At 62.2% G+C, this 56,933-nt stretch carries 46 protein-coding genes and 9 pseudogenes (2 of these 55 only partly in view); 25 read left to right on the top strand and 30 right to left on the bottom strand.

Annotation, left to right across the window (positions count from 1 at the left end; all coding sequences use genetic code 11):
- Positions 1-1,490 carry the 3' portion of a glycoside hydrolase family 3 C-terminal domain-containing protein gene (locus H2O14_RS14645; protein WP_182828231.1) on the top strand. Its footprint begins 979 nt before the window's first position, so the window shows 1,490 of its 2,469 coding nt (coding positions 980-2,469); the start codon falls outside the window, past its left edge; the stop codon is at positions 1,488-1,490.
- A 423-nt stretch (positions 1,491-1,913) separates the two neighbouring features.
- Here H2O14_RS14645 and H2O14_RS14650 read toward each other — a convergent pair.
- From H2O14_RS14650 to H2O14_RS14660, 3 genes and pseudogenes are all read right to left on the bottom strand, one after another.
- A pseudogene (locus tag H2O14_RS14650) lies at positions 1,914-3,291 on the bottom strand (GH1 family beta-glucosidase).
- Between the two features lie 151 nt (positions 3,292-3,442).
- Positions 3,443-3,831, bottom strand: a pseudogene (locus H2O14_RS14655) (ester cyclase).
- A gap of 75 nt (positions 3,832-3,906) precedes the next feature.
- Positions 3,907-5,076 (bottom strand): Gfo/Idh/MocA family protein, encoded by a 1,170-nt coding sequence (locus H2O14_RS14660; protein ID WP_182828232.1) that lies wholly within the window; start codon positions 5,074-5,076, stop codon positions 3,907-3,909.
- A gap of 148 nt (positions 5,077-5,224) precedes the next feature.
- Between H2O14_RS14660 and H2O14_RS14665 the strand changes: the two genes are divergently transcribed.
- Positions 5,225-5,863, top strand: coding sequence for a CatB-related O-acetyltransferase (locus tag H2O14_RS14665; protein WP_182828233.1), 639 nt, complete (start codon positions 5,225-5,227; stop codon positions 5,861-5,863).
- On the opposite strand, the gene H2O14_RS14670 is transcribed toward H2O14_RS14665, so the two are convergent.
- The 4 genes from H2O14_RS14670 to H2O14_RS14685 all read right to left on the bottom strand — a co-directional run bounded on the left by H2O14_RS14670 (position 5,860) and on the right by H2O14_RS14685 (position 10,670).
- Positions 5,860-6,912 (bottom strand): sugar phosphate isomerase/epimerase, encoded by a 1,053-nt coding sequence (locus tag H2O14_RS14670; protein WP_182828234.1) that lies wholly within the window; start codon positions 6,910-6,912, stop codon positions 5,860-5,862. The genes H2O14_RS14665 and H2O14_RS14670 overlap by 4 nt on opposite strands.
- A gap of 166 nt (positions 6,913-7,078) precedes the next feature.
- A complete protein-coding gene (locus H2O14_RS14675) occupies positions 7,079-8,023 on the bottom strand; it encodes a substrate-binding domain-containing protein (RefSeq protein ID WP_182828235.1) in 945 nt (314 codons plus the stop codon).
- A gap of 65 nt (positions 8,024-8,088) precedes the next feature.
- On the bottom strand, positions 8,089-9,093 hold the full coding sequence (locus H2O14_RS14680; RefSeq protein ID WP_182829387.1) for an ABC transporter permease: 1,005 nt from the start codon (positions 9,091-9,093) through the stop codon (positions 8,089-8,091).
- A gap of 50 nt (positions 9,094-9,143) precedes the next feature.
- Positions 9,144-10,670 (bottom strand): sugar ABC transporter ATP-binding protein, encoded by a 1,527-nt coding sequence (locus H2O14_RS14685; protein ID WP_182828236.1) that lies wholly within the window; start codon positions 10,668-10,670, stop codon positions 9,144-9,146.
- Positions 10,671-10,837: 167 nt separating this feature from the next.
- Here H2O14_RS14685 and H2O14_RS14690 point away from each other — a divergent pair.
- Positions 10,838-11,851 (top strand): annotated as a pseudogene (locus H2O14_RS14690) (LacI family DNA-binding transcriptional regulator); the annotation flags it as partial.
- A gap of 19 nt (positions 11,852-11,870) precedes the next feature.
- Positions 11,871-12,230, top strand: coding sequence for a VOC family protein (locus H2O14_RS14695; protein WP_182828238.1), 360 nt, complete (start codon positions 11,871-11,873; stop codon positions 12,228-12,230).
- 34 nt (positions 12,231-12,264) lie between these two features.
- Here H2O14_RS14695 and H2O14_RS14700 read toward each other — a convergent pair whose 3' ends face one another.
- From H2O14_RS14700 to H2O14_RS14710, 3 genes are all read right to left on the bottom strand, one after another.
- A complete protein-coding gene (locus H2O14_RS14700; protein WP_312858673.1) occupies positions 12,265-12,519 on the bottom strand; it encodes a type II toxin-antitoxin system RelE/ParE family toxin in 255 nt (84 codons plus the stop codon).
- A 26-nt stretch (positions 12,520-12,545) separates the two neighbouring features.
- Positions 12,546-12,818, bottom strand: a complete 273-nt coding sequence (locus H2O14_RS14705; RefSeq protein ID WP_182828240.1) for a CopG family ribbon-helix-helix protein — start codon at positions 12,816-12,818, stop codon at positions 12,546-12,548.
- Positions 12,819-12,932: 114 nt separating this feature from the next.
- Entirely contained in the window at positions 12,933-13,451 is a 519-nt protein-coding gene (locus H2O14_RS14710; protein ID WP_182828241.1) for a YcxB family protein, read from the bottom strand.
- Positions 13,452-14,125: 674 nt separating this feature from the next.
- On the opposite strand from H2O14_RS14710, the gene H2O14_RS14715 reads away from it, so the two are divergent.
- Both H2O14_RS14715 and H2O14_RS14720 read left to right on the top strand, forming a co-directional pair.
- On the top strand, positions 14,126-15,004 hold the full coding sequence (locus H2O14_RS14715) for an RNA-directed DNA polymerase (protein ID WP_182828242.1): 879 nt from the start codon (positions 14,126-14,128) through the stop codon (positions 15,002-15,004).
- 157 nt (positions 15,005-15,161) lie between these two features.
- Positions 15,162-15,506 (top strand): hypothetical protein, encoded by a 345-nt coding sequence (locus tag H2O14_RS14720; RefSeq protein ID WP_182828243.1) that lies wholly within the window; start codon positions 15,162-15,164, stop codon positions 15,504-15,506.
- Between the two features lie 165 nt (positions 15,507-15,671).
- On the opposite strand, the pseudogene xylA reads toward H2O14_RS14720, so the two are convergent.
- The 7 genes and pseudogenes from xylA to H2O14_RS14755 form a co-directional block, all read right to left on the bottom strand.
- Positions 15,672-16,984, bottom strand: a pseudogene (xylA, locus tag H2O14_RS14725) (xylose isomerase).
- A 68-nt stretch (positions 16,985-17,052) separates the two neighbouring features.
- Positions 17,053-18,507, bottom strand: a complete 1,455-nt coding sequence (gene xylB / locus H2O14_RS14730; RefSeq protein ID WP_182828244.1) for a xylulokinase — start codon at positions 18,505-18,507, stop codon at positions 17,053-17,055.
- A 19-nt stretch (positions 18,508-18,526) separates the two neighbouring features.
- On the bottom strand, positions 18,527-19,549 hold the full coding sequence (locus H2O14_RS14735) for a substrate-binding domain-containing protein (RefSeq protein WP_182828245.1): 1,023 nt from the start codon (positions 19,547-19,549) through the stop codon (positions 18,527-18,529).
- A gap of 128 nt (positions 19,550-19,677) precedes the next feature.
- Positions 19,678-20,181 carry a DUF1993 family protein gene (locus H2O14_RS14740; RefSeq protein ID WP_182828246.1) on the bottom strand — a complete coding sequence of 168 codons (504 nt, stop codon included), beginning with the start codon at positions 20,179-20,181 and terminating at the stop codon, positions 19,678-19,680.
- Between the two features lie 128 nt (positions 20,182-20,309).
- Positions 20,310-21,380: a nickel/cobalt transporter gene (locus tag H2O14_RS14745; protein WP_182828247.1), complete on the bottom strand. Its 1,071-nt coding sequence runs from the start codon at positions 21,378-21,380 to the stop codon at positions 20,310-20,312.
- A pseudogene (locus H2O14_RS14750) lies at positions 21,371-22,008 on the bottom strand (DUF1007 family protein). Before H2O14_RS14750 ends, H2O14_RS14745 begins: the two are co-directional and overlap by 10 nt.
- 76 nt (positions 22,009-22,084) lie before the next feature.
- A complete protein-coding gene (locus H2O14_RS14755; RefSeq protein ID WP_182828248.1) occupies positions 22,085-22,978 on the bottom strand; it encodes a LysR family transcriptional regulator in 894 nt (297 codons plus the stop codon).
- A 600-nt stretch (positions 22,979-23,578) separates the two neighbouring features.
- Here H2O14_RS14755 and odc2 point away from each other — a divergent pair.
- Positions 23,579-24,712 carry an ornithine/lysine decarboxylase gene (gene odc2, locus H2O14_RS14760; protein ID WP_182828249.1) on the top strand — a complete coding sequence of 378 codons (1,134 nt, stop codon included), beginning with the start codon at positions 23,579-23,581 and terminating at the stop codon, positions 24,710-24,712.
- 109 nt (positions 24,713-24,821) lie between these two features.
- Positions 24,822-25,421 carry a GNAT family N-acetyltransferase gene (locus H2O14_RS14765; protein WP_182828250.1) on the top strand — a complete coding sequence of 200 codons (600 nt, stop codon included), beginning with the start codon at positions 24,822-24,824 and terminating at the stop codon, positions 25,419-25,421.
- A gap of 36 nt (positions 25,422-25,457) precedes the next feature.
- On the opposite strand, the gene H2O14_RS14770 is transcribed toward H2O14_RS14765, so the two are convergent.
- Both H2O14_RS14770 and H2O14_RS14775 read right to left on the bottom strand, forming a co-directional pair.
- On the bottom strand, positions 25,458-25,877 hold the full coding sequence (locus tag H2O14_RS14770; protein WP_182828251.1) for a hypothetical protein: 420 nt from the start codon (positions 25,875-25,877) through the stop codon (positions 25,458-25,460).
- 111 nt (positions 25,878-25,988) lie between these two features.
- Positions 25,989-26,807 carry a MerR family transcriptional regulator gene (locus H2O14_RS14775; protein WP_182828252.1) on the bottom strand — a complete coding sequence of 273 codons (819 nt, stop codon included), beginning with the start codon at positions 26,805-26,807 and terminating at the stop codon, positions 25,989-25,991.
- Positions 26,808-26,957: 150 nt separating this feature from the next.
- Here H2O14_RS14775 and H2O14_RS14780 point away from each other — a divergent pair, with 150 nt between their 5' ends.
- The 4 genes and pseudogenes from H2O14_RS14780 to H2O14_RS28505 all read left to right on the top strand — a co-directional run bounded on the left by H2O14_RS14780 (position 26,958) and on the right by H2O14_RS28505 (position 30,691).
- Complete coding sequence (locus tag H2O14_RS14780; RefSeq protein WP_182828253.1) at positions 26,958-28,238, top strand: 4-aminobutyrate--2-oxoglutarate transaminase; 1,281 nt, start codon at positions 26,958-26,960, stop codon at positions 28,236-28,238.
- Positions 28,239-28,240: 2 nt separating this feature from the next.
- Positions 28,241-29,719 (top strand): NAD-dependent succinate-semialdehyde dehydrogenase, encoded by a 1,479-nt coding sequence (locus H2O14_RS14785; protein WP_182828254.1) that lies wholly within the window; start codon positions 28,241-28,243, stop codon positions 29,717-29,719.
- A 239-nt stretch (positions 29,720-29,958) separates the two neighbouring features.
- Positions 29,959-30,252 (top strand): annotated as a pseudogene (locus tag H2O14_RS29435) (dioxygenase); the annotation flags it as partial.
- A 136-nt stretch (positions 30,253-30,388) separates the two neighbouring features.
- Positions 30,389-30,691, top strand: coding sequence for a dioxygenase (locus H2O14_RS28505; RefSeq protein WP_210275455.1), 303 nt, complete (start codon positions 30,389-30,391; stop codon positions 30,689-30,691).
- On the opposite strand, the gene H2O14_RS14795 is transcribed toward H2O14_RS28505, so the two are convergent.
- Positions 30,692-31,144 carry a DUF1810 domain-containing protein gene (locus tag H2O14_RS14795; RefSeq protein ID WP_182828255.1) on the bottom strand — a complete coding sequence of 151 codons (453 nt, stop codon included), beginning with the start codon at positions 31,142-31,144 and terminating at the stop codon, positions 30,692-30,694.
- Between the two features lie 185 nt (positions 31,145-31,329).
- On the opposite strand from H2O14_RS14795, the gene H2O14_RS14800 reads away from it, so the two are divergent.
- Together H2O14_RS14800 and H2O14_RS14805 are read left to right on the top strand one after the other, a co-directional pair.
- The gene (locus H2O14_RS14800; RefSeq protein WP_182828256.1) at positions 31,330-32,379 is read left to right on the top strand and encodes a hypothetical protein; all 1,050 of its coding nucleotides are present in this window, start codon (positions 31,330-31,332) and stop codon (positions 32,377-32,379) included.
- Positions 32,376-33,017, top strand: coding sequence for a hypothetical protein (locus H2O14_RS14805; protein ID WP_182828257.1), 642 nt, complete (start codon positions 32,376-32,378; stop codon positions 33,015-33,017). The genes H2O14_RS14800 and H2O14_RS14805 overlap by 4 nt, the downstream gene beginning before the upstream one ends.
- Before the next feature lie 74 nt (positions 33,018-33,091).
- Here H2O14_RS14805 and lysS read toward each other — a convergent pair whose 3' ends face one another.
- The 3 genes and pseudogenes from lysS to H2O14_RS14820 all read right to left on the bottom strand — a co-directional run bounded on the left by lysS (position 33,092) and on the right by H2O14_RS14820 (position 37,086).
- Positions 33,092-34,588: a lysine--tRNA ligase gene (gene lysS / locus H2O14_RS14810; RefSeq protein ID WP_182828258.1), complete on the bottom strand. Its 1,497-nt coding sequence runs from the start codon at positions 34,586-34,588 to the stop codon at positions 33,092-33,094.
- 164 nt (positions 34,589-34,752) lie between these two features.
- Positions 34,753-36,207, bottom strand: a pseudogene (gltX, locus tag H2O14_RS14815) (glutamate--tRNA ligase).
- 183 nt (positions 36,208-36,390) lie between these two features.
- Positions 36,391-37,086 carry a TetR/AcrR family transcriptional regulator gene (locus tag H2O14_RS14820; RefSeq protein WP_246697398.1) on the bottom strand — a complete coding sequence of 232 codons (696 nt, stop codon included), beginning with the start codon at positions 37,084-37,086 and terminating at the stop codon, positions 36,391-36,393.
- A 136-nt stretch (positions 37,087-37,222) separates the two neighbouring features.
- Between H2O14_RS14820 and H2O14_RS14825 the strand changes: the two genes are divergently transcribed.
- Together H2O14_RS14825 and H2O14_RS14830 are read left to right on the top strand one after the other, a co-directional pair.
- Positions 37,223-38,413: an HlyD family secretion protein gene (locus H2O14_RS14825; protein ID WP_182828260.1), complete on the top strand. Its 1,191-nt coding sequence runs from the start codon at positions 37,223-37,225 to the stop codon at positions 38,411-38,413.
- Between the two features lie 60 nt (positions 38,414-38,473).
- Positions 38,474-40,051, top strand: coding sequence for a DHA2 family efflux MFS transporter permease subunit (locus H2O14_RS14830; protein ID WP_182828261.1), 1,578 nt, complete (start codon positions 38,474-38,476; stop codon positions 40,049-40,051).
- Positions 40,052-40,065: 14 nt separating this feature from the next.
- Here the strand turns inward: H2O14_RS14830 and H2O14_RS14835 are convergent, their stop codons facing one another.
- The 4 genes from H2O14_RS14835 to H2O14_RS14850 form a co-directional block, all read right to left on the bottom strand.
- Positions 40,066-40,470, bottom strand: coding sequence for a hypothetical protein (locus H2O14_RS14835; protein WP_182828262.1), 405 nt, complete (start codon positions 40,468-40,470; stop codon positions 40,066-40,068).
- 103 nt (positions 40,471-40,573) lie between these two features.
- The gene (locus H2O14_RS14840; RefSeq protein ID WP_182828263.1) at positions 40,574-41,527 is read right to left on the bottom strand and encodes a 2-hydroxyacid dehydrogenase; all 954 of its coding nucleotides are present in this window, start codon (positions 41,525-41,527) and stop codon (positions 40,574-40,576) included.
- A gap of 11 nt (positions 41,528-41,538) precedes the next feature.
- A complete protein-coding gene (locus tag H2O14_RS14845; RefSeq protein ID WP_182828264.1) occupies positions 41,539-42,561 on the bottom strand; it encodes a LacI family DNA-binding transcriptional regulator in 1,023 nt (340 codons plus the stop codon).
- A 132-nt stretch (positions 42,562-42,693) separates the two neighbouring features.
- A complete protein-coding gene (locus H2O14_RS14850) occupies positions 42,694-43,209 on the bottom strand; it encodes a MarR family winged helix-turn-helix transcriptional regulator (protein WP_182828265.1) in 516 nt (171 codons plus the stop codon).
- Positions 43,210-43,281: 72 nt separating this feature from the next.
- On the opposite strand from H2O14_RS14850, the gene H2O14_RS14855 reads away from it, so the two are divergent.
- A complete protein-coding gene (locus H2O14_RS14855) occupies positions 43,282-44,064 on the top strand; it encodes a creatininase family protein (RefSeq protein ID WP_182828266.1) in 783 nt (260 codons plus the stop codon).
- Between the two features lie 18 nt (positions 44,065-44,082).
- On the opposite strand, the gene H2O14_RS14860 is transcribed toward H2O14_RS14855, so the two are convergent.
- The gene (locus H2O14_RS14860; RefSeq protein WP_246697399.1) at positions 44,083-45,975 is read right to left on the bottom strand and encodes a methyl-accepting chemotaxis protein; all 1,893 of its coding nucleotides are present in this window, start codon (positions 45,973-45,975) and stop codon (positions 44,083-44,085) included.
- A 232-nt stretch (positions 45,976-46,207) separates the two neighbouring features.
- Between H2O14_RS14860 and H2O14_RS14865 the strand changes: the two genes are divergently transcribed.
- The 4 genes from H2O14_RS14865 (at position 46,208) to H2O14_RS14880 (ending at position 50,922) form a co-directional block, all read left to right on the top strand.
- The gene (locus tag H2O14_RS14865; protein ID WP_182828267.1) at positions 46,208-47,326 is read left to right on the top strand and encodes a GTP-binding protein; all 1,119 of its coding nucleotides are present in this window, start codon (positions 46,208-46,210) and stop codon (positions 47,324-47,326) included.
- On the top strand, positions 47,326-48,315 hold the full coding sequence (locus tag H2O14_RS14870) for a WD40 repeat domain-containing protein (RefSeq protein ID WP_182828268.1): 990 nt from the start codon (positions 47,326-47,328) through the stop codon (positions 48,313-48,315). The genes H2O14_RS14865 and H2O14_RS14870 overlap by 1 nt, the downstream gene beginning before the upstream one ends.
- Positions 48,288-48,740, top strand: coding sequence for a DUF2267 domain-containing protein (locus H2O14_RS14875; RefSeq protein WP_246697400.1), 453 nt, complete (start codon positions 48,288-48,290; stop codon positions 48,738-48,740). Before H2O14_RS14870 ends, H2O14_RS14875 begins: the two co-directional genes overlap by 28 nt.
- 160 nt (positions 48,741-48,900) lie before the next feature.
- Positions 48,901-50,922, top strand: coding sequence for a DEAD/DEAH box helicase (locus H2O14_RS14880; RefSeq protein ID WP_182828269.1), 2,022 nt, complete (start codon positions 48,901-48,903; stop codon positions 50,920-50,922).
- A 62-nt stretch (positions 50,923-50,984) separates the two neighbouring features.
- Here the strand turns inward: H2O14_RS14880 and H2O14_RS14885 are convergent.
- Together H2O14_RS14885 and H2O14_RS14890 are read right to left on the bottom strand one after the other, a co-directional pair.
- Positions 50,985-51,421 (bottom strand): annotated as a pseudogene (locus H2O14_RS14885) (glyoxalase superfamily protein).
- A gap of 222 nt (positions 51,422-51,643) precedes the next feature.
- A complete protein-coding gene (locus H2O14_RS14890) occupies positions 51,644-52,663 on the bottom strand; it encodes a LacI family DNA-binding transcriptional regulator (RefSeq protein ID WP_182828270.1) in 1,020 nt (339 codons plus the stop codon).
- A 432-nt stretch (positions 52,664-53,095) separates the two neighbouring features.
- On the opposite strand from H2O14_RS14890, the gene H2O14_RS14895 reads away from it, so the two are divergent.
- From H2O14_RS14895 to H2O14_RS14910, 4 genes and pseudogenes are all read left to right on the top strand, one after another.
- The gene (locus H2O14_RS14895; RefSeq protein ID WP_182828271.1) at positions 53,096-54,457 is read left to right on the top strand and encodes an ABC transporter substrate-binding protein; all 1,362 of its coding nucleotides are present in this window, start codon (positions 53,096-53,098) and stop codon (positions 54,455-54,457) included.
- 105 nt (positions 54,458-54,562) lie between these two features.
- A pseudogene (locus H2O14_RS14900) lies at positions 54,563-55,572 on the top strand (carbohydrate ABC transporter permease).
- Entirely contained in the window at positions 55,572-56,717 is a 1,146-nt protein-coding gene (locus H2O14_RS14905) for a carbohydrate ABC transporter permease (RefSeq protein ID WP_182828272.1), read from the top strand. The pseudogene H2O14_RS14900 and the gene H2O14_RS14905 overlap by 1 nt, the downstream one beginning before the upstream one ends.
- A 52-nt stretch (positions 56,718-56,769) precedes the next feature.
- Positions 56,770-56,933, top strand: the 5' portion of a protein-coding gene (locus tag H2O14_RS14910) for an ABC transporter ATP-binding protein (RefSeq protein ID WP_182828273.1). It continues 841 nt past the right edge of the window; 164 of the gene's 1,005 nt are visible here — the first part of the coding sequence; its start codon is at positions 56,770-56,772; its stop codon lies off the right edge, out of view.

A 56,933-nucleotide genomic window follows, 5' to 3' on the forward strand; every position in this document is an offset into this window, starting at 1 on the left:
TCGCCAAGAGTTCCATCGACCGCATCGCGCTGATCGGCCCCAATGCCGGGGAAGCGCGGGTGATGGGCGGCGGCTCGGCGCAGATCAATGCGTTGCACAAGGTCAGCCCGGCCGATGGCATTCGCGCGGCGCTCGCCAACGCCAATTCGACCGAAGAGGAAAAGGGCGCCGACAACAACCGGCTGGTGCGCCTGTTCGAGCAGGACGTGGCGGTCGACTATTTCCAGGGCGCGGATTGCGCCGGCTCCGTGATCGCGCATGAGACGACCGCCAAGAGCGAATTCTTCTGGTTCGAGCTTCCGTCGGAGGTCCTCGATCCACGAGATTTCTCGGCGCGCATGACGCTGAGTTTCATCGCTCAGGAAGATGGCGAGCATCTGTTCGGCATGACCAATGCCGGTCTCGCCAAGCTCTTCGTCGACGATAAACTCATCGTCGATGGCTGGACCGACTGGCGGCGCGGCGAAAACTATTTCGGCACGGCCAATGACGAGATCCGCCGGCCGCTGACGCTTGAAGCGGGCAGGACCTATCGCATCCGGGTGGACTACGCGTCGCGTCAACCCGATGTCGAGGGTATTTCGCTGCAGGCGTTGCGTTTCGGGGTGCAGAAGCCGCTGGGCGCCGAGGCGATCGAGGCGGCGGTGGCCAAGGCGAAAGATGTGGATGTCGCCGTCCTTTTCGTCGGCCGCGAGGCGCAATGGGATACGGAAGGCCAGGATCTGCCCGATATGCGGCTGCCGGGCCGTCAGGACGAACTGGTCGCGGCGGTGGCGGCTGCCAACCCGAATACGGTAGTGGTGCTGCAGACCGGCGGGCCGGTGGAAATGCCCTGGCTGAATGACGTCCGCGCCGTGCTGCAGATGTGGTATCCCGGCCAGGAACTCGGCCATGCAGTGGCCGATGTGCTGTTCGGCGACCAGGAGCCCTCTGGCCGCTTGCCGCAGACCTTCCCGAAAACGCTTGAGGACATGCCCGTCTTTACCGGCGAGCCACTGAGTTATCCGGGCGTCGACGGCCATGTGCGCTATGACGAGGGGATCTTCGTCGGCTACCGGCATTTCGATACGCGGGGGATCGAGCCGCTGTTTCCGTTCGGCTTCGGGCTCGGCTACACGACGTTCGCATGGACCGACGCCAAGGCGTCGTCGGATGTCATCGGCGCAGAGGGTGTGACTGTCACGGTGTGGCTGGAAAACACCGGAGCGCGCGCGGGCTCGGAGGTGGTGCAGCTCTATGTGCGGCCGCGCGCGGCCAAGGTAGAGCGGCCGGACAAGGAGCTCCGGGCCTTCGCCAAGGTCAAGCTCGCGGCAGGGGAAAGCGCCGAGGTGACGCTCAAGATCAGCCTTCGCGATCTCGCCTACTGGGATGTCGAAGCCAAGGCGTTCCGGGCGGATGCGGGCGATTACGAGCTGGTGGTCGCGGCGAATGCGCGGGACGAGCGGTTTGCGCTTAAAATATCGCTTGAGGAAGACTGGGTGGAAAAGTGAGGGTCATCATCGCGCCAGCATTCGCCCTGCCTGCACTGCGACAGCTAGAGGCAACTGACGTCGCCAGAGGCCAGATGGGCGGCAAAATTGCAAGCGACAGGACCGGTGGACAGAATTAAAGCGTGGCCCGCGAGAAACAACCGTCGCTTCGTTCTGAATTTGCCAATCAGAGCAACGCCGAGCGCGAACAACAAGCTGGCCGCCATGAGTCCGAAATAGAACAGAGCCAGGGGCGGGACGTAAATCAGCGCTATGTGCCAGCAACTGGCGAAAGTGTAATCGCCCGACAACTTCATGGCCGCTGCGGCCAGCACAGCCCAGCCCGTGACGTGAGCGAGAAGCAGAAGCGGTCCAGTGTCTGTCATTGGGTTCTGTCTGGAGATCCGAGGCCGGCGAGCCGTGCGTCTCGCCGGACGTAGTGGATCACGCTTTTGGCGCGGCGTGATTGCCCTTCGGGAACTCCTGCGCCAATTCGCTATACCATTTGCCGGATTTCTTCACGGTGCGGACCTGGGTCTCGTAGTCGACATGCACGAGGCCGAAGCGCATCGTATAGCCTTCCGCCCATTCGAAATTGTCCATCAGCGACCAGGCGAAATAGCCGCGGAAGGGATAGCCTTCCTTGATCAGGTCGGCGGTAACCGAGAGGTGGTCGGCGTAATAATCGAGGCGCGGCTGATCATCGACTTCGCCATCGTCGCCGACGCCCATATTGTAGCAGGCGCCGTTTTCGGTGATGTAGCAGTCCGGCAGGTCATAGGTGGCGTAGAGATCGCGGACGATGTGGCTGAGGCCCGAACTGTCGATCTCCCAGCCGATATCGGTCTTTTCCGGATGGACCGGCGGGGCCTGGATATGGGCGGGGTAGGGGGCGTCCGGATTGGGATCGGCGGCGACGCGCATGGGGGTGTAGTAGTTCAGGCCCCACCAGTCGATTTTTTGCGAAATGGTCTTCATGTCGCCGTCTTCGATCTTCGGCATCAGGGGCTTGCAGGCATCCAGCAGCGCCTGGGGATATTCGCCCTTGAACACGGGGCCGAAGAACATGCCGTTGTGGAAATCATTGGCGCGCACGGCGGCGGCTTGGTCCGCCTCGCTGTTGGATGCGGCTATGACCGACATGGCGTTGTAGACGATGCCGACCGGCAGCTTCGGCGCTTCCGCGCGGATGGCCTCCACCGCCAGACCATGGGCGAGATTGGTGTAATGGGCGGCGTGCAGCGTCGCCTGCATGTTGCGCTCGCCGGGCGCGTGGATGCCGAGGAGATGCGACAGGATCACCGAGCACCAGGGCTCGTTGAAGGTCGCCACCGCATCCAGCCGGTCCCCGAGACGGCTGATGACTGTGGGCGTAGCGCTGGAAGGCGTGCGCGGTCGAGCGCGCGGTCCAGCCGCCGTCGCCCATCAGCGCCAGCGGCAGATCCCAGTGATAGAGGGTTGCGAAGGTCTTGATGCCGCGCGCCTTGCAGCCGTCGATCAGGCGGTCGTAGAAATCCAGGCCCTTTTCATTGAGCGGGCCGGTCCCATCCGGATAGACGCGCGGCCAGGCGATGGAGAAGCGATAGGCTTCGACGCCCAGATCCTTGATGAGATCGAGATCCTGTTCCCAGCGATGGTAATGATCGCAGGCGACATCGCCATTGTCGCGGTTGTGGACCCTGCCCGGCATGTTAGAGAAAGCGTCCCAGATGGAGGGCTTGCGGCCGTCCTCCTTGGTCGCGCCTTCGATCTGGAAGGAGGCGGTGGCGACGCCGAAGACGAAATCTCCGGGAAAGCGGGCGGCGAGAAGCTTCGGATCCATGCGTCAAATCCCAGTGTGGTTGCGGCTGGGTGTCGAGGCCCGCCTTCGTTGCGGTTTAACCAAGCGGAAAAGGCTTGTACAGGCTGAAATGTTTAAATCTGCAACGTTGCAGGCGCGTCATGTGGATACATGCCACAATGTCTGCCGGTGATCAGAGCTGCGCTTCGATCGCCATTTTGTCGATCACCGACCAGACGCTACGGATCTTGCCGGCGTGAAATTCGTAGAAGACGTTTTCGGAAAACGTGATCCTGCGGCCGTTGACCTGGAGACCGAGAAACACGCCTGCCGGCGTGCAGTCGAAGTCGAGACGGGCCGCGACATGGGTGGGATTGCACACCATGAGGCCGATCGAAAAGCGAAGGTCGGGGATATCTCGAAAATCCTGCTCCAGCATGGCGCGATAGCCGGCAAGGCCGAAGGGTCTGCCATTGTGTTCCGCGTCACCATCGACATAGAGGCCGGTGAGTCCCAGTCCTGTCGATTGAGGCAATCGATATAGGCGCGGTATCGATCGGCGAGATCGGCATTGTCGTGCATATCGGCTCCGGAACTCAATCTCGATGGGGCTGCCGGCCAACCGGTAGGGGCTGGCCGGCGGGTCGATTCTGGATCTTACGCCTTGACCCAGGCGCCGTTGCGCTTGGAGGAGGCGATGCAGGCTTCGACGAAGGCGACGCCCTTCACGCCGTCTTCCACGGTCGGGTAGATCACGTCGGCATCGACCTTCTCGCCCTTGCGCTTGGCGATGATGGCGCGGGCGGCTTCGGTGTAGATGGTGGCGAAACCTTCGAGATAGCCCTCTGGATGGCCGCCCGGAATGCGGCTGACGCGGCCGGCTGCGGCGTTGGCGCCGGCTCCGTTGCGGGTGATAAGCTGCTTGGGCTTGCCGAGTTCCGTGACCCAGAGATAGTTGGGATCCTGCTGCGACCATTCGATGCCGGCCTTGGTTCCGTAGACGCGGACCTTCAGCGCGTTTTCATTGCCGGTCGCCACCTGGCTGCACCAGAGCAGGCCCTTGGCGCCGCCCTTGAAGCGCAACATCACATGGGCGTTGTCGTCGAGCGCGCGGCCCGGCACGAAAGTGTGGACATCGGCGGCGAGTTCCTCGAGTTCGAGGCCGGAGACGAAGCAGCCGAGATTATAGGCGTGCGTGCCGATATCGCCGGTCGAGCCGCCGGCGCCGGACTGTTTGGGATCGGTGCGCCAGGCGGCCTGTTTCTGGCCGGTCTGTTCGATCGGCTCGGCCAGCCAGTCCTGCGGATATTCCATCTGCACCAGCCTGATGTCACCCAGCTCGCCCGACTTCACCATCTCCCGCGCATGGCGGATCATGGGATAGCCGGTGTAATTGTGGGTGAGGATGAACAACGCATCCGATTCCTGGGCGACCTTGAGCAGCTTCTTGGCGTCGGCGAGGTTGGAGGTGAGCGGCTTGTCGCAGATCACATGGATGCCGCGGCGCAGGAATTCCTTGGCGGCCGGATAGTGCATGTGGTTGGGCGTGACGATCGACACGGCCTCAATGCCGTTCTTGATCTTGGCTTCGCGGATCGCCATCGAGCGGAAGTCGTCATAGATCCGGTCCGAGGCGAGGCCGAGTTCGGCGCCCGACTGACGGGACTTTTCCGGGGTCGAGGACAGAGCGCCCGCCACCAGTTCGTAGTGGTCGTCGATGCGGGCGGCGATGCGATGCACCGCGCCGATAAAGGCGCCCGAGCCGCCGCCGACCATGCCGAGGCGAATGCGGGCTTCGCGCTTTTCCGTGCTTCCTTCGATAGCCATGAATATTCCTCCCTGAGGCTCAGTTGTGATTAGGGTGTCCATCGCGCGGCTTGCGCTGCCAGCAGGGCATGGTTTAGAGCCGAGACTATGGGCCTCGGCCCGTTTTGCCGGGTTTCGGCGCCGCAGACAAACAGTCAAGGCCTTTGCGATGGCGTTTCCAGATCCAGATCTCATTTATCCCATCACGCTTGCGGATGGGACGGTTTATCGCGAAACGATGTTTCTCAAGAATGCGGTCAATCATCCCCGCATCGAGGCCGGCGACTATAGTTATTTCAGCCATTCCCGGCCCATCGAGGAAACGGCGAGCCTGCTTGCGCCGTATCTTTATCCGGTCAGCCGGGAGAAGCTGGTCATCGGCAAATTCACGCAGATCGCGCGCGGCGCCTATTTCATCACCAGTTCCGCCAATCATCCGATGAACGGGGTCACCACTTATCCCTTCCGCATCTTCAGCCAGGAGACGATCGACGGTTACTCGGACCTTCCGACGCGCGACACGATCGTCGGTCATGACGTATGGATCGGCCACAATGCGACGATCATGCCGGGCGTGACGATCGGTCATGGTGCGATCATCGCCGCCGAATCCGTCGTCTCCCGCGACGCGCCGCCTTATGCGGTGGTCGGCGGAAATCCCGCGCGGATCATCCGGTTGCGTTTCGAACCCCATATCGTCGACACACTCCTCGACATCGCCTGGTGGGATTGGGAAATCGGAAAGATCGAGCGCCATCTGACGGCGCTCGAAGCTGGCGATATCGCGGCGCTGTCGGCTGCGGATTAAAGGCCGAGCATGCGGCGGTTGGCGGCGTCATCCGTGCCGGCGTCGGCGAAATCGTCGAACGCCTTTTCGGTGACGCGGATGATGTGGGCCTTGACGAATTCCGCGCCTTCGCGGGCGCCGTCTTCGGGGTGCTTCAGCGCGCATTCCCATTCGACCACGGCCCAGCCGGCGAAATCATTGGCGGCCATCTTGGAGAAGATCGCGCCGAAATCGACCTGGCCGTCGCCCAGCGAGCGGAAGCGGCCGGCGCGGTTCACCCAGCCCTGATAGCCGCCATAGACGCCCTGGCGACCGGTCGGATTGAACTCCGCGTCCTTGACGTGGAACATCTTGATCCGGTCTTTGTAGATGTCGATATTGTCGAGATAATCCAGGCATTGCAGCACGTAATGCGAGGGATCGTAGAGCATGTTGGCGCGGGTGTGGTTCTTCACGCGCTCCAGGAACATCTCGAAGGTGATTCCGTCATGCAGGTCTTCGCCGGGATGGATCTCGTAGCAGACATCGACGCCCTGCTCGTCGGCGTAATCGAGGATCGGCGTCCAGCGGCGGGCGAGTTCGTCGAAGGCGGTCTCGACGAGACCCGCCGGGCGCTGCGGCCAAGGATAGATGAAGGGCCAGGCGAGCGCACCGGAAAAGGTGGCGTGGGCGTCGAGCCCGAGATTGCGCGAGGCTTTGAGCGCCAGCTTGACCTGCTCGACCGCCCATTCCTGCCGCGCCTTGGGATTGCCGCGCACTTCCGGCGCCGCAAAGCCGTCGAAGGCTTCGTCATAGGCCGGATGGACAGCGACGAGCTGGCCTTGCAAATGAGTGGAGAGTTCAGTGACTTCGACGCCGTTTTCGCGCGCGACGCCCGCGAATTCGTCGCAGTAATCCTTGGATTCGGCGGCCTTCTTGAGGTCGATCAGACGGCTGTCCCAGGACGGGACCTGCACGCCCTTGTAACCGATGTCGGCGGCCCATTTGGTGATGGTCTTCCACGAATTGAACGGGGCGGCGTCGCCCGCGAATTGCGCCAGGAACAGCGCGGGACCCTTGATCGTCTTCATGATTCCTCCCTGGAACGTTCTCCTGCAACGTTTCCGTTAACGTTTATAGGGTTTGATTTGCCGACACAACCGGGCAAACGGGTTTAAACGGACTGAAAATTAAAAGCGCTTGCGACACAGAAAAACGCCCCGCCCAAAGGCGAGGCGCAATGCGCTTCCGTTCCGATCAGAACGGCGAGTCGGGGAAGTAGTAGTTCTTGGCGTTGTCCTTGGTGATCAAGGTGGCGTCCAGCGTATAGGTGCCATGCACCGGGACCTGGTCGTAGATGGCGGCGGCGGTCAGTTCCATCGCCGTGCCGACCATCGCCGGCGGATACAGCACGTCGACCGGGATCATCTTGTCGCCGTCCATGACCTTCTTGATCATGTCCTTGGAGCCGGCGCCGGCCACGACATACTGGATGTCGGTGCGCTTGGCCTGTTCGATGGCCTGGAGCACGCCGACGGCCATGTCGTCGTCCTGGCACCAGACCACGTCGATCTTCGGATACTTGGTCAGGTAGTCCTGCATGACCTTGAAGGCGTCGTCGCGGTTCCAGTTGCCGAACTGGCGGTCGAGAATCTTGACGTTGGAGCCTTCGATACCCTTGTCGAAGCCGTCCTGGCGCTGCTGGTCGATCGGGATCGGCAGGCCGCGGATGACCACCACCTGGGCGTCGGGCGTGTTGTCCTTGATATACTTGCCGGCGACTTCGCCGAGCGCCGGGTTGTTGCCGGCGACATAGAGGTCGCGGACGGTGTTGTCGTTGACCGAGGGGGCGCGGTCGACGATCGACACGAAGGTGCCCTTGCCCTTGATTTCCTTGATCGCGTTGACGAGCGGATCGGGATCGGTCGGCAGGATGACCAGCGCGTCGATGCCCTGGGTTTCCAGGTCCTGCAGCGCATTGGCCTGGCTGGCCGGATCCGGCGAGGTCTTGACGATGACGTTGAGGCCCGGATGCTCCTTCATCAGGAGATCGGCGACGCGCTGGGCGTGGTAAACGACGCCGGCCGTCCAGCCGTGGTCGGCGGCGGGAATCGACACGCCGATGGTCTTGGTTTCCTGGGCGTGGGCGACGCCGAAGACGGTGGACATGGCCAGCGCCAGTCCGAACAGTTTCATACGCATGTTTCTCTCTCCCTAGAGGTTTTGCGGGGTCGGTCCTCCAACCGGGCGACCCCCGACCCGGCGTGTCAGCCCTTGCGCGCCAGCGAACGCTGGACGAGCATGGCGATGATGATGATCGCGCCCTGAATGGCCCCGATCAGATATTCGCTGATGAAGTTGGACAGCAGCATGATGTTGCCGACCAATTCCAGGATGAAGGCGCCGCAGATCGTGCCCCAGACGCGGCCCGCGCCTCCCTTGAGGGCAGTGCCGCCGACCACGACGGCGGTGATGGCCTGCAGTTCCCAGAGAATGCCCGTGGTGGCCGAGGTCGAGCCGAGGCGCGGCACATAGAGCAGCACCGCGATGGCGACGCAGAGGCCTTGGATGACGAAGGCGATGGTGCGGACGCGATCCACCGCGACGCCGGAATAGCGGGCGACATCGCGGCTGGAGCCGACCGCCACCACATGCCGGCCATAGCGGGTGCGATAGAGAATGAAGGCGGCGATGGCGGTGACGACGAGAATGATCAGGATCGGCACGGGCAGGCCGAAGACGGAGCCGAAATAGACGGGACGATAGAGCTCCTGCTGCTCCGGCGAGCGCAGCGTGATGGCGCCGCCCTGCGAGAGCCAGGTGGTCAGCCCGCGGAAAATGCCCATGGTGCCCAAGGTCGCGATGAAGGGCTCGATCTTGCCGACGGTGGTGATCAGCCCGTTCAGCAGGCCGCAGGCGGCGCCGATGACGACGGTCAGCGCCGCGGCCGCGACCAGCATCAGGGCAGGATCGGCGATGACGCCGGAATTCATGAACAGGATCATCAGGCTGGCGACGAAGGCCACCATGGAGCCGACCGAGAGATCGAGATCGCCCGAGGAGATGACGAAGGTCGCGCCCACCGCGATGATGGCGATGAAGGCCGAGCGGGTGGCGACATTGGCGAGGTTGTTGATGCCGATGAAATTGGGATTGACCAGCGCCCCGACGATCAGGAGCAGCGCCAACGCCGCAAAGGGCGCGACGGCCCGCATGTCGATATCGCGCCAGCTCCGCGTCTTCCGCGTCGTCTCACCGCCATTGATGCTCATGTCCACGTCTCTCTCCCCGTTCGGATCTTGTCGTCCGAGCCCCACGCTCGTCAGCTGGCCAGCTTTTCTTTCAGCCCCGCCGCATAGCGCATGATTTCCTGTTCGCTGATTTCCTCGCCCTCGAGCATGCCGACGATGCGGCCCTCACGCATGACGGCGACGCGGGTGCAGAGGCCGATCACTTCAGGCATCTCGGAGGAGACGACGATGATCGACTTGCCCTCGCGGGCGAGCGCGGCGATGAAATGATAGATCTGCTGCTTGGTGCCGACATCGATACCGCGCGTCGGCTCGTCGATGATGACGATCTCGGGCTCGGTCTCCATGACCTTCGCCAGAAGCAGCTTCTGCTGGTTTCCGCCCGACATGCGGCCGGCCACGACATTGCCGTCGCGCACGCGGATGTCGAAGCGGCGGCGGGCCCGCTCCATGGCGGTGGTCTCGCTCTTGGGATCGAGATAGACCGTCTTCAAATGGCGGTCGAGATTCTGCAGCGTCAGATTGACCGTCATGCCTTCGCCGAGCAGCAGGCCCTTGCCCTTGCGATCCTTGGTCATATAGGCGAGGCCGTGCGCATTGGCGGCGCGGATATCGCCCGAGGGCATGGCCTGGCCGCGAATTTCGACATCGCCCGACAGACGCGGGCGCAGGCCCGCCACGGCTTCCATCATCTCGCTGCGGCCCGAGCCGATCAGGCCGGAAAAGCCGAGGATTTCGCCCTTGCGCAGCTCGAAGCTCGCGCCGCGGACATAGCCCGTCGTCAGATTCCGCACCGACAGCACGATCTCTTCATCGACGTCGGGCTCGCGCTTGGCGGGATAGAGGCTCGACAATTCGCGGCCGACCATCAATTGCGCGATCGCCTCGCCGTCCATCATTGAGGTCGGAGCCGTCTTGATCCACTGGCCGTCGCGCAGCACGGTGACGCGGTCGGTCAGCTCCATGACTTCATTGAGCTTGTGGGAGACGAAGACGAAGCTGGTGCCCTTGTCGCGCAGCTTGCGCACCTGATCGAACAGGATCAGCGTTTCCTCGCGCGAGAGAACGGCGGTCGGCTCGTCCATGAACACGACGCGGGCGTCGCGGCTGATCGCCTTGGCGATCTCGACCATCTGCTTGTCGGCGACCGCCAGCGAACTGATCAGCGCGTTTTCATCGATATGCGAGCCGAGCTGGTCGAGCACGCGGCGGGTCTCGCGGCGCATGAATGCGCGGTCGAGTACGCCGAAACGGGTGACTTCGCGGCCGAGATACAGACTTTCAGTGACGGTCAGATGTTCGGCGAGATTGAATTCCTGGTGGATGATGACGATGCCCAGCGCCTCGGCCGCGCCATTTGGCGGCAATCTCACCGGTTTGCCGTCGAGGAGGATTTCGCCGGAGGTCGGCTGCTCGAAACCCGAGAGGATCTTCACCAGCGTGGACTTGCCGGCGCCGTTTTCGCCCATCAGCGCATGTATCTCGCCTTTGGCCAGGTCGAAATCGACGCTGAACAGCACCTGTACGCCATTGAAAGATTTGCTGATCCGGCGCGCAGCCAGAACAGGCTGTCGCTCACTCGCCTCAGGGGCCGTCATGGTCTTCCTCCCTCACGGTCTTCCCACCGTGTTGGCCATTGTGTAAACCTTTACAGGAGTGATGTAAAGGTTTACATTCACGTCATTCGAATTTTCAGCGGCGGATCGTTTGACCTTGCCGAGAGTCTGTGTAGTTTGCAGCCGTAACGGCGGAACCGAGGACGCGCGTGTCGAAATCCACCCCCGCAACAATTGAAGATGTCGCCCGTCTCGCGGAAGTTTCCATCGCGACGGTGTCGCGCGCCATTCATACGCCGGAAAAGGTGGCGAAGGAAACCCGCCTCAAGGTGACGCAGGCGATCGCCATCACCGGCTACACCACCAACGCCATGGCCCGCAGCCTGAGGCTCGGCCGCTCCAACATGATTTTGGTGGTGGCGCCCGATATCGGCGACCCCAATTTTTCCAATATTCTGGTGGGACTGGAAAACGAGGCGCGCTCGCATGGCTACGGCGTGCTGATCGGCCATACGCAGAACGATCCGCAGCGCGGGCTGGAATATCTGAAGTTTCTCAATTCCAACCAGGCGGCCGGGATGATCCTGTTCACCGGCATTCTCCCCTTCGGCCACCAGACCATGACCGCGCGGCTGCCGCCCAGCGTCGGCGTGTTCGAGCCGGTCTATAATGGCGGCATTCCCTATGTCGGCGTCGACGACGCCGCAGGCGCGCGCAAGGCGATCGACCTGTTGATCGCCGAAGGCCATCGCCGCATCGCCTTCATCGGCGAATCCCGCACCAGGCTCGCGCATGCCCGCCGCAAGGCCGGCTATGAGGACGGCCTCAGCGCCGCACGGCTTGAGCTCGATCCGCGGCTGGTGATGCCCGGCGACGGCACGATCGAAAGCGGCCGCCTCGCCGTTGAACAACTGTTCATGCGCGACACGCTGCCCTCGGCCTTCATGTGCGTCAACGACCAAACGGCGATCGGAGTAATGCTGGCGCTGACCGCGCGCGGTTATTCCATCCCCGGCGACTTCTCCGTCACCGGCTTCGACGACGTGCCGCAGGCGAGCTTCATGAACCCGACGCTCACCACGATCCGCCAGCCGCGCACCGCGATCGGCAAACAGGCGATGGCGCTGCTGTTCAAACTCCTGCAGGACGAAAAGCCCGAGGAAACCGAGATTTTGCTCGCGCCGGATCTGGTGGTGCGGAATTCGGTGGGGGGCTCCGCGCGCGCTGCCGAAGCGCTGACGCATGGGCATCGGCGCCGTCACCCTCTATGTGCGCGATGTCGAGCGGACGGCAGCCTTCTATGAAACCTATTTTCCATTCCGCGCGCTCCGGCTTGAGGGCGACCGGATCGTCGAGCTTATCGCCCAGGATGGCGGCGCCAATCTGCTTATTCACGCGGCCGGCAAAGCCCAGAAAATGGGCCAGGTTCTGGTGAAGCTGGTCTTCGATGTCGAGGATGTCGAAGGCTTCTGCCGCGACTGCGCCGCCAAGGGCCTGGTGTTCGGGCCGCTGCACAGAGCGGATGGCTATGTGTTCGCCAATGCGAAAGATCCGGATGGCAATCCGATTGTGGTGTCGGGCCGGGTGTTTGTGCGGCGGTGAGGGGGCGAGGTCCGCCGTAGGATTTCGGCGCTGTTCAATATCCAGCTTCTCTTTGATGGCGGAAGGCCAGCACATAGACCGCGTCTTCGGCCGTGTCATTGTGATAAAGCGCCACGTAGCCGGAATCTCCGAACGGGATCACCAACTCGCGCAGTTCTGGATGCTCCGGTAAGGGGCGGCCGATGTCCGGAGTCGTTTCCAAAAGCAAAAATTGCCGCGCTATAGCCTGACCGGCCCGTTTGGCGGCTTCCGGAGCTTTTCCGGACAGAAACCGCCGGCAGCGAGCCAGCCCAAGAGCCGCGCCTTCCGTGACGATTACTCGTGGCACTCCGGCATCGCCTTTTCGTCGTCGGCGCCCCAGGTGGACAGCCAGGTTCTGACTTCCTGGCCGGTCAAGTGCCGGCCCGTTTCCTGATAGGCCGACCAGGACGCCAAGGCCTCCCGCTTGAAGCTCTCCTGGGCCTCCTCGCGGTCCACATATTGCTTGATCGCTTCGAGCATGATCCAGTGCGCCGAACGCTGACGCTGGCTGGCAAGCTGCTGAACGCGGCTCTTCAGGTCGTCGTCGATCTTGAGGGATGTCGCCATGGTGCTTGGTTCCTATGACTGGGTATTACCCGGTGACACCTTAGGCTACCTTCGCCGAACTGTCCATGCGCAGGGGTGGCGCTGAAGGCGCTGCGAGAATTGCAGGCGCCAAAGTCAGGCGGGTTTGACCTTGGCGGCGAGGATGCGCCTGAGGTCGTCGACCTGGGCAGCCGTCAGCGCCCGCTTGGGCAGCATGTTGAACAGGCGCGGCCCCTGAAACAGCAGGAAAACCCTGTCATTGTCCGCCCATTTCAGAAAATCGCTCCAGGGAATGGTCACGCCGCCCTGCTGGTTTGTCAGGGTCACGTTTTCTTCCGTCCAGGCGACCATCGTCTCGTAGCGCAGCGTCTTCTGCGCCGCATATGATTTCCGCGCCGCCGCCCGCGCCACATAGAAATACTGAAAAAACGGCAGGACGAAGCCGATGGCCATCATGATGTAGAAGGGCGTGAATGCGGATCGCCTTGACTCCGGCGCAAACAGCGAGAGGACGAAGATGGCGAGAATGATGAGATAGCCTGCAAGCCGCCCGCGTGAGGTGAAGGTTTTGACCGTGAACAGCTTGTTGGCGGCGATGTAGTCATCGGCGGTCAAGGTGAGGGTGGTGGTGCGGGTGGGGTCGGGGTCGGTCATTGGCTTGAGTCTAGGCTCTTTAAGGGGCGGGAGAGGAAGCATATCCCGGCGGGCGATGTCGTGAAGAAATTGGAAGGTACTAGCGCTGCGGACAGCTCTTCAGGTTAGGTGGCTATTGCCTGTTGTCGTTTCCTAGAGTGTCATAAGCAATATCGCATTTTTTGAGGTCCCGCAAAAATGCCATTTATCAGCTTTGGTTACGTGTGCGGGTGCCTTTTTACAAAATATCGCTGTCTGTTGTTGTCTTGGTCTTCGCGGGCCAACACTTAACTTGCGTGCTGCGGGTTGTTGTGAATGAATGTTTTGGAGTGCAAATTGATGTAGCCACCAAATTTCTGATAGGTAGATGACGCTTGCTCAAACAATTCTGAGGTCGCTACTCGGGAAAGGGTACTTCCCAAGGAACTTCCGCCGGTTTTTACAACCTCAGATTTTGGAGAGCACGCAGAGGAAATTTTGGGCGATTGGCTGGCGTCGGAGTTGTATACGCAGAAAACAGCTAAAGATTTCCCAAAGATTAACGGAAAGATCCCGCGAGGCCGGGCAGGGTTCAAAAGGCTAGTATACGCCGATCCGGAGATAATTTCTAAGCCTAAAAAATTTTATGAGCGACGCAACATTCACATTACACACCCTATTCCACAGGCGCTTCTTACAAACGAAATCGCTCACAATTGGAGAAATCTCCAAAAATCCTAACTCTTCGAAAATATTCTAAAGACGAAATAATAGTATCTGATACTTATGATCGATCGATAAAGGGAATTAACTTTTTATTGCATCGCGCAAAGAAAGAATACATCGAATCTACAGCTGATTGGCTGGTGAAAACCGATATTTCTCGTTTTTATCCTTCCATTTATACTCACTCCATTCCATGGGCGGCTTATGGAAAAGAAAAGGTAAAATCATCAATTAAAATGTATGAAGGCAGTTTTGCTGATCGACTGGACGTGCTTGTACGCGCCTGCAACAGAAATCAGACAGTGGGTTTACCTATAGGTCCAGAGACATCCCGTATTTTGGCGGAAATTATATCTTCTCGGATAGATTTTCAGTTTTCATCGGACTTGCCAAAACTTCGTGTCGATGCAGTTGACCGTTTGCAAGACGACTGGATGGTAGGAGCAGGTTCGCTTGAGGAGGCAGAAAAGATACTGTCGGTTATCAGCGCATGCTATCGCGATTATGGCCTGGAGATTAACGGTACCAAAACCTCAATCACACATATTCTTGGGTCGCGATTAGAAAGCTGGAGATCGGAGATTTCTGCGTTTCTATCGCACAGGTCTGGAGGGTTGTATGGGTCCAGGATGCAAGAGTTCTTGTCTCTCTGCTTCAGGTTGCAGCTTGCGTCTCCCGGCGAACCCGTCATGAACTATGCGCTTGGGATCATTGAAGGTCGAAAATATGCTCGTAGCGATGTCCAAGCCCTCGAGTCCTTCTTATTAAAAGCCGCGGCGGTTTCTCCAGCATCTATGGACCGCATATGCCGCATTATCATTAATATTGAATATCAGATGGGGGTTATCCAGGGACCGCTTGGTGAGTAGATTTTTGGCGCTAGCTGAGAGGCACTTTAGTACGGGAGCGCTTTTTGAAGCTATTTGGCTGATATACACAATCCGAGGGCTGAAGAAACCTGTTAGGTCAACGCGCATTGTTGAGCTAGTTGAACATACTAATTCAAGTGTTTTGCGGCTTTTGTTGATGGATATGGGCGACAAAGGTATCTTTCAGAACAAAATTCCTGCTGAAAATTGGGCTCAAGAAGCATCTCACGATCGCGTACTTTCCGACTGGAGTTGGCTTTACGCTTACGAGGCGATTCGTAAGGGGTGGATGCCTGATCCACATAACCTTTTGCAAAAGCCTTTCTTCAAGGCAATGCATGACAGAGATGTGGTATTCTACGACCCAGAGAAGAATGTTAGGAGCTCCTGGTCCTTAAGGCGAGATATGGCCTCCGAGCGTGCCCGACAAACTACGGAGGTAGTCGAGCTACTAAATTCTTTACGAGGAGCCGTGGATTTTGATCAGTGGGAAAATTACTGAACTTATCCATTCGATCTATTCTCAAGTTATCGCGCGCTATAATACCCCTGCCATGTGGGTACCTCGGGATGTCTCAAATTTTCGAGCAGGCACCTCTAATCAAACATAATTGAGCTGACCAAAAGTAGGAAGCGGCGTCACCGCCGCCTCCCTTTGTCTCCCGCCTCAAACGTAGCGGTTGACCACGTTTTCCAGCAATTCCTGCTTGCCGGATTTCGGCTGCGGGTTGATGTCCTCGGCTTCGACGCGGGCGGCGATGGTTTCGAGGCTTTCGGAGGCCAGCATTTTCTGGTTTTCGGGCTTGGCCCAGCCGGCGTAGCGGGCGTCGAGCGGGGGGCGGAGAGCGCCTTTTCCTCGATCATGGCGGCGGCGGCGGCCTTCAGGCCGCGGGCGCAGCAATCGATGCCGCCGATATGGCCGATCAGCAGGTCTTCGGCGTCGAGCGACTGGCGGCGCAGTTTGGCGTCGAAATTGGTGCCGCCCGAGGTGAAGCCGCCGCCCTGCAGGACCTGGTAATAGGCCAGCGCCATTTCCGGAACATTGTTGGGGAACTGGTCGGTGTCCCAGCCGGACTGGTAGTCGTTGCGGTTCATGTCGATCGAGCCGAAGATGCCGAGCGCATTGGCGAGCGCCAGTTCATGCTCAAACGTGTGGCCGGCGAGGATGGCGTGGCCCTGCTCGATATTGACCTTCACTTCCTTCTCGAGACCGTAAGCCTTGAGGAAGCCGTAGACGGTGGCGACGTCGTAATCATACTGGTGCTTGGAGGGCTCCTGCGGCTTGGGCTCGATCAGGATCGCGCCCTTGAAGCCGATCTTGTGCTTGTATTCCACCACCATGTTGAGGAAGCGGCCCATCTGGTCCAGCTCCTTCTTGAGGTCGGTGTTGAGCAGCGTTTCATAGCCTTCGCGGCCGCCCCAGAGCACGTAGTTCTCGCCATTGAGCTTGTGGGTGGCGTCCATGCAGGTCTTCACGGTCGCGGCGGCGAAGGCGAAGACATCAGGATCGGGATTGGTGGCCGCGCCCGACATATAGCGGCGATGCGAGAATAGGTTTGCGGTGCCCCAGAGCAGCTTGACGCCGGTTTCGGCCTGCTTTCCGGCGAAGTAGTCGACGATCTCGTTGAGATTTTTGGTGTTCTCGGCGAAATTCTGGCCTTCCGGGCGCACATCGGCGTCGTGGAAGCAGTAATAGGGCGTGCCGAGCAGCTGGAAGAATTCGAAGGCGACGTCTGCTTTGAGTTTTGCCGCTTCCATGGTGTTTTCAAACCAGGGGCGCTCGAACGTGTTGCCGCCGAACGGGTCGGTGCCCGGCCAGACGAAAGTGTGCCAATAGGCGATGGCGAAGCGGAGGTGATCCTCCATGCGCTTGCCAAGCACGATTTCGTCGGGGTTGTAATGGCGATAGGCCAACGGATTGCTGCTGCCTTCGCCTTCAAATTTGATCTTTTCGATCGTGCCGAAAAAGCCGGTTCCCATAGTGTTTGCTCCTTGGTTTGGTGTTCGTGGTGGTATTCTGGCGGCTGTGATGATCAGCCGCCGAGGTCTCAGGCGTTCAGCGCTGCGATCGCCGGATAGACGGCGCGGTAGCGCTGGTAGGCGGTCTCGAACGCGTCGCGAAGATCCGCTTCCGGCTCGATGCTGGCTTCGGTCGCGGGCGCGGTGCAGACGGCGACGGGGTCGGCGCCGGTGGCGGCGATGAGGCCGAGGCGAGCGGCGCCGAAAGCGGCTCCGAAATCGCCGTCGGCGGGAATGTCGATGGGGGTGTCGAGCGCGGTGGCGATGGCCTTCAGCCAGTAGGTCGAGCGCGAGCCGCCGCCGATGGCGGTCATGCGCGGCACGGATGCGCCGGCGGATTTCAGCGCTTCGAGATTGTCGCGGAAGGCGAAGGCGACGCCTTCGAGCACGGCTTGCGTGAGCGTCGCGCGGTCTGATTCATGGCCGAGACCGGTGAAGACGCCACGGATTTTCGCATCATTGTGCGGCGTACGCTCGCCCGAGAGATAGGGCAGGAAGGTGACGGAGCCGGGGGCGTTGAGCGTGTCGCCCAGTTCCGCCGTCAGTTCGCCTGCCGATTTGCCGGTCACGCCGGAATGCCAGTTGAGCGCATCGGTGGCCGACAGGATCACGCCCATCTGGTGCCAGGTGTCGGGCAGCGCGTGGCAGAAAGCGTGCACGGCGCTTTCCGGATTGGGCAGATAGCTGGCGTTTGCGGCAAACAGCACGCCCGATGTGCCGAGCGAGACGAAGGCATTGCCTTCCTTGACGGTGCCCATGCCGCAGGCCGAGGCGGCATTGTCGCCCGCGCCGCCGGCGATCACCACGCCTGCGCCCATGCCCCATCTGGCGGCCAGCTCGCTGCGCAGCTCGCCGGCTCTATCCGTGCCTTCGACGAGGCGCGGCATCTGGCTTTCGTCGAGATCGGTGGCGGCGAGCAGATCCGACGACCAGGCGCGCTTGCCGGTGTCGAGCCAGCTGGTGCCGGCGGAATCCGACATTTCCGAGATATGCTCGCCGGACAGCCAGAGGCGCAGATAATCCTTGGGCAGCAGCACCTTGCGGATTTTGGCGAACAGCTCGGGTTCGTTGTTCTTCACCCAGGCGAGTTTCGGCGCGGTGAAACCCGGAAACACGATGTTGCCGGTCAGCGCCCGGAAGCGCGGATCGGCGTCCAGCGCTGCGGCTTCCTTGTAGGAGCGCGTGTCGTTCCAGAGGATGCAGGGGCGCAGCACCTGGTCTGCGGCGTCGAGCAGGGTCGCGCCATGCATCTGGCCGGAGAGGCCGATGCCCTTGACGGCGGCGAGTTCAGCCGGATGGGCCGCCTTTAGCGCGTCGAGCGCCTCTTCCGTAGCGCGGATCCAGTCGGACGGCTCCTGTTCGGACCAGCCGGAATGCGGCCGCGAGACGGTGAGATGGCCATTGGCCGAGCCGATGATGTTCTGATCGGCGTCCATCAGCATGGCTTTGACGCCGGATGTGCCGAGATCGAGACCGAGATACATTGTTGTCCTCCCTTGCCCTTCAGGGCAGATTGTCTTTCAGGAATATGTCGATGCGTATGCGCTCCTGCGCCGCGATCACCGGCAGGCCGTCGGCCCGGGCCTTGAGAACGCGGATGGCGGAGCGGATTTCGTGGCCGGGATCCTGGTTGAGGATCGCGTCGATCAGCCCGTCCTCCAGCGCCTTGCGGGTCAGCGGGCTGAGTTCATGGGCAATCGCCAGCGGACGCTCGCCCGTCGTCTGCGACAGCGAGGCGACGAGGCCGCGATTGCCGGCGCCGAGATTGTAGACGCCGATCAGATCGGGATGATCGCGGAAGGCGGATGTCAGCAGAGATTTGACCCGGGCCGGATCGTCCTGGCTCTCCATGACATCCAACAGTCGGACGTCGGGCGCGATCTGGCCGAGACGTTCGGCAAAGCCGGCGAGGCGGTCGCGATGGTCGCCGAGCCGGAGCGAACCGGCGATGACTGCTACAGCGCCTGTGCGGCCGCCGAGGAAACGGCCCATCAGCGAGCCCGCGGTGCGGCCGGCGGCGAGATTGTCGATGCCGGTAAAATGGTCGCGGCCGGAGGCGGCGAGATCGGAGACCAGCGTGACCACGGCGACGCCCGCGTCGCGCAGCCGCTCCATGCGCGACTGGATCGCCGGCGCGTCGATCGCCACCACGGCGACGCCAGCGGGCGGATTGGCGATCAGCGCGTCGAGCGCTTGGGCGAGGCCAGCTTCGTCGAAGGCGGGCACGGCGATCAAGGTGATGTCGGTGCGCTCCAGCGCCCCGCGCAGCCGGGCGGCGGCGACTTCGTCGCGCAGGGCTTGCATGAAGGAATTGTCGCTTTCGGGAATGACGAAGGCCAGCGCATAGGTGCGGCTTTTGGCGAGATTGGCGGCGGCGACATCGCGCACGAAGCCGATGCGATCGATGGCCGCTTCGACGCGTTCACGGGTGGCGGCGCGCACGCCGGGGCGCCGGTTGAGCACGCGGTCGACCGTGGCGAGACTGACGCCCGCTTCCCTTGCAATGTCATGAACCGTCGGTTTCATGCCCGCATTCCTCCCGGATGGGGTCATAGCGAAGATTATGAGGTACGTAAATCAGAAATTTCGCGCGGCAAAGAAAAAGCCGGCGGGACAGGATCGCCGGCTTTCGAAATTCGGATTTGCTGATGCGTTCAAGCGCCCAGGAAATCGCTCTTGCCGATCTTCACGTCATTCTTGCGGACGATGTCGTAGGCGGTGGCGACATGGAAGTAGAAATTCGGCAGGCCGAACTGCAGGAGATAGGAGGCTCCGGTGAAGGACATCGTCGCCCAGGGAAATTTCACCTCGAACTCGACCCCGGTGCGGGCGTTGACGGCGTCGGCGTCCACGGCCTCGAACAGAGCTTTGGCCTTCTCGATGCGGGCCTGGAGCTCAGCGAAGCTGGTTTCGGTGTCGGGCAGGGACGGCACGTCCTGGCCGGTGACGCGGTAGAGCATGGATTTGGTGTGATCGGTGGCGATCTGGACCTGGCGCGTCAGGTCGAACATGTCGGCCGCCAAGCGGTCGCCGAGGATCGTCTGTTCCGCGAGGCCGTGCTCCCGGCAATGGACGGAAGCTTTGGCGAGAACGGTGGAAAGACCCTTGAGGCGGGGCAGGACTGAGCCCGCGGCGACGGCGTGGAGCGTAAGGGTCATGATGTGTTCCTGTTTTGCAAATTGTGGCGCGCCGCACATCGGCGGCGTCGGCGCTTGCAAGCGCAGGCTTTAGCGCGATTTGACCGGAGTGCAAGTCGTTTGCGCGGGCTGACCATGGCAACGTGTCGTCAGCCCTGCAGCGACGCTATCAGGAAGGTGAAACCGAACAGGATGATGATCACGGCGCCCATGAGTTCGATGCCATGGCCGAGCTTGCCGCCGACGCCGGAGCCGGCATAGCGGAGAGCGGCGTCCTTGGCGGTGACGGCGAGCGTGGCGAGGATCGACACGGTGATCGCCGTGCCGATCGACATGGCCAGCACCGACAGCGCGCCGCCGAGATAGAGTCCATTGAGGAAAGAGAAGGTCAGCACGATCAGCGCGCCGGAGCAGGGGCGAAGCCCGACCGCCATGATCGCGGTCCAGGCGTCGGCGATGGAGAAGCGATCGCCGCGCACGGTGTCCACCGAAGGGGCGTGGGCGTGGCCGCAGACCGAACAGACGTCGCCGGCCGCATGGGCGTGACCTTTGAGGCCGGGGCCATGGCTGTGATCGTGATCGAAACCTTCGCGAAAGCTGACATTGTGCGGCGTCGAAAAGGCCGGGATGACGGCCAGACCGGGTTCGGTCATGGCTGCCGTCAGGCTCTTGAGCTTGCGGTAGAGCAGCATGACGCCGAAACCCATGATGATGGCGAAGGAGGCGACCTCCAGCCATTTGGCGACGTCGGTCATGGTGATGAAAGTGCCGCGCAGCACGAGGAAGCCCGCCCCGGTCACCAGGATCGCTACGGCGCCCTGCACGAAGGCGGAAAGAAACGAGATCATGACGCCGCGCTTCAACTCGGTCTCGTTGGCGATCATATAGGAGGAAATGACCGCCTTGCCGTGGCCGGGACCCGCGGCGTGGAAGACGCCATAGATGAAGGAGACGCCCACCAGCCACAGCACTTGCCAGTTGTCCTGGCGCATCGCCTTCAGCGCCTCGGTCAGCGCGCGATAGAATTGCTGTTGCTCCGCATTGATGAACAGGACGACCGGCTCCAGCCATGGCAGATAGCGCATCATGAATTCCGAGGGCGGCCCCGCGCCCGGTTCGGCGTTGCCGAGTCCCAGCGAGGAGGCGAGCGCCAGCGACGGCGCGAGCGCGGCCAAGGCGAACAGAAGAGCGCCGCCGAGTGTTCTGCGGTTCATGAGCATTGAATTTCCATCCGCGTCGCAAACAGTTTCGACATGTCGGTGCCGGTCGGATCGTTGAAGAAGGCATCCGTCAGCGTCGACTTGTTCTCGGCGATGACTTCGTCTGGATCGGGTCTGATCACTGCGCCCTTGCACTGCTTGAAGTCGCCCATCATCACCACGTCCTTATCGAGGGGAAGTCGATGGAGGTGTAGAGCGTGGGATCATAGACGCCGAAGGTCAGCTTGCCCTTGAGCGCAATCGGCTGGGCCGGCTTGACGGCGAAGAACATCAGCAACTGGCCGGCCTTGTAGTCGACATGAATCATGTCGGGTTTGGCGACCTTGATGAGGCGGCCATTGTCGGTGATGGTGGTGTAGTAGTCGAACTCTTCCAATGACGCCAGGACGGTCTTGCCGACTTCGGCGAGTTCGCCGGGATCGAGCTCGAGATTGGCGTTCTTGTCGAAATCCATCAGCACGGAGGACGAGAAGACTTCGTCGAATCGCCAGATATTATGGAGTTCCTGGATATGGCCGTCGCCGCCGGCGACGATCTCGAGCCGGGCGTCGGCAAACACATGTGGATGCGTCCATGCCGCCGACGGCGCGGCAAACAGCAATGCGGCAAGCGCGAGGTCTTTCCTCATGGATCTCCAGTCCCTTCCGATCGACGGCAGATCGCCGAAAATTGCGTCGAAATTCCGACAGAGGGGCCATAACGCCTCAGCCGTTCTTCTTGAACCAGCCATGCAGATAGTCGACGAAGCGCCGGACCTTGGCGGGCAGATAGCGGCGATGCGGATAGATGGCGTAGATGCCGCCGCCCTTCAGTTCATAGTCATCGAGAATGGTGACCAGAGCCCCGCAATCGGCCTTGGGCTGGGCGATGAAATTCGGAATCATCGCGACGCCGAGACCTGCAATGGCCGCCCGCGTCGTGGCGATCGGCGAATTGACCTCGATCGGACCGGAGACGGAAATGGAGTGTGTGGTCCCGTCGGTGGTTTCGAAACGCCAGACATTGTAATTGCGATTGTTGGTGTCGACGATGCATGGAATGCCGGCGAGATCGCTGGGATGACGGACCTCGCCATATTTTTCGAGCAGCTTCGGCGAGATGAAGAATTTCATGCCGAAATCGCAGAGCTTGCGCGCGATCATCCCGGAGTCTTCGAGCCGGGTGATGCGGATCGCCACGTCGAAGCCTTCCTCGATCAAGTCGACGAAGCGGTCCTCGGCGACGATGTCGAGCACGATGTCTGGATGCTCGGCGGAAAAATCGATGAGACATTGGCCGATATTGGCGTCGACGAAACTGCGCGGCACCGAGATGCGGATGCGGCCCTTGAGATCGGTCGCGCCCTCGCGGACGAGATCGGCGAGATTGTCGATTTCCTTCAGGATTTCAGACGCCTGGCGATAATAGGTGTGGCCGGCCTCCGTCAGTGAGAATTGACGCGTGGTGCGGTTGAGCAGCAGCGCTCCGAGCTCGTCCTCCAACTCCTTCACATATTTCGAAAGCAGCGCCTTGGAGCGCCCGAGCTTGCGCGCGGCGGCCGAGTAACCCTCCGCGTCGACAACGTCGATGAAGGCGCGCATCCGCGTCAGCGTATCCATAGGGCCCCGATTCATAAAAATGTAAGAAAAGACTTGAACACCAGCGTCTTACCACGGCGAAAAAAAAATCAAAAAGGGGCCAAAAAATTCTTGATTATGACAGCGAACATGCCTATCTCCGCCCTTGCCCAAAGTCGCACGTGCCTGTGGGTGTCCGCCGACCCTCGAACTGGGAGTGATCCCTAAGGTGAGGTTATCGGTAAGGTACCTGGACCTAACCGCTCCAGTCGCTATTCCGGCCAACCGGGAAATGCGAGGACATCTTGAAGCAACGACGGTGCGGGCCTTTCTGGTGTCTGCCGGCTTTCCATCAGCCGGGGTTACTGAAGAGGCACACCTTCATTGCCGGAAGTGCGGTCGGGTTCATCCCTCCAATCCAAGGCAGACAAGACGATCCGACGCTGTGAGGCGTTAGGTCATCATTGCATCGCATATTCAGTTTATAGGTCCGGTGTCTCCATCTGCTGGCCCTGTTTGCTGCGTAGCTTTGTCTCATGTCGACCGGTTCATCCGGTGAATGCCACTTGTCCAGTCCGTGGCCGGTTCAGTCCGGTTCCGGCGACGGATCAATCTACTCTGGATTTTGGAAGGACACCCGCCATGACCACTCAGCGCATCCGCGATTTCCTCGCCACCCGACGTCCTGATGGACCGTGCCTCGTCGTGGACCTCGACGTCGTCAAGGACAATTTCAAGGCCTTCCGTCACGCTTTGCCGGACAGCCAGATCTATTATGCCGTCAAGGCCAACCCGGCCCCCGAAATCCTCAAGCTGCTCGCCGATCTCGGCTCCAATTTCGATTGCGCCTCGGTGGCCGAAATCGAAATGGCGCTGAACGCCGGCGCGACGCCTGCCCGCATCTCGTTCGGCAACACCATCAAGAAGGAGCGCGACGTCGCTCGCGCGCATGCGCTCGGCGTCAGCCTTTTCGCCGTCGATTGCCATGAGGAAGTCGAGAAGATCGCCCGCGCCGCTCCCGGCGCCCGCGTGTTCTGCCGCGTTCTCACCGATGGCGAAGGCGCCGAATGGCCGCTCAGCCGCAAGTTCGGCTGCGTGCCGCAGATGGCGGTCGACGTGCTCGTCTACGCCCATCAGCTCGGCCTCGTCTCGCATGGCGTGTCCTTCCATGTCGGTTCGCAGATGACCAAGCTCGACGCTTGGGATTCGGCTCTCGCCGACGCCAAGCGCGTGTTCGTGTCGCTCGCCAAGCGCGGCATCGAACTCAAGATGGTCAATATGGGCGGCGGTTTTCCGACCAAGTATCTCAAGGACATCCCGACGTCGGAGGCCTATGGGCGCGCGATCTTCGCCTCTCTCAAGAAGCATTTCGGCAATCACATTCCGGAGACCATCATCGAGCCCGGCCGCGGCATGGTGGGCAATGCCGGCGTGATCAAGACGGAAGTCGTGCTGATCTCCAAGAAGTCCGACAATGACGAACATCGCTGGGTGTTTCTCGACATCGGCAAGTTCGGTGGTCTGGCCGAGACCATGGACGAGGCGATCCGTTACCCGATCCGCACCACCCGCGATGCGGACGCGATGGAGCCTTGCGTGCTCGCCGGCCCGACCTGCGATTCCGCCGACGTGATGTATGAGAAGAACATGTATCCGCTGCCGGTCTCGCTGACCATCGGCGACGAGGTTCTGATCGAAGGCACGGGCGCCTACACCACCACCTATTCGGCGGTGGCGTTCAACGGGTTCGAGCCGCTCAAGGCCTATGTGATCTGATCCGGGGCGTCCGGATCGACATATGCGAACGCCCCGGATGATCCGGGGCGCGCGTTTCACACTTCAACATCACCGCCGCTGATAACGGTATTGGGCACGGGAGGCCGAGATGGCCGCTGTACTTGACACTGTGCGGGCGCTGTTTGCGCCCAAGTCTTCTCTGTCTTTCCGTATCGACCGGGAAAATCCTGGCGACGTGGTCGCGCGCGAGCGCCTGCTCGATCTCGCCATGGGGCCGGATCGGCGCAAAAAATCGTCCGAGGCGCTGCGCCGCAATCGCGTGCCGGCCGAAGGCTTGGCGCTGGTGGCGCGCGACGAGGACGATCATGTCATCGGCACCGTGCGGCTGTGGAACGTCCAGGCGGGCGTGACGCCCGCCGGCGGCTCCGTGCCGGCGCTTCTGCTCGGCCCGCTCGCGGTGTCCGCCGATCATGAGGGCAAAGGCATCGGCGGCGCGCTGATGCGGGCGGCGATTGTCGAAGCCAAATCCCTCGGTCACGGGGCGATCCTGCTCGTGGGCGACGCGCCTTATTACGAGCGCTTCGGCTTTTGCGCAGGCAAGACCCAGACGCTGATGATGCCGGGCCCGTTTGCCCGTGATCGCTTCCTGGCGCTGGAACTCAAGGACGGCTGGCTGGACGGCGCGGTCGGCATGCTGGTGGCCACAGGCCGCAAGCTGGTCGAGCCGGGTCTCAAGAAGGCCGCCTGAAGTTGATCGTCGAGCCGCCTGATATGGCGGCTCTTTTCATGCGCAGAGCAAAGCGCGGTCGGCGAGCAACCGATAATCGCCCGCCAGTTCGGATCCCGCGCCGTTGTCGACATGGCGAGACGCCGCGCCGCAGCGCGTGCGCTCTGCGAAGCGCTTGCGCCAGATATCGTCGCCGACATGGATGAGGCCGCCGAAACCGTCGAACTGGTCGGCGGTGATGTCGACCACGACATTGTCCTGCTCCAGCCAAGCGTGCTGATTGTCGGCGGAGCGGCCGATGACCAGCGTGAAATCCCCCAACCCCTGATCCTCGAGGAATTTGCCGAGCAGCACGGAGGCGTCGCCGCAGGAGCCCCAGGGGAACAGGCGAAATCCTGCCGACAGGCGGCTCTTCTCGGTCGTTTCAATGGCGAGGCGGAAGCGGGTGGCCGCTTCTCGGATGGCGTCTTTGCTCATGGCGCGCCCTGACGGTGACTGACGCCGAAACCCTACGCCGCATGGAAAAGTCCGCAATCGGAATCATCGAACATGGTTTCCGGGTGAAATTTCCGAAACGCGGCCGGAATGTCAGAACGTCGGCGGCGTGTTCACCCAGATCAGCACCGTCTCGCCGTCGAAGGCGTTGCGCCAGGAATGAGGGCGCCGGCTTTCGAAATAGAAGCTGTCGCCAGGGCCGAGCTCGAAGAACTGGTCGCCGTCGAGAATGATCTCCAGGCTGCCGGCCAGCACATGCAGGAACTCCTCGCCGGGATGCTGATAGGCGCCTTCGCTGGAGGCGCCCGGCGCCAGCACGAAGCGATGGCACTCCATCTGGTTCTTGCCTTCCGACAGGATCTGCACGGTGACTCCGGTGGAGGAGGGCGGCCAGGTCGACCATTCGCCGCTGCGGATCAGCGATTCGCCTGCATGGCGATCTTCCTGCCCCGAAAGCACGGCGAGCGTGGTGCCGAAATGGGCGACCAGCTCATGCAGCGCCTTGAAGGACAGGCCTTGCGATGTTCGTTCGAAGGTGGAGAGCGTCGACGTCGCAAGGCCGATGGCTTGCGCGACCGCATCCAGCGTCTTGCCGGCCTCGCGCCTCAGCCTGCGGATCTTCCTGCCGATCGGGATTTCGCCGATATCGCCGTCGTCTGTCGCGTCGTCCTCGGAAGCGTCCTGTTCTTGTTCCGCTTTCAGATTTTCGCGAATGGCGGCCGGATTCAGGCCTTTCTCGTGCCGCAGCCAGCTGATGCTCTTGAGGCGTTCGACATGGCCCGCGTCATAGAGCCGCTGGCCCGAATCGGTGCGGATCGGCTCAATCAGCCCCTGGCTCTCCCAGAGCCGAAGCGTGGAGGCCGACACCCCGGCCATGCGGGCCGCCTCGGCGATTTTGTAGCGTATCTCCATCCTCGTCCGATCCGGTCTGGGGCGATTTACGTCGCGACAATTCTTACGGACCATATTGCAAGTCTACAGAAAAAATGCAAGAAATCTTCCGGAGTGGTCGCGGAGAGTTCCGCGGCTCGATCAGGTCACTCGAACATCCAGGGGTTTCCCATGTTGAATACGGATATCGCCGCCCGCAGAACCGACGCGATCTCGCGCGGCGTCGGCGTCACCACGCAGATCTATGCCGACAAGGCCGAGAATGCCGAAGTCTGGGATGTCGAGGGTCGCCGCTATATCGATTTCGCCGCCGGCATTGCAGTGGTCAACACCGGCCACCGCCATCCCAAGGTGATCGCGGCGGTGAAGGATCAGCTCGACCACTTCACCCATACCTGCCATCAGGTCATTCCTTACGAAAACTATGTCACGCTCGCCGAGCGGCTGAACGACGCCGTGCCTGGCAATTTCAAGAAGAAGACGATCTTCGTGACCACCGGCGCCGAAGCGGTTGAAAACGCCATCAAGATCGCGCGGGCCGCTACCAACCGTTCCGCCGTCATCGCCTTCACCGGCGCCTTCCATGGCCGCACCTTCATGGGCATGACGCTGACCGGCAAGGTCGTTCCCTACAAGACCGGCTTCGGCGCGATGATGCCCGACGTCTTCCACGTGCCGTTTCCGGTGGAGCTGCATGGCCAGACGATCGAGGATTCGCTGTCGGTGCTCGACAAGCTGTTCAAGGCCGATGTCGATCCGGCCCGCGTCGCCGCCTTCATCGTCGAGCCGGTGCAGGGCGAGGGCGGCTTCTATGAAGTGCCGCGCGCCTTCATGATCAAGCTGCGCGAACTGGCCGACAAGCACGGCATCCTGCTGATCGCCGACGAAGTGCAGACTGGCTTCGCCCGCACCGGCAAGCTGTTCGCCATGGAGCATTACGGCGTCGTTCCCGACATCACCACCATGGCCAAGGGCCTGGGCGGCGGCTTCCCGATCGCCGCCGTCACCGGCCGCGCCGACATCATGGACGCGCCCGGCCCCGGCGGCCTCGGCGGCACCTATGGCGGAAATCCGATCGGCATCGCCGCCGGCAACGCCGTGCTCGATGTCATCGAAGAGGAAAAGCTCTGCGACCGCGCCGAACAGCTGGGCGCCCGCCTGAAGCAGCGCCTGCAGTCGCTGATCGAGGCCGTGCCGCAGATCGCCGACATCCGCGGCCCGGGCTTCATGAACGCCGTCGAGTTCAACATTCCCGGAACCAAGACGCCGGACGCCGACTTCACCAACAAGGTGCGGGTGCGGGCGCTGGAAAAGGGTCTGATCCTGCTCACCTGCGGCGTTTATGGCAACGTCATCCGTTTCCTGTCTCCGCTCACCATTCAGGACGACGTCTTCGCCGAGGCGCTCGACATTCTCGAAACCACGCTGCGCGAATGCGCCAAGGAGGCCTGATCATGGCGATCTCCGACACCTTCAAGTCCAAGCTGAAAGATCCCAGCCTGATCGTCGACAAGGCGCTGGTGGCAGGCTCCTGGGTCGACAAGAGCGACAGCGGCAAGACCTTCGACGTGACCAATCCGGCCACCGGCGAAGTGATCGCAACCCTGCCGGACATGGGCCGCGCCGAAACCGCGCGCGCCATCGACGCCGCCTACAAGGCCCAGAAGGCCTGGGCGGCCAAGACCGGCAAGGAGCGCGCCGGCGTGCTGCGCAAGCTGTTCGACCTGATGGTCGCCAACGCCGACGATCTGGCCATCATCCTGACGACCGAAATGGGCAAGCCCGTCGCGGAGGCCAAGGGCGAAATCCTGTACGGCGCATCCTATGTCGAATGGTTCGGCGAAGAGGCCAAGCGCGTCTATGGCGACACGATCCCCGGCCATCAGCCCGACAAGCGCATCATCGTCATCAAGCAGCCGGTCGGCGTCGTCGCCGCGATCACGCCCTGGAACTTTCCCAACGCCATGCTGGCGCGCAAGATGGCGCCGGCGCTGGCCGCAGGCTGCGCCATGGTTTCCAAGCCCGCGGGCGAAACGCCGCTGTCGGCGCTGGCGCTTGCTTTGCTCGCCGAGCGAGCCGGCCTTCCCGCCGGCCTGTTCAGCGTCATCCTGTCGTCGGACTCCGCGCCGATCGGCAAGGAAATGTGCGAAAACGACAAGATCCGCAAACTGACCTTCACCGGTTCGACCAATGTCGGCAAGATCCTGATGCGCCAAGGCGCAGACCAGATCCTCAAGCTCGGCCTGGAGCTCGGCGGCAATGCGCCGTTCATCGTGTTCGACGACGCCGATCTCGATGCGGCTGTCGAAGGCGCGATGGTGTCGAAGTATCGCAACAACGGCCAGACCTGCGTCTGCGCCAATCGCCTCTATGTGCAGGCAGGCGTCTATGACGCCTTTGCCGAGAAGCTGGCGGCCAAGGTGGCGCAGATGAAGGTGGGCGACGGCTTCGAAGCCGGCGTCAATGCAGGCCCGCTGATTTCGGCCAAGGCCTTGGACAAGGTCGAGGAGCATATCGGCGACGCGCTCTCCAAGGGCGCGCAGGTGGCTGCCGGCGGCAAGCGCGACGAGAAGGGCGGCCTGTTCTTCCAACCGACCATCCTGACCGGCGTGACCAGCGAGATGAAGGTGGCCCGCGAAGAGACTTTCGGTCCCGTCGCTCCGCTGTTCAAGTTCGAGACGGAGGAAGAGGTCATCGAGATGGCCAACAACACCGAATTCGGCCTCGCCTCCTACTTCTACTCGAAAGACCTCTCCAAGGTGTTCCGGGTGGCGGAAGCGCTGGAATATGGCATGGTCGGTGTCAATACTGGTCTGATCTCCAGCGAAATGGCGCCGTTCGGCGGCATCAAGCAGTCCGGCCAGGGTCGCGAGGGCTCGAAATACGGCATCGAGGATTATCTCGAGATCAAGTATCTCTGCCTGAGCGTGTGAGACGCGCCACGCCTGAAATCAGAGAAGCCCGGCATGTCCGGGCTTCTTGCTGTTCAGGATTTGCGAACGAGTTGTCGAGAGTTTCGCGTCTATCGTGAACATAACCCAAAGACTATGTTTGTCGTGACACTCATGCATCACGTGGCCCAGAGGCAATCATGGCATCGCTCAGCAACGCTTTTTCCAATCTGTCCTCGACGCCGCGCATGCCGGCGCTGTTCGTCGGGCACGGCAGCCCGATGAATGCGATCCTCGACAATGACTACAGCCGCAGCTGGCGCAAGATCGGCGAGAGCCTGCCGACGCCGAAAGCCATTCTCTGCGTGTCCGCCCACTGGATGACGCGGGGGACGACGCTGGTGCATATCGGCCGCAATCCCAAGACCATCCACGATTTCGGCGGTTTTCCGCCGGAACTGTTCGCGCAGCAATACAATGCTCCGGGCGCGCCGGATTTCGCTCAAGCGACGATCGACCTCCTGCAGGAAAGCCATGCGGAAGGCGACGATCGCTGGGGGCTCGATCACGGCGCCTGGTCGGTGCTGATCCAGATGTTCCCGAAGGCGGATATCCCGGTCTTCCAGCTGTCGCTCGATCTTTCGAAGGGGCTGGAGGACCATTTCAAGCAAGCTCGCCTCCGAACTGCGGGCCCTGCGCGAGAAAGGTGTCTTGATCATCGGCAGCGGCAACATCGTCCACAATCTCCGGGCGCTGAACTTCGATGGCCAGGTGTTCGACTGGGCGGTGGAGTTCGACCGCTATATGGCCGACGCCATCGAGACGCGCGACATCGGCAGGGTGTTGAACGCGGGGTCGATAGGCCGGGCGGCGGCGCTCGCGCATCCCACCGTCGAGCATTTCCTGCCGATCCTCTATCCGCTGGCGGTGATGGACAAGGCGGACGATCTGGCCTTCTTCAACGACACGATCGATCTCGGCTCGATCTCGATGCGGAGTTTCGTGCTCTCCTGATCAGGCGTTGGCCTCGGGCGTCCAATCGAGGAGCGCGAGCGTCCTGTCGTCGCGCTGGCCGCCGCACAACTCTGCGAGCGCGCGGGAGAAGAGCGAACCACTGTCGCCTGCAGCCAACTCGAACAGCGTCATGGAAGATCGGAATTTCATGTCGTCCGGCGCGCCGAAAATCTCGTGGAGGCTCTTGTCCGAATGGGCAAGCGTCGCCTTGGTCGCCTCGATCAGCCGCGGTCCGAGCATGGGATGGCGGAGATAGGCCTTGGCTTCTTCCACCGAGACGAGGGCATAGAGCTGTGCAGTCGGCGACATGCCCAAACCTGCGAGCTGGGGGAAGACGAACCACATCCAGTGACTCTGCTTCCGCCCGGCCCGCAACTCATCGAGGGCGCGGGGCCAACTCGACGACTGCGCCTCGACGAAACGATCGAGATGGAAACTGAGATTGTCCGACATCGTCCGGCTCCGCAGGATGTGGCGATCCGTTCAGGTCGCGGAGGGAAAACGGGCAAGGCGCGGCAAAGTTTCCCCAAAGCGCGAGCGCCGTAAATTTAAGGCGAGTTTGTTAAGCGTTCCGAAACGTCGCCACCTTATCGTCCGGTAACCATTCCTGTTTTGCGTATTGGCCCGGAGTATTGCGTGTGAAGATCGGCCTGCCAAAGATCCGCTTCTCTAAGAAGCTGGCGATCATATCCGCTGGCATGCTGGCGCTTCTGGGCGGCACCGGGGCCGCCGCGCTCTATGTCGGCAAGGACGAAATTCTCGGGCCGCCGAAGCCCAACACCACCGGCGGCGAATGCCAGACGATCCAGACCATGGTGCTGAAGACTCCGGGCAAGCGGCTGTGGATGCGCAAATATGTGAAGATGGCCTCCGCCGACGCCGACATGCGCATCAAGACCGCGCTGCGCGTGGCGGGGCTGCTCGCCAAGACCAACAAGGTGGACTTGATCCAGGTGTCGATCCTCGACGATCGCGGGCCCGACAAGCGCGCCTTCATGCGCGGCCGCGCCATCGGCGCCGAGGTGGTGATCGCGCTCGAGCCGCGTTACGTGCCCGAGATGAAGCAGCCGTTCATCGCGCGCTATTATGACGGCCTGCCGGCCGAAGACGGACGCTTCTATGGCGAGCGGGTCGATCTCGACGCCGAGGAAGTGAAGATCTTCATGGCGGCGATGAAGGACGAACCGGACAAGAAGGATTGCGCCGACATTCCGAAGCCGGAACCGGCGGAAGGCGAAAAGCCGGCGCATGGGGCCGCCAAGCCCGAGCATGGCGCGCCGACGGTGTCGGAAGGTCATGCCGCGCCCGCCGCCGAAGGCCACGGCGAAGCGCCGGCCGAGGGCCACGGCGAAAAGACCGCAGAGGGCCATGGCGAAACGCCGGCCGGCGGCGAGGACGTGAAAGCCGAAAGCCATGGCGAAGCGCCCGTCGCGGAGCCGTCGATGATGGATTCGGTGCTGGGCATGGTCGGTCTGGGCGGCGGCGAGGACAAGCCCGCCGAGGGGCATGACGCGTCCCAGAAATCCGAGGACCATTCGGCTCCGGCCGAAGAAGGACATGCCGCGCCCGCCGCCGAAGGCCATGGCGAGGAAAAGCCTGTCGCCGAAGGCCATGGCGAAACGCCAGCCAGTGGCGAGGAAGCCAAGTCAGAGGTCATGGTGAAGCGCCTGCCCAAGAGCCGTCGATGATGGACTCTGTGATGGGCATGGTCGGCCTGGGCGGCGGCGCGGAAAAACAGGCCGAGGGCCATGACGCCTCCAAGAACACAGAGGGCGAAACCGCGCCCGGCGAGCAAGCTCATGAAACCGCCTCCGCCGCGCCGGAGCCGTCCATGATGGATTCCATGCTGGGCATGGTGGGTCTCGACGGCGAAGAAAAACCCCCGAAAGATCATGCTCCGGCAAAGGCCGAGGGCGAACACGTTCCCGCCGAAAAGCCGTCCGACGCGGCCGAGGGCGATCACGCCGAGCCAGCCGAGGATCACGGCGCGGCCAGCGAACATGACGCCGCTGTGGATCAACCTGCTCAGGCGCATGCGGCGCCGGCGGAAGACGCCAAAGCCGGAGATCATGCCGCAGCCGAAGGTCATGACGCCGCGCCCGGCGAAGCACATGCCGCTCCAGCCGAAGACCACGCTGTGCCTGTGGAAGATCATTCTGCATCCGAGGGCCATGCCGCGCCGGTGGAGGAACATGGAGCCGCCGGCGAAGCGGACGCCGCGCCGAAGCCGGAGGAACATGGCCAGGCGGACCCTGCCGCGCATGATGCGGCGCCTGCCGAAGACCACGCCACCGCCGAGAGCCAGCCGGCCGAAACCGCGCATTGAGCGCAGAGACCAAGACATAGAAAAAGACCCCGGACGGCTTCGTCGCGGGGGCTTTTGTTTCGGGCTATCCGTGCTCAGTCTGCCTTGTTGCGGCGGGCCGGGAAGAGGATCACGTCGCGGATCGACGGCGCATTGGTGAGCAGCATGATCAGACGGTCGACGCCGATGCCCAGGCCGCCGGCGGGCGGCATGCCCTGGTCGATGGCGTCGAGGAACTCGTCGTCGAGCTGCTTGTCCTTCTCGCCGCGGGCATGGGCCTGCTCGAGCTGCTCAACCATGCGCTTGCGCTGCTCTTCCGGATCATTGAGTTCCGAGAAGGCGTTGCCGACTTCCCAGGCGTTGCAATAGGTCTCGAAGCGTTCGACCAGACGCGGCTCGCCCGGCACTTCCTTGGCAAACGGCGAGATGTCCTTGGGGAAATGCGTCACATGGCTCGGCTGGATCAGCGTGCCTTCGACCTTTTCCTCGAAGATGAAGGCGAGGCATTCGCCCCAGGTCCAGTCTTTCTCGACCTCGAAACCGGCGGCCTTGGCGGCTGCGCGGGCTTCCTCATCGGTCTTGATCGACAGGAAATCGATGCCGGTGGCGTCCTTGACGGCCTCGGGCATCGGCACGCGCTTGAACGGACCCTTGAAGGAGATCTGCTTGTCGCCGAAGGTGACTTCGGGCGTGCCGTGAATGGACACGGCCAGGCCTTCGAACAGCCGTTCGACGAGGCCCATAATGTCCTCGTAATCGGCATAGGCCCAGTAGCATTCCATCATGGTGAATTCGGGATTGTGCCGGGTGGAGACGCCTTCATTGCGGAAGTTGCGGTTGATCTCGAACACCTTGTCGGACAGGCCCGAGACCAGCGTGCGCTTGAGGTACAGTTCCGGCGCGATGCGCAGATACATGTCCATCTTCAGCGTGTTGTGGAAGGTCTTGAACGGATCGGCGGTGGCGCCGCCATAGATGGTCTGCAGCATCGGCGTTTCGACTTCGAGAAAGCCTTCGCCTTCCATGAAGCGGCGGATGCCGGAGACGATCTTCGAGCGCTGCTGGAAACGGAGCTTGGAATCCTCATTGGTGAGGATGTCGAGATGGCGCTTGCGGTAACGCAGCTCGATATCGGCCAGACCATGATACTTCTCCGGCATCGGCAGGAGCGTCTTGGTCAGCATGGTGATTTCATGGGCGTTGATGGTCAGTTCGCCGCGCTTGGTGCGACGGACCTGGCCCTTGACGCCGATGATGTCGCCGAGGTCGATCATCGGCAGCAGCGCGCGGGCTTCTTCCGGCGTTGTGTCCTTGTGGGAGAAGATCTGGATCTTGCCCGAGGCGTCATGGATGTCCATGAACATGCCGGAGTTGCGCGAGGAATAGACGCGGCCGGCGACCGTGACGATGTCTTCCGATTCCTGGTCCGGCTCGAGACCGGCATATTTCTCGGCGAATTCCGCATTGGTGAGCGTGCGGTGGAAATGCGCCGGATAGACGTCGCCGATGGTCTTGCGCAGTTGGTCGAGCTTCTGGCGGCGGACTTCGGTGGGGTCGGAGGAAAGCGCGGTTTCGGTCTTCTGTTCGGTCATCGTATTGGCCTTTTGCGGCTGTGTTCGTTTTGGTTCGCCGATGCGGCTGTCTCTGCCAACCCTCCCCCTTGTGGGGAGGGTCGGAGCGAAGCGACGGGGAGGGGAGGCGTCTTGCTCAGGGCGAAGACCCTCCCCAACCCCTCCCCACAAGGGGAGGGGCTTCCTTATTTTCCGCTGCCCACCATGGAGGTCAGCACCTGGATCGCCACCTTGAGGCGCTGGCGGACGACCGAGCGGCCAAGCAGCGCCATGGAATCGAACAGCGGCAGCGAGCGCTGGCTGCCGGAGACGGCGACGAAGAGCGGCGGGGTGACGACGCGCAGCTTCTTGCCGAGACGGTCGGAGATGGCGCGCAGCTCTTCCTCGATGGTCCCGACATTCCATTCCAGAATCTTTTCGAGATCGGCCTGAACGGTGGCGACGATCTCGAGCGTCTCGGCCGGAGAGGTCTTGAGGCTGGCGAAGGAGGCGGGGGTCAGACCGACATCGTTCGACAGCAGGAAGCCCGCGAGCGGCGGCAATTCGCCGAGCTTGGTCACGCGGCTCTGGGAGAGCTTGAGCCCCTCTACCAGCCTGTCGTTTTCGGACGCCCAGTCGAGCACGCGCGCGACGAACTCTTCCGGCGACAGCTTTTCGCGCAGCCAGCGACCGTTCAGCCAGTCGAGCTTCTGGACGTCGAAGATCGCGCCGGCCTTGGAGAGATTGTCGGGATCGAACTTCTCGATCAGCTCTTCCATCGACAGCAGCTCCGCCCTCGGCGATCTGGATGAAGAACAGGCCGAGGAAATTCATCAGCGCTTCCGGCAGGTAGCCGAGCGCCGAATAATAGGAGATCGAGGTCGGGTTCTTGCGCTTGGACAGCTTCGACTTGTCGGCGTTGCGCATCAGCGACAGATGCATGAACACCGGCGGCTCGAGACCGAGATAGCGATAGATGAGGATATGCTTGGGCACCGACGCCAGCCATTCCTCGCCGCGGGCCACATGGGTGATCTTCATCAGGTGGTCGTCGACGACGTTGGCCATGTGATAGGTCGGCATGCCGTCGGCTTTCAAGAGCACCTGCATGTCGACGCTGTCCCAGGGGATCGACACGTCGCCATAGACGCCGTCGTGGAAATCGCAGGAGCCCGAGGTCGGGATCTTCATGCGCACGACATGCGGCTCGCCGGCTTCGACGCGGGCGGTGACTTCTTCGGCCTTGATATGCAGGCAGAGCCCGTCATAGCCCGGGGCTTTCCGGCGGCGCGCTGCGCCTCGCGCATCTGTTCAAGCCGAGCCGGTGTGCAGAAGCAGCGGAAGGCGTTGCCTTCCTCGACCATCTTTTCGACGAAGGGGCGGTAGATGTCCTTGCGCTCGGACTGGCGGTAGGGGCCGTGGGGACCGCCGACATCGGGGCCTTCCGACCAGGTCAGGCCGGTCCATTTCAGCGCGTCCAGCACTTTCTGCTCGAATTCGGCGGTGGAGCGGGTGGCGTCGGTGTCCTCGATGCGGAGGATGAATTCGCCGCCATGTTTCTTGGCGAAAAGATAGTTGAACAGCGCGATGTAAGCGGTGCCGACATGCGGCTCGCCGGTGGGAGAAGGTGCGATGCGGACGCGGACGCCTGAAGTTGTCATGTTACTGGCCCATGGATCATGCAAAAAAGCCGCCGCGCCAGCCAAGGCCTTTTGGGCCGGCCGGCTCGCCGGATGAAATTCGGTGGGGAAGAAGTCGCGGAGACGCCATGAGATGCGGCGGCGCCGGACAATTCCGTCAGCGCCGCCTTAGGCCATATTCAGCCCATGTCGTCAAGGAAAAGCTCATTCGCCGGGCTTGGCGGCATAGGCTCCCAGGAAGAGGCGCAAGGCTTCGCGGACATTCCGGGCGATGCGCTCGGGCGAGGGCGGTTCCGGCATCTCGTTGAACAGGCGCGATCGAAAAATGCCCGCCATGCAGAGTTCGGCATATTGGCGGGCGGCCAATTCGGGATCTTCGATGTTGCGGAGCGTGCCGAGTTCGAGCTGCTTCTGGATATATAGGGTGAGCAGCATCGGGCCGCCGCCGGGGCCGGTGGTGTAGAAGCGCTTGGCGAGATCCGGCATGCGGTCGAGCACGCCGATGACCATGCGCATGGCGGGTATCACCCGCTCGGAACAGATATGCTCCGTCAGGCCGACGCCGAACTGGCGCAGCGTTTCGTCGAGCGGCAGGCCGCTTTCCAGCACCTGGCGGAGCATGCTCATGATGCGGCTTTTCTGCCGGTCGATCATCGCCGCAAAGAGATCTTCCTTGTTGGCGAAATAGACGTAGAGCGTGCCTTTGGACACGCCGGCGGCGCGGGTGATGTCGTTCATGCTGGCGGCGTCATAGCCGAGCTGCATGAAAACCTGCTGGGCTCCATCGAGGATCTGTTCCCGCTTGGCGGGATCTTCCCCCGCTGCGGGCCGCCGTCCCGGACCACACAGGCTGAGCTGCTGCGGTTCCTCCACCGGGGCGCGGCTTTCCTTGTTCGCCATGCCTTTTCCCATTTGTTCATTTTATTCGAACCGCGTGGTTCGATTGATGTTGCTATGGAACAAAAAAGGGACTATGTCAATTTCAAACCGAACCGTTCGGTTCGATCAGATCGCCGCCCAAAGAATCGAGTTCGTCATGGCCAATCCGACCAGCAGCGCCAAAGTCCGTCCCGTGGACGAAGAGTTCAAAGCCGAGCCCGCAGCAGAGGCTCCGCGCGCGCCCGCAGCGCCCGTCCAGGCCGCCGACGCGCCGCCGCAGAAGCCCAGGTCGAAGGGCGGGGTCAAGAAAGTTGTGCTGTCCATGCTGCTGCTGGCCGGTCTCGCCGGCGGGGCCTATTACGGCCACGAATGGTGGATCGATGGACGGTTCATGGTGTCGACCGACGACGCCTATATCGGAGGCGACATCACCAACATCGCCTCCAAAGTGTCCGGCTACGTCGCCCGTGTCGACGTCATCGCCAATCAGAGGGTGAACAAGGGCGATCCGCTGGTCACCCTCGATTCCGGTGACTATCGCATCGCCGTTGAACAGGCGGACGCAGCGATCGCGACGCAGAAGCTGGCGCTGCATCGTTTCGATGCGCAGATCGAAGCGGCTCGCGCCTCCCTGTCCCAAGCCGAGGCCTCGAAGACGGCCTTGCAGGCGACGTTGCGCGGCGCCGAGATCACCGAACAGCGCGCCAGCAAACTCGCGGCCAACAATGCCGGCACGGTCGCCGATCTCGACAACGCCCAGGTTGCGCTCGATCAGGCCAAGGCCAATCTGGTGGGCGCGGATTCCGCCATCGCCTCGGCCAAGGCCAATATCGCCGTCGTCACCGCGCAGAAGGCGGAAGCCGAAAGCCAGATCCGCACTCTCGAATTGTCGAAGGACAAGGCAGCCCGCGATCTCGGCTTCACCGTGATCAAGGCGCCCTTCGACGGCGTCGCCGGCAACATCGCCGTGCAGGACGGCGATTTCATCTCGGCGGGTCAGAAGCTCGCCGCTCTGGTTCCGGTCACCGAGCTTTACGTCGACGCCAATTTCAAGGAAACGCAGTTGGCCGGCATCCACCCGGGCGCCGATGTGACGCTCGAAGTCGACGCGCTCGGCGGCGAGACGCTGCATGGCGAGGTTGTGTCGATTTCCCCCGCCTCCGGCTCGGTGTTCTCGCTGCTGCCGCCCGAAAATGCGACCGGCAATTTCACCAAGGTGATTCAGCGCGTGCCGGTTCGCATTCGGCTGCCGAAGGACGCTCTTGAGAGCGGCCATCTGCGGGCGGGTCTCAGCGTCGTCGCCGAAGTCGACAGCCGCACCGGCGATCCGGCTCGGCACCTGAAATAAGCGCAATTCCCGCAGTCTGGTTCAAAGCGTCGCGCCCGGGCGACGGACAGGAGGCCCGCCATGGCGGCCACGACAAGCAGCATGGCGGGAGCGCCTGCCCAACAGATGGATACGCGGCGGCTGATCGCCTTCTTCGCCATGGTCTTCGGCATGTTCATGTCGATCCTGGACATCCAGATCGTCTCGGCGTCTCTCTCGGAAATTCAGGCCGGGCTGAGCGCCAGCAACGACGAGATCGCCTGGGTGCAGACCTCCTATCTGATCGCGGAAGTGATCATGATCCCGCTGTCCGGCACCTTGGCGCGGGTGTTGTCGACGCGAGTGCTGTTCTCCGTGTCCGCGGCAGGTTTTACCATCGCTTCGGCGCTGGCCGCCACCGCCTCCAATATCGACCAGATGATCGTCTATCGCGCGATCCAGGGCTTCATCGGCGGCGGCATGATTCCCTCGGTGTTCGCCGCGGCCTTCACCATCTTCCCGCCGTCCAAACGCGCGGTCGTCTCGCCAATCATCGGTCTGGTGGCGACGCTCGCGCCGACGATCGGGCCGACGGTGGGCGGCTATCTCACCAGCATCTTTTCCTGGCACTGGCTGTTCCTGGTCAATGTCATCCCGGGCGTCATCGTGGCGATCACCACCTGGATGTTCATCGATTTCGACAAGCCCGATCATTCGCTGATGAAGAAATTCGACTGGACCGGCCTCGCCGCCATGGCGGTGTTTCTCGGATCGATGGAATATGTTCTCGAGGAAGGAAACGCCAAGGGCTGGTTCGACGACGAGCACATCATCATGGGCACGGTCGCTCTGGCCGCCGGCGCGCTGGTGTTTTTCTGGAGGGCCTTCACCGCGCCGTTCCCGATCGTCGATCTCAAGGCCTTCAAGGACCGGAATTTCGCCTTCGGCTCGATGTTCTCCTTCATCATGGGCATCGGGCTCTATGGTCTGACCTATCTCTACCCGCAATATCTCGGTCATATCAGGGGATATGACTCGCTGATGATCGGCGAGACGATGTTCGTGTCGGGTCTGGCGATGTTCTGCACCGCGCCGATCGCCGGCATCATGTCCAGCAAGCTCGATCCGCGCGTGATGATGATGGTCGGTTTCGGCGGGTTTGCGCTGTCCAACTACATGATGGCGCATCTGACGGCGGATTGGGATTTTTATGAGCTGCTCGTGCCGCAGATCCTGCGCGGCTTCTCGCTGATGTTCGCCATGGTGCCGATCAACAACGTCGCCTTGGGAACCCTGCCGCCGAACCGCATCGCCAATGCGTCGGGGCTCTACAACCTCACCCGCAATCTCGGCGGCGCGGTGGGGCTCGCGGTCATCAATACGCTGATCACACAGCAGAACAAGGTCCACTACGGGCAACTGGCCGAACATGTGAACCCGGCCAATCCCGAGGCCGTGTCGATGATCGCCAATCTCACCGCCAAATATGACGGGGCCGGCATGGACGGCTCGGCGATCGCCGTTCAGAAGGTGGTGGGCATGGTCAACCAGCAGGCCTATGTGATGTCCTTCATCGACATCTTCATGCTGTTGGCGCTGTTGTTCTCCGCACTCGTGGTGCTGGCGATGACGCTGAAGAAGCCGCGCGCCGCTCCGGCCGCCGGCGGCGGCGGGCATTGACGCTCTTCGGGCGCTCAGCCTATGCCGTTGAGCGCCAGGACTGCGTTTTCGGGCTCGAGGCTTTCATATTCGACGCCGTCGCCGAAGCCGAGCGTCAGGATCGCCTCGCCGCCGTCATTGGTCAGCGCCACGGTGCCGTCGCCATTGTCGGTCCAGTTACGGGCCGTGGCGAGGCCGGGCCAAACCTGCTCGCAATCGGCGCTCGCCTGAACCTGTCTCGAGCGGGAACTGAGCAGTTTGCCGCGGGTGACGATGCAGACGGCTCCATTTTCCATGTTGGAGACGGTGAACTCCTTGTTGTCCGGCCTGGCGACCGATGCGGATGTCACGGGGTCGATCCTGGCCGCGCCCTCCTGGGCCGGCAGATAGACATATCCCGCAGCGATGATGGCCGCTGTGACCGCGAACATGCGAAGCATGGCTTGCTCCTTCTTCCGACGAAATTTTAGAAATTCCGCAGACGAGAATGCGCGGCAAACCTTACCCGAGCGTTAACGATTAATATTTATGGTGAATCAAGCCTTAATCGAGCAGGGCCCGGCATTCCGGAACCGGCGTGACAGGGGCTTTGTCACCAAGGAAGGCGATGAGATTGTCGGCGACGAGGTCGGCCATGGCGTTGCGGGTGATCACCGAAGCCGAGGCGACATGCGGCAAGAGCGAGACGTTGTCGAACTCCAGGAGTTCGACTGGAACGTTCGGCTCGTCGTCGAACACGTCGAGGCCGGCGCCGGCGATCTCCTTGGCTCGCAGCGCTTCGATCAGATCTTGTTCGCTGACGGTCCAGCCGCGGCCGACATTGATCAGCACGCCGTCGGGGCCGAGCGCTCGCAAAATCTGCCGGTTGATGGTGCGATGCGTGTCCGGCGTCTTCGGCACGATGGCGATCAGCGTGTCCACGGTTTCGGCCAGCGCTTCCAAAGTGGGAAGGTAGTCGTAGGAAACGCCAGGCTTGGGGCTGCGGGTGTGGTAGCTGATCTTGACGTTGAAGGGCTCCAGCCTCCTGGCGATCTGCTGGCCGATGCGTCCGAGGCCATAGAGGCCGACATGGCGGCCGCGCAAGGACAATGGCGAAAGGCGGAACGCGCCTTCTTTCACCCAGCGGCCGGCGCGGAGATAATTCTCCGCCTGCGGCAGGAGACGGATCGTGTTGATCAGAAGACCGATCGTGGTGTCGGCCACCTCTTCGTCCAGCACTTCGGGCGTATTGGACACCATCACGCCCTTGCCGGCGCCATAGGCGGCGTCGACGCCGTCATAGCCGACGCCGAAATTGGCGACCATCTTCAGATTGGGCAGGGCGTCGAACAGCGGCGGCTTGAAATCGTTGAAGGTGGTCGCGCCGGAGACGGTTTCCGCCATTTCGGGCGTCACGTCTTCCGGCCGCGCGCTCGGCAGCTCGAGGAGACGAAAATGCGGCGCGAGCCGTTCGCGGAAACGGGGATGGGCGCGGCCGACCATCAGCACGGTTTTCATGAGCGTCACCTTTATTTGCGAGGTTTCATCGGCCCCGTTGACTGACGGATGCGCATTTCGGGCTTGATCAGATGCAGTCCGTCCGGCTCGTGGCTGCCGGCGAGACGATCGAGAAGGGCGCGGGCGGCCAGTCGTCCGACTTCGGACTGGCCGTTCCACACGGTGGTCAGCGCGGGCGTGGCGATCGAGGCCTCTTCGAGGTCGTCATAGCCGGTCACGGAAATGTCGACCCCGGAAATCAGACCGGCGCGAGCGACGCCGTTCATCAGGCCGATGGCGACGAGATCGTTCCAGCAGACGGCGGCGGTCGGCTTGAGCGGATGAGAGAGAAAATTCACCGCCGCCTCGAAACCGCCCTGCCGGGTGCGGGGACCGGGAATGCGCAACTCCGGAAGCACGGCGATATCGGCCTTGCGCAGGGCATTGACATAGCCCTGGTAGCGATCGCGGCCGGTCGAGGTCTGGTCGGTGCCGCCGACCATGGCGATGACGCGGTGGCCGAGCGAAATGAGATGGTTGGTGGCGAGCGAAATGCCGTAGCTGTCGTCGCCGCGGAAGGCGGGCAGATTGACGTCCTCGATCGTGCGGGCCACCAGAATGACCGGCATGCCGTTTTCCTCGGCCAGTTCGAGATCGATCTTCGGCGTGCCGATGGCGGGCGACATGATGATGCCGTCGCCGCCGAGCTGCAGCATGGTTTCGATGAAATTCCGCTGTTTCTCGACGGAATCGTAGTGATTTGACAGAATGAAGGTGTGCTGGCTGCGGTCGAGTTCGCTTTCGATCGCCTTGAGGATTTCGGCGTAGAACGGGTTCATGATGTCATGAACGATTACCCCGATGATGCCGGAGCGGGACGTGCGCAAGCTGGCGGCGCGTCTGTTGTAGATGTAGCCGAGCGCGCGCGCCTGATCCTTGATCTTCTCGCGCGTCGAAGCGGCGACCAGCGGACTGTCGCGCAGCGCCAGCGACACGGTGGCGGTCGATACGCCGAGCGTCTCGGCGATCGTCGACAGTTTTATCTTCTGAGCCATGCGTCCTCCCAGGAGGTCGGCCGCCCGAACGCGCCGCCAGACGCGCATGCAGGGCTGCATAATCCTCCTAAATCGTTTGAGGTATCACATAGCCGACGCGCCGCAAGGTCGACGACGGAGAAAAGCGAAGCATTATTCACCGAAACCGTCGCCCTTGTCGTTTTCCTGGCCGAGATTGCCGTTGATCTTTCTGAGAAGCTTGCAGAATTGGCGGATTTCCTTGTCGCTGAAGCCGGTCAGGGCGAAGGCTTCGGTCGCCTTGACCGCATAGGAAATCGCGCCGACTTGCCTGCGTCCGAGATCGGTCAACGCTGCGCGCATCTGCCGGCCGTCGCTCTCGTCGGCGACCCGCTTGATGAAGCCTTGCGCTTCCATGCGCGACAGCGTGCGCGTCATGGTCGGCGGTTTGACGCCGAGTTCGGCGGCGATCGCGCCCGCGGTCATCGTTTCCTGCGACGACAGCGCCAGGATCACGCCGTCCTGGCCGGCATAGAGGCCGCTCGCGGACAGCGAACGCGTCAGGAAGGTGCGCATGGAGCGGGCGGCTTTGGTGAGTTCGGGCTGTAGCGTCCCCGGCTCGTATTTCTCCTTGGGCTTATCCTTGTCTTCGGACTTATCCTTCTTGGCCTGTTTGTCCTTCTTGGCCATGCCCCGCCCCGCCCTAGGATTTTCTGCTTTCCGTCTGTATGACGTATGGCGATTGGCAAAGGCAAGGAAAAGATGAGCAATATGCCGGGACCGCCGCCCGGCGGCTGGAGCGACCGCATCGCCATCCTGCCGCTCGGGGCGCATGAATATCACGGGCCGCATCTGCCGCTTCAGACGGATGCGGTGATCGTGGAAGGGATGGCTGCGCGTCTCGAGGCGGCGCTCGGAGCGCGCGACGTGATCCTGCTGCCGGTGGAGCCGGTCGGCTACTCGCCGGAGCATCTCGATCGGCCGGGGACACGAAGCCTCGGCTACCAGGAGGCCATCGAACGCTGGCTCGGCATGGCCGCGACGCTGCGCGGGCAGGGCGTGGGACGCCTGATGCTGCTCAATGCGCATGGCGGCAATTCGCCTCTTCTGTCGATCGTCGCCATGGAGGCGCGCCTGCGTTTCGGCATGCTCTGCATCGCCACCAGCTGGACGCGCTTCGGCATACCGGCCGCCATCGTCCCACCGGAGAGGAAGGCCTTCGACATTCATGGCGGCGAGATTGAGACATCGGTGATGCTGGCGCTCAGGCCCGATCTGGTCGAACGCGAGAAATGCACGAACTTTGCGTCCCGCCAGGCGGATTTCGCGCGGAATTTTACCCATTTACGCGCTTACGGGCCGCATGCCTTCGGATGGATGATGCGCGATCTCAACGATGAGGGCGCGGCCGGCGATGCGCGACTGGCCACCAGTGAGAAAGGCGAGGCGCTTTTGACCCATGCCGTCTCGGGGCTCGTGGAGCTGGTGGACGACATGGCGAGGTTCGACCTCAACTTGTTCTCGCCGGGCGGACGAGGCGGCTGAGCCGCCTCGATCCGGACCTCAAGCGGCGCGGCGGACCGCTCGGGTGGTGGACGCGCTCAGGCGGAATCGCTCCAGCAATTCATGCAGATGGCGGCTCTGTTCGGAGAGCGACATGCTGGCTGCGGTGGTTTCCTCGACCATGGCGGCGTTCTGCTGGGTCATCTGGTCCATGTGATTGACCGAGCTGTTGATTTCCTGCAGCGCAGAGGCCTGTTCCTGTGTCGCCTTGGAGATGGTCTCGATGTGGTCGTTGACGCGGTTCACCAGGCCTTCGATCTCCACAAGCGCCTCGCCTGTCGAGCGGACCAAGCCGACGCCGGTGGAGACTTCCGTCTCCGACTGGTTGATCAGCGCCTTGATTTCCTTGGCGGCGTTGGCGGAGCGTTGGGCGAGTTCGCGCACCTCCTGCGCCACGACCGCGAAACCCTTGCCGGCGTCGCCGGCGCGAGCGGCTTCGACGCCGGCGTTCAGAGCGAGCAGGTTGGTCTGGAAGGCGATCTCGTCGATGACGCCGATGATCTGGCTGATCTTTCCGGAGGATTCCTCGATGCGGCTCATCGCCGAGACGGCGTCGCGGACGATCGCGCCCGATTTGCCGGCGCTCTGTTTGGTTTCCACCATCATCGAGGTCACTTCATGGGCGCGCTGCGAGGTGCTGCGCACGGTGGCGGTGATCTCGTCGAGGGCTGCTGCTGCTTCTTCCAGCGAAGCGGCCTGCTGCTCGGTGCGGCGGGAGAGATCGTTGGCGGCGGCGCTCAGTTCGCGGGTGTTGTCGTTGATGGTCGAGCCGGAGAGGCGGATGCGTTCGATCGTCGAGGCGAGCGTCTCCATGGTCGCGTTAACATTGTTCTGCAATTCGGCGAAGGCGCCGCGGAACTCGCCCTGCATGGTCTGGGTGAGGTCGGCATCCGCCAGCGCGCCGATCACCCGGCGCATCGCGCCGACGCCCTTGTCGACCGTGCCGACCAGTTCGTTGACGCTCGAGGCGAAGCGATTGAGGTCGGGATTGTCGTAATCCTTGGAAATACGCAGCGAGAAATCGCCGTTGACCGCGGCGGCGACCACGCCGCTGATCGTGTTCTGCAGCTCGGCGCTCTTGGCGTGCAGCGCCTGTTCCTGCGCTTCCAGCTGCCGCATGGCGATGCTGTTCTTGCGGAAGATCTCCATGGCGCGGGCCATTTCGCCGATTTCGTCCTGGCGGGCCGTGCTGTCGACTTCGCCGGAGAGATCGCCGCCGGCAAGCCGGCTCATCGCGCCGGTCAGCGCCTTGATCGGCTTGGAGATGCCGTTGCGGGCAATGTAGGAGCTGACGCCGCCGCCGATGATCACGCAGAAGGCGGCGACGCCGATCTGGATCCAGATGGCGAGATCGGCTTCAGCGAGCGCGTCGGCGCGGGCCGTCGCCAGGCTTTCGCCGGAGGATTTGCTGTAGATCTTGACGGCGGCGGTGACGGCTTTCTGCGCGTCGAGCGCCTTGCCGAGCGCAGCCTTCAGGCTCTCGGCGTCGCCGCCGTCCTGAGCCGTCTTCACCATGGCGCGGATCTGATCAAAATAGGCCAGCAGCGCGGCCTCTACGTCGCCTAGCATCTTCTTCTCTTCGGCGTTCGCCACCTGTTCGATCTTCGGAAGCCGCTCCAGCATTTCGCCGGCGCGCTTTTCCGTCTCGGCGGCGAAGTCCACGGCCTTTTCGGGAGCTGCGGCCAATTGATAGGTCATGCGGCTGATGGCGATGATGTCGACGCGAAGATCCATCGCTTCGCGAGCCATTTCCTCGCGGGCGCCCACCGAGGCCAGCGTGCCGCCGATGTCGCGCATGCCCAGGATGCCGACGCCGGCGATTGCGAGGGAGGCGACGGCCATGAAGATCATCACGAGGCCAATTTTCATCTGGATCGGCAGATTTTGCAGCATAGGGGTCCTCTTCCTCCGAGGCTGGGGCAGGGTCCCGTCCGTTGTGCGGCGCAAAAGTGAATATAAAGTAATATAAATCACATGAGAATTTAGGCAAAAATTGACAGGTCGCGCCGCGGGCCTCATCCAGGCGCAGCTACGAAAAAGAGCGGCGGCAGGGATTTGCGCTCGCCCGGCATCTCTCCTATATAGAGCGCCGACGATATATTATTACATTCCGCGAGGAAGTCCCATGACCGAAGCCCAGACCGCCAAGCCCATCCCCGTCACCGTGCTCACCGGTTATCTCGGCGCCGGCAAGACGACGCTGCTCAACCGTATTCTCACCGAAAACCACGGCAAGCGCTACGCCGTCATCGTCAACGAATTCGGCGAGATCGGCATCGACAACGACCTGATCGTCGAGTCGGACGAAGAAATCTACGAAATGAACAATGGCTGCATCTGCTGCACGGTGCGCGGCGACCTGATCCGCGTGGTGGAAGGCCTGATGCGCCGTCCCGGCCGTTTCGACGCGATCATCGTCGAGACCACGGGGCTCGCCGATCCGGTGCCGGTGGCGCAAACCTTCTTCATGGACGAAGATGTGCGCTCCAAGACCCAGCTCGACGCCGTCGTGGCGCTCGTGGACGCCAAGCATCTGCCGCTGCGCCTGAAAGACAGCCGCGAAGCCGAAGACCAGCTGGCCTTCGCTGATGTCGTGCTGCTCAACAAGACCGATCTCGTCACGCCCGAAGAGCTCGCCAATATCGAGGCGGTGATCCGCGTCATCAATCCCTCGGCCCGGATCTATCGCACCGAACGCTCCAATGTCGATCTGTCCAAGATCCTCGATCAGGGCGCTTTCGACCTGGAACGGGCGCTCGAAAACGATCCGCATTTCCTGGAGCACGGCCATGAGGACCATGTCTGCGGTCCGGATTGCGATCACGACCACGGACATGACCACCATCATCACGACCATGACCATGACCATGATCACCACCATCACCATGATCACGGCCACGACCATGGACACGACCATCACCATCATGCGCCGTCCGCCATCCATGATGTGACGGTGCAGTCGATCTCGCTGCGCGGCGGCGAGATGAATCCGAAGAAGTTCTTTCCCTGGATCGAAAAGATCACCCAGGTGCAGGGTCCGAACATTCTGCGCCTCAAGGGCATCATCGCATTCGATCAGGACGACGAGCGCTATGTGGTGCAGGGCGTGCACATGATCATCGAGGGCAATCACCAGCGCGCCTGGAAGGACGGCGAAAAGCGCGAAAGCCGTCTCGTCTTCATCGGCCGCGAACTCGACCGCAAGAAGATCGAGGAAAGCTTCAAGGCCTGTGAGGCCGCCTGATGCCCACAGTTGCGCCGCTCGATCTGGAAGGCCACGTCTACGGGGCCTTCTTCCTTGGCGATACGCCTTTTTTCGCCGCGTCTTCAGGTGAAATCCACCGTCTCGAGAATGGCCATAAGGTCTCCGAGGCTCATCATGGCCTGTTGACCGCCGTCGTCGATCCCGCCACAAAATCGCTGATTACCGGCGGTGAAGACGGCAAGGTGCAGCGCATCGCAGCCGACGGGTCGGTGACGCAGGTGGCCGAAGCGCCGCGTAAATGGATCAACGCCGTGGCGGCTGGCCCGTCCGGCGCGGTCGGTTTTGCGCATGGCAAGACGGCGGTGGTGATCACTTCCGACGGCAAGAGTCGGGAGTTCACCGAACAGCGGACCATCGAGCATCTGGCGTTTGCGCCGAAGGGCCTGCGCATCGGCGTTGCCCGCTATAATGGCGTCACGCTGCATTGGGCGGGCACCAATGGCGCGCCGGTCGATCTGGAATGGAAGGGCGCACACACCTTCGTGACCTTTTCGCCCGATGGCCGCTTCCTCGTCACAGCCATGCAGGAAAGCGCGCTGCATGGCTGGAAGCTCGACGTCAAGCCGAACGAAGAGACCCGCCATATGCGCATGAGCGGCTATCCCGGCAAGGTGAAGTCGCTGTCCTGGTCGCCCAAGGGCAAATGGCTTGCTTCATCAGGCGCGCCGGCGGCAATCGTCTGGCCGTTCTCGTCCAAGGACGGGCCTATGGGCAAGGCGCCGCTGGAGCTCGGCACGCGCGCCAATATCATGGTGACCTCGGTGGCCTTCCATCCCAACGAGGAGGTTTTGGCCATCGGTTTCATCGACGGCATGATCCTCGGCGTGCGCCTGGCCGATGAAAAGGAAGCGCTGCTGCGCCGTCCGGGCAAGGGCGGCATTTCCGGCATGAGCTGGTCGCAAAGCGGCAAGCTGCTGGCTTTCTCGTCGGACGCCGGCGATTGCGGCGTGGTCGACATCTCGGTCTGAGCCTGATGACCGTGCCGGCCGAATATGCCCATGCAGACAGGGATTTCGAGCGCTTCATGACCGCGCTTCTCGATCTCACCACTCTGGAAACGCGTCACCGCGCCTATGCGGTGACGCGCGCCGTGCTGCATGTGTTTCGGGCGCATCTGTCGGTTCATGACGCGCTGGTTTTCGCCGATGCTCTGCCCGCAGTGCTTCGAGCGATCTTCGTCGAGAATTGGCGTCCGCCGGCAGAGGTCCCGCCGTTTCCAGACCGCGCGGCGCTGGCGCGCGAAGTCCGCGCCAACAGACGCGACCACAACCTCGCCGATGACGACAGTATCCGTTTGGTCGCCCGCGCATTGCGCGCCAGTCTGGATCAAATCACTCTTGATCGCGCGCTTTCACGGCTGCCCCATCAGGCGCGAGACTATTGGGCTGCTTAACCATTGGCCCGTAAATCATGCGGCTTCGGCCTTTTCCCTGTACATTTGCCCTCAATCAGCCTATGAACGCGCCAATTCCGATTTGCGGCGCAGCAAATGGCGTCGCGCGACTTCCAGGGCTTTGGGCCCGCCGGTCGCAACAGCATCCGAAAGACATGGAATGACAGATATACAAGCTCTTGAGCCGGCGCTCGCCGTCGCGCTCGAAAAACGCGGCTATTCCGAACTGACCCCTGTGCAGAAAGCCGTGCTCGCGCCCGAACTCGAAGGCCGCGATGCGCTGGTCTCGGCGCAGACCGGCTCCGGCAAGACGGTGGCCTTCGGCCTGGCGCTCGCCCCGACGCTCTTGGCCGGCAAGGCTCGTTTCGACCGCGCCGACGCGCCTTTCGCGCTGGCGATCGCGCCGACCCGTGAACTTGCGCTGCAGGTCGCCCGCGAACTCGAATGGCTTTACGCAGAGGCCGGCGCGCAGATCGCCACCTGCGTCGGCGGCATGGACATGCGCAACGAACGGCGCGCGCTCGATCGTGGCGCCCATATCGTGGTCGGCACGCCCGGCCGTCTGCGCGACCACATCACCCGCAATTCGCTCGATCTTTCGGCCATCCGCGCCGTGGTGCTCGACGAAGCCGACGAGATGCTCGACCTCGGTTTCCGCGAAGATTTGGAGTTCATTCTCGAATCCTCGCCCGAAGAACGTCGGACGCTGATGTTTTCGGCGACCGTGTCCAAGCCGATCGCCAAGCTGGCCGAAAGCTATCAGCGCGACGCGATCCGCATCGCCACCGCCTCCGAACAGAAGCAGCATGTCGATATCGACTATCGCGCGCTGGTCTGCGCTCCGGCTGATCGCGACAACGCCATCGTCAACGTGCTGCGCTATTACGAAGCGCCGAACGCCATCGTGTTCTGCAACACCCGCGCCGCCGTCAATCACCTGACGGCGCGGCTGCACAATCGCGGCTTCACCGTGGTGGCGCTGTCGGGCGAACTCAGCCAGAACGAACGCAGCCACGCATTGCAATCGATGCGCGACGGGCGCGCCCGCGTCTGCATCGCAACGGATGTCGCCGCCCGCGGCATCGACCTGCCCAATCTCGAACTGGTCATTCACGCCGATCTGCCGACCAATCCGGAAACGCTGCTGCACCGTTCAGGCCGCACCGGTCGCGCCGGCCGCAAGGGCGTGAGCGCAGTCATCGTGCCGACCAGCGCCCGCCGCAAAGCCGAGCGCGTGCTGCAGGCCGCCACCGTTCGCGCCACCTGGGCTTCGCCGCCCTCGGCCGACGAGGTGAACGCCCGCGACGACGAGCGGCTGATGGCCGACGACATGCTGACGCGGATCGCCGACGAGGACGAGATCGACATCGGCGCACGCCTGATCGAGACGCATGGCGCGGCCCAGGTGGCCGCCGCCTTCCTCAGGCTCTATCGCGCCGGCCGCTCCGCGCCGGAAGAATTGGTCGATATCGGCCAGGTGTTCGACGGCGGCGCCAATCGCCGTCCGCCGCGTGACGGCGATCGGCCGGCTGGACGCGAAGACCCGGCGCCGCGCCGCCGCGAGGATTTCGGCCCCAGCGCCTGGGTGTCGCTGTCGGTCGGCCGTAAGCAGAACGCCGAGCCGCGCTGGCTCATTCCCGTCCTTTGCCGCAACGGCGACATCACCCGCCACGACATCGGCGCGATCAAGATGCAGCAGGACGAAACCTTCGTGCAGATCTCCAACGACAGCCTCGAGCATTTCCTCGCGGCGATCGGTCCCAACAAGACGCTCGAGCGCGGCATGCGCCTGAGGCTCGTCGAGGGCGAACCGGATTTGCGTCCGACGCGCAGCGCGCCTCGTTTCGATGGCGATCGCAAGCCGCAGGGCGAGCGCAAGTCCTATGGCGACCGCAAGCCGCAGGAGCGCGGCGATGAGCGTCCCCGCAGCGACGATCGCAACACCTCCTGGGAAAAGCCGCAGCGCGAAAAGCCGGCCGGTCGCCGCGCCGATGCGACAGCCGATGATTTCGGCGGCGCGCCGAAGAAGAAGTTCGGCCGGAAGCCGGAATATGCCGGCGATCGCTCCGCCTATCAGGATCGGCCGCCGGCCGACCGCCCGGGCAAGGATTGGGGCAAGCCGTCCAAGCCTGCTCGCGCCGGCGATGAAAAGCCCAAGCGCAAGAAGAAAAGCAACGGCTGACGCCTGATTGCCTGACGTCTATTCGACGCGCTCCCTCATGCGGGGAGCGCGTTTTGCTTTGGTCAGGCCAGTTGAAGATGCGGCGCGCCGTCCGACGTCTTCTCCACCGTCCTACCATCCGGTCCCAGCGTGCAGACGACGCGTTTTCGAAAAACATCGAAACTTTCGAACTTCGACACATTGACCGGTTCGTCGAAATCGAAGGCGACCCTGACGACGTCGTCCGATCCGTTCATCCGCTGCAGCGACACGACCCTGCCCCGAAACGGTTTGCCGAGATAGAGGCCGGAGGCGTGGTCGCCGACCTGCAGGCGCGGCGGCGGCCTATTGCCGAGCCGGGCGTGCAGCGTGTTCCAGTCGCGAAAGCCGTATTGGGCGGCGATCAGTTCCAGTGATTTCGAATGGGTGACGGGGAACCCTGGCTGGCCAGCGCGTCGCGCAGGCGGCGGGCCTGGGCCTTGATGTCCTCCATAGAGGGTAGGCGGGATGTCTCGCTCATGGCGGTCCTCATGGCGGCGTTTCCTGACTGCTTGGGACCCGCATTGCCAAGGCGAAACGCCTCATTGGGAACGATGAAAGAGATCGCGCCGGAAACTTCACCATGTCTTGAGATTGCGGGCGGCAGGGGTTTCCATCCCTTGACGTCCCGCTAAGCGCTTTTGCGGTGAAAGTCAAATCCTCGGCAATCCGCCTCCTGCGGAATAGCTCGGGCCTGCCCCGATCAGGCCGCAGGCGGCGGACAGGTGGATTCGCGCAAGACGAGTTCCACCGGCCAGATCTCGTGATGGTTCGTCACGTCGCGGCCGGCGAGCATCTGCAGGATGATGTCGCCAATTCTGACGCCGGCTTCCCGCATCGAGGACCGTGTGGTCGATACAGTCGGCACCATATTGTCGGCGTTGATATAGTTGAACACGTCGTCATGGGCGATCAGCGACAGGTCGCGACCGAGTTGAAGGCCGGCGGACCGCACTGCGCGCATGACGCCGAGCGCGCTCATCATCGAACCGGCCAGCACCGCCGTCGGCGGCTCTGGCAGCGCGAGGAAATCCTGCATGGCGCGATAGCCGATATCGTCGGTGAACAGGCCGTTGACCACCAGCATGTCCGGCGCCTGCAGGCCGCGTTCCTTCATGGCGCGGCGGTAGCCCTGTTCGCGATGTTCGGCGAAGACGTCCCCCTTGGCGCCGTTGATCAGGCCGATGCGCTTGTGGCCGATATCGAGCAGATAGCCGGTCGCCCGATACATGGCGCCGAGATTGTCGATGTCGAGCCAGGGATAGCCGCCGTCCTCGTCGCCACGTCCATGGACGATGAAGGGCATGTTGAGCTCTTTGAGAAACTGCATGCGTTCGTCGTCCAGCGTCGGCGTGTGGAGAATGACCGCATCGACGCGCTTGGAGGCGGCGAGCCGTCGATAGGCGGCAAGCTCGGCCTGCCGGTCCTCGACGACGGTGATCAGGATGTCGATCTGACGGGTTTCGAGCCGGCTGCCGAGTCCGGCCATGAATTCGGTGGTGTTCGGGTCGAAGCCGAGGCCTTCGCGCATGACGATGCCGACAGCGCCTGCCCGGCCCGTGGCGAGGCCCGCCGCCGAGCGATTGGGGTGATAGCCGAGCTCCTGGGCCAGCCGAAGGATCCTCTCGCGCGTTTCGAGCTTGACTTCGGGATAACCTGAAAGCGCGCGGCTGACGGTGGTCTGGCTCATGCCGATGGATTTGGCGAACTCTTTCAAGTTCATGGTGGCCTCCTCGGATTGCCGGCGCCGGGTTCACACCGCGCATGGCGACCCTCAATCGCCATGTCGGCGCCGCACTTTCAAAAATCCTACGACAGGCGCTTGATAATTGAAAGCGCCATCAATTGTTTTTTATCCGTGTTGTCAAAGCAGCTTTCCGGCAGCGAGGAGGGCAGTCGTCCGAATAAATCGGACTATTTCCTCCTGTTGTTGATATAAAACACTTATTGCCGGTATGACGTCCTATGATCGCCCATCGCGCGTAAAATCTTGCCGCTGCGCCCTTGACACTCAACCCTTAAAGACGCTTTAATCATTTAAAGCGCTTTCAATATCTGGGCTCCAGATGTTCGAAAGAGTGAGGATGAACGCTTGCAGGGGGACGGCAGGCGAAGGCCGCGCCCTTAATTTATCCGATCCAGGGAGGATTGCCGAATGAAGAAGATCTTTTTGATGTCCGTGGCCGCTATGGCCCTGATGGCCAGCGCCGCGAGCGCCGCCGATCTCAAGTTCAAGCCGGGTGAAGACAAGCGCTTCAACTGGGCGAGCTTCGAGGAATTCAAGGCCGCGCATGGCGACGTGAAGGGCCAGACGCTGACGATTTTCGGACCGTGGCGCGGTGAAGACGAGACGCTGGTCAAGTCGATGCTCGCCTATTTCGAGGACGCGACCGGAGCGACCGTCAACTATTCCTCCTCTGAAAACTACGAGCAGCAGATCGTCATCGACACGCAGGCCGGCAGCCCGCCGAATATCGCGGTTCTGCCGCAGCCGGGTCTTCTCGCCGACCTCGCCTCCAAGGGCTTTCTGGTCGATCTCGGCGGCGACGCCGCCAAGTGGATGACCGAGAATTACGCCGCCGGCGATTCCTGGGTCAAGCTCGGCAGCTACAAGGGCAAGGACGGCGCAGACCATTTCTACGCCTTCCCCTACAAGGCCGACCTGAAGTCGCTGGTCTGGTATTCGCCGGACAATTTCGAGGACGCGGGCTATGAAGTGCCCAAGACCATGGAAGAGCTGAAGGCGCTGACCGAGAAGATCGCCGCCGACGGCCACAAGCCCTGGTGCATCGGGCTAGGTTCCGGCGGGGCCACCGGCTGGCCGGCGACCGACTGGGTCGAAGACATGATGCTGCGCACGCAGAAACCCGAGGTCTACGACCAGTGGGTCACCAACCAGATTCCGTTCAACGATCCGGCCGTGGTCGGCGCGATCGATGAATTCGGCTGGTTCGCCCGCAACGACGCCTATGTCGACGGCGGCGCCAAGGCCGTGGCTTCCACCGATTTCCGCGACAGCCCGAAGGGCATGTTCTCCTCGCCGCCCAAGTGCTACCTGCACCGCCAGGCGTCGTTCATTCCGTCCTTCTTCCCGGAAGGCACGAAGCTCGGCCAGGATGCGGATTTCTTCTACCTGCCGCCCTACGCCTCCAAGCCCGATCTCGGCAACCCGGTGCTCGGCGCCGGCACGCTGGTGGCGATCACCAAGGATTCGCCTGTCGCTCGCGCCTTCATCGCCTGGCTGCAGACGCCGATCGCCCATGAAGTGTGGATGGCGCAATCGGGCTTCCTGACGCCGTTCAAGAAGGTCAATCCGGACGCCTATTCGAACGAACCTTCGAAAAAGATGGGTGAAATCCTGACCAACGCCACGACCTTTCGCTTCGACGGTTCCGACCTGATGCCGGGCAAGATCGGCGCCGGCGCCTTCTGGACCGGCATGGTGGACTACGCCGGCGGCAAGTCGGCCGAAGATGTCGGCGGGGAAATCCAGAAAGCCTGGGACGCGCTGAAGTAAATCTTCCGGTCGGCAAAATCGGAGTGAGGCTGCAGCTTTCGCGGCCTCACCACATCTTCTTCAGAACAGAAGTCATATCGCGATCTTCAGGGGAGGGGCTCAGCGATGGAGCAGTTGCTTTACGCCATAGTGACGATGATCGCGGGGGTGGCGGGCTGCGCCGCCTATTTCTTCCTGTCGAATTTCCTGCTCGATCTCGCGCTGCCGTCGCGGGGATCAATGCCGCGGCGGCGGCCCGCAATATGCGCCGCGCCGCCTTGATCAGACCCTGGCTGTTTCTGGGGCCTGCGCTGATCGCGCTGACGCTCTATCTGATCTACCCCGTCATCGAATCCGTCCGGCTGTCCTTCCATGGCAAGGACGGCCAGCAATTCGTCGGTTTGTACAATTACATCTGGATGTTTGGCGATACGCAGTTCCGCGAATCGATCTTCAACAATTTCCTCTGGCTGCTTGTGGTGCCGGCGCTGGCCACGTTCTTCGGCCTGGTGATCGCGGTGCTGACCGACCGCATCTGGTGGGGCAACATCGCCAAGTCGCTGATCTTCATGCCGATGGCGATCTCCTTCGTCGGCGCGGCGGTGATCTGGAAATTCGTCTATGACTATCGCGACGCCGGCTCCGAGCAGATCGGCATTCTCAACGCCTTCATCGTGTGGCTCGGTTTTCAGCCGCAGGCCTGGATCACCATTCCTTTCTGGAACAACTTCTTCCTGATGGCGATCCTGATCTGGATCCAGACCGGCTTCGCCATGGTCATCCTGTCGGCGGCGCTGCGCGGCATTCCCGACGAAACGATCGAGGCGGCGGTGATCGACGGCGCCAACGGTTTCCAGATCTTCTTCAAGATCATGGTGCCGCAGATATGGGGCACCATCGCGGTGGTCTGGACCACCATCACCATTCTCGTGCTGAAGGTGTTCGACATCGTGCTCGCCATGACCAACGGTCAGTGGCAGACGCAGGTGCTCGCCAATCTCATGTTCGACTGGATGTTCCGCGGCGGCGGCGATTTCGGCCGCGGCGCGGCGATCGCCATCGTCATCATGGCGCTGGTCATCCCGATCATGATCTGGAATATCCGCAATGCGCGGGCCGAGATGGAGGGCCGCTGATGTATGCGAGCAAGAAATCCCCGCTGATCTGGGTCGTTCATCTCTCGGTCCTGCTCATCGTCGCATTATGGACGCTGCCGACTGCGGGCCTGTTCATCTCGTCGTTCCGCGACAAGAACCAGTTGGCCGTATCGGGCTGGTGGACGGCGTTGTCGACTTCGCGCCAGAATATCGTCTATCGCGCGCCCTCGCCGGAAGAGCAGGTCGAACGCGACGGCGCCTTCGTCATCACAGGCAATGCGCTGGAAGAGCGCGGCGGCACGGTGGTCGCCTGGGGCGTGAGCACGCAGCAGCCCGAAGCCTATAAGCCCGGCGACAGCGCCGAGTTGCGTGACGGCTCCAAGATGTCGGTGAAGGATGACGGCTCCTTCGAGATCGTCTCGCCCACCCGTATGGAAGGGTCGCGCGGTCAGCGTTTCGTCGTGGTCAGCGAGACGCCGCCGCGGTTTACGCTCGACAATTACCGCGAAGTGCTGACCTCCGCCGGCATCGGCTCGTCCTTCATCAATTCGCTGACGGTGGCGATCCCCTCGACGGTCATCCCGATCCTCGTGGCGGCCTTCGCGGCCTATGCGCTGGCTTGGATGAAGTTTCCCGGCCGCTCGATCCTCGTTGCCGTGGTGGTGGGCTTGCTGGTGGTGCCGCTGCAGATGTCGCTCATCCCACTGCTCAAATTCTATAACGGCGTCGGCGCTTTCTTCGGCGTGCCGTCCAAGACCTATCTCGGCATCTGGCTCGCCCATATGGGGTTCGGCCTGCCGCTCGCCGTTTATCTGCTGCGCAACTATATGGCCGGCCTGCCCAAGGAAATCATGGAATCCGCCCGCGTCGACGGCGCCTCGGACTTCGAGATCTTCGTCAAGATCGTGCTGCCGCTGTCTTTCCCGGCGCTCGCCTCCTTTTCGATCTTCCAATTCCTCTGGACCTGGAACGATCTTCTGGTCGCCATGGTGTTTCTGGGCACCGGCAATGACGAACTGGTGCTGACGGGCCGGCTGGTCAACCTGCTCGGTTCGCGCGGCGGCAATTGGGAAATCCTCACCGCCTCGGCCTTCATCACCATCATCGTGCCGCTTCTGGTGTTCTTCACCCTGCAGCGCTTCCTGGTGCGCGGCCTGCTCGCCGGTTCGGTGAAGGGCGGCTGACGATGACGAGCGCAGTGAAAATGAAAAAAGAACAGTTCGAGGGAGCAAGCGCATGAACGGGGTGGTTCTCAAGGATGTCAAGAAATCCTATGGCGCGGTGAAAGTGATCCACGGCGTCGACCTCGAGATCAGCAAGGGCGAGTTCATCGTCTTCGTCGGTCCCTCGGGCTGCGGAAAATCGACGCTGCTGCGCATGATCGCCGGTCTCGAAGAAAT

Source organism: Rhizobium sp. G21 (assembly GCF_014158035.1).
In the GTDB taxonomy this organism is placed as follows: domain Bacteria; phylum Pseudomonadota; class Alphaproteobacteria; order Rhizobiales; family Rhizobiaceae; genus Rhizobium_E.

What these genes read in the sequence shown, in the direction of transcription:
- H2O14_RS14745 (WP_182828247.1), bottom strand. Translation starts at nt 21,380, where the DNA reads ATGCTCATGAACCGCAGAACACTCGGCGGCGCTCTTCTGTTCGCCTTG.
- H2O14_RS14740 (WP_182828246.1), bottom strand. Translation starts at nt 20,181, where the DNA reads ATGACCCTTACGCTCCACGCCGTCGCCGCGGGCTCAGTCCTGCCCCGC.
- H2O14_RS14695 (WP_182828238.1), top strand. Translation starts at nt 11,871, where the DNA reads ATGGGCATCGGCGCCGTCACCCTCTATGTGCGCGATGTCGAGCGGACG.
- H2O14_RS14895 (WP_182828271.1), top strand. Translation starts at nt 53,096, where the DNA reads ATGAAGAAGATCTTTTTGATGTCCGTGGCCGCTATGGCCCTGATGGCC.
- H2O14_RS14805 (WP_182828257.1), top strand. Translation starts at nt 32,376, where the DNA reads ATGATGGACTCTGTGATGGGCATGGTCGGCCTGGGCGGCGGCGCGGAA.
- H2O14_RS14785 (WP_182828254.1), top strand. Translation starts at nt 28,241, where the DNA reads ATGGCGATCTCCGACACCTTCAAGTCCAAGCTGAAAGATCCCAGCCTG.
- H2O14_RS14670 (WP_182828234.1), bottom strand. Translation starts at nt 6,912, where the DNA reads ATGAAGACGATCAAGGGTCCCGCGCTGTTCCTGGCGCAATTCGCGGGC.
- H2O14_RS14850 (WP_182828265.1), bottom strand. Translation starts at nt 43,209, where the DNA reads ATGGCCAAGAAGGACAAACAGGCCAAGAAGGATAAGTCCGAAGACAAG.
- H2O14_RS14795 (WP_182828255.1), bottom strand. Translation starts at nt 31,144, where the DNA reads ATGTCGGACAATCTCAGTTTCCATCTCGATCGTTTCGTCGAGGCGCAG.
- H2O14_RS14720 (WP_182828243.1), top strand. Translation starts at nt 15,162, where the DNA reads ATGGATATGGGCGACAAAGGTATCTTTCAGAACAAAATTCCTGCTGAA.
- H2O14_RS14735 (WP_182828245.1), bottom strand. Translation starts at nt 19,549, where the DNA reads ATGAAACCGACGGTTCATGACATTGCAAGGGAAGCGGGCGTCAGTCTC.
- H2O14_RS14665 (WP_182828233.1), top strand. Translation starts at nt 5,225, where the DNA reads ATGGCGTTTCCAGATCCAGATCTCATTTATCCCATCACGCTTGCGGAT.
- H2O14_RS14840 (WP_182828263.1), bottom strand. Translation starts at nt 41,527, where the DNA reads ATGAAAACCGTGCTGATGGTCGGCCGCGCCCATCCCCGTTTCCGCGAA.
- H2O14_RS14705 (WP_182828240.1), bottom strand. Translation starts at nt 12,818, where the DNA reads ATGGCGACATCCCTCAAGATCGACGACGACCTGAAGAGCCGCGTTCAG.
- H2O14_RS14825 (WP_182828260.1), top strand. Translation starts at nt 37,223, where the DNA reads ATGGCCAATCCGACCAGCAGCGCCAAAGTCCGTCCCGTGGACGAAGAG.
- odc2 (WP_182828249.1), top strand. Translation starts at nt 23,579, where the DNA reads ATGACCACTCAGCGCATCCGCGATTTCCTCGCCACCCGACGTCCTGAT.
- H2O14_RS14880 (WP_182828269.1), top strand. Translation starts at nt 48,901, where the DNA reads ATGACAGATATACAAGCTCTTGAGCCGGCGCTCGCCGTCGCGCTCGAA.
- H2O14_RS14710 (WP_182828241.1), bottom strand. Translation starts at nt 13,451, where the DNA reads ATGACCGACCCCGACCCCACCCGCACCACCACCCTCACCTTGACCGCC.
- H2O14_RS14830 (WP_182828261.1), top strand. Translation starts at nt 38,474, where the DNA reads ATGGCGGCCACGACAAGCAGCATGGCGGGAGCGCCTGCCCAACAGATG.
- H2O14_RS14870 (WP_182828268.1), top strand. Translation starts at nt 47,326, where the DNA reads ATGCCCACAGTTGCGCCGCTCGATCTGGAAGGCCACGTCTACGGGGCC.
- H2O14_RS14905 (WP_182828272.1), top strand. Translation starts at nt 55,572, where the DNA reads ATGTATGCGAGCAAGAAATCCCCGCTGATCTGGGTCGTTCATCTCTCG.
- H2O14_RS14675 (WP_182828235.1), bottom strand. Translation starts at nt 8,023, where the DNA reads ATGCGTATGAAACTGTTCGGACTGGCGCTGGCCATGTCCACCGTCTTC.
- H2O14_RS14765 (WP_182828250.1), top strand. Translation starts at nt 24,822, where the DNA reads ATGGCCGCTGTACTTGACACTGTGCGGGCGCTGTTTGCGCCCAAGTCT.
- xylB (WP_182828244.1), bottom strand. Translation starts at nt 18,507, where the DNA reads ATGTATCTCGGTCTCGATCTCGGCACATCCGGCGTCAAAGCCATGCTG.
- H2O14_RS14865 (WP_182828267.1), top strand. Translation starts at nt 46,208, where the DNA reads ATGACCGAAGCCCAGACCGCCAAGCCCATCCCCGTCACCGTGCTCACC.
- H2O14_RS14780 (WP_182828253.1), top strand. Translation starts at nt 26,958, where the DNA reads ATGTTGAATACGGATATCGCCGCCCGCAGAACCGACGCGATCTCGCGC.
- H2O14_RS14660 (WP_182828232.1), bottom strand. Translation starts at nt 5,076, where the DNA reads ATGGCTATCGAAGGAAGCACGGAAAAGCGCGAAGCCCGCATTCGCCTC.
- H2O14_RS14680 (WP_182829387.1), bottom strand. Translation starts at nt 9,093, where the DNA reads ATGAGCATCAATGGCGGTGAGACGACGCGGAAGACGCGGAGCTGGCGC.
- H2O14_RS14770 (WP_182828251.1), bottom strand. Translation starts at nt 25,877, where the DNA reads ATGAGCAAAGACGCCATCCGAGAAGCGGCCACCCGCTTCCGCCTCGCC.
- H2O14_RS14855 (WP_182828266.1), top strand. Translation starts at nt 43,282, where the DNA reads ATGAGCAATATGCCGGGACCGCCGCCCGGCGGCTGGAGCGACCGCATC.
- H2O14_RS14890 (WP_182828270.1), bottom strand. Translation starts at nt 52,663, where the DNA reads ATGAACTTGAAAGAGTTCGCCAAATCCATCGGCATGAGCCAGACCACC.
- H2O14_RS14775 (WP_182828252.1), bottom strand. Translation starts at nt 26,807, where the DNA reads ATGGAGATACGCTACAAAATCGCCGAGGCGGCCCGCATGGCCGGGGTG.
- H2O14_RS14860 (WP_246697399.1), bottom strand. Translation starts at nt 45,975, where the DNA reads ATGCTGCAAAATCTGCCGATCCAGATGAAAATTGGCCTCGTGATGATC.
- lysS (WP_182828258.1), bottom strand. Translation starts at nt 34,588, where the DNA reads ATGACCGAACAGAAGACCGAAACCGCGCTTTCCTCCGACCCCACCGAA.
- H2O14_RS14845 (WP_182828264.1), bottom strand. Translation starts at nt 42,561, where the DNA reads ATGGCTCAGAAGATAAAACTGTCGACGATCGCCGAGACGCTCGGCGTA.
- H2O14_RS14835 (WP_182828262.1), bottom strand. Translation starts at nt 40,470, where the DNA reads ATGCTTCGCATGTTCGCGGTCACAGCGGCCATCATCGCTGCGGGATAT.
- H2O14_RS14685 (WP_182828236.1), bottom strand. Translation starts at nt 10,670, where the DNA reads ATGACGGCCCCTGAGGCGAGTGAGCGACAGCCTGTTCTGGCTGCGCGC.
- H2O14_RS14820 (WP_246697398.1), bottom strand. Translation starts at nt 37,086, where the DNA reads ATGGCGAACAAGGAAAGCCGCGCCCCGGTGGAGGAACCGCAGCAGCTC.
- H2O14_RS14755 (WP_182828248.1), bottom strand. Translation starts at nt 22,978, where the DNA reads ATGGATACGCTGACGCGGATGCGCGCCTTCATCGACGTTGTCGACGCG.